Annotated in this window: 52 protein-coding genes, 2 tRNA genes and 2 pseudogenes (1 of these 56 running past the window's edge); 22 read left to right on the forward strand and 34 right to left on the reverse strand. The window is 54.7% G+C overall.

Annotated elements, in window-relative coordinates:
- The 14 genes and pseudogenes from B4968_RS21425 to B4968_RS21480 form a co-directional block, all read right to left on the reverse strand.
- A partial coding sequence (locus B4968_RS21425; RefSeq protein WP_162495052.1) for an ABC transporter permease subunit occupies positions 1-387 on the reverse strand: 387 nt, incomplete at its 3' end.
- Positions 388-391: 4 nt separating this feature from the next.
- Positions 392-1,925 (reverse strand): annotated as a pseudogene (locus B4968_RS21430) (sugar ABC transporter ATP-binding protein).
- Positions 1,926-1,936: 11 nt separating this feature from the next.
- Positions 1,937-3,073 (reverse strand): annotated as a pseudogene (locus tag B4968_RS21435) (Gfo/Idh/MocA family protein).
- Positions 3,073-4,128 carry a sugar phosphate isomerase/epimerase family protein gene (locus B4968_RS21440; RefSeq protein WP_083101241.1) on the reverse strand — a complete coding sequence of 352 codons (1,056 nt, stop codon included), beginning with the start codon at positions 4,126-4,128 and terminating at the stop codon, positions 3,073-3,075. The pseudogene B4968_RS21435 and the gene B4968_RS21440 overlap by 1 nt, the downstream one beginning before the upstream one ends.
- 21 nt (positions 4,129-4,149) lie before the next feature.
- The gene (gene xylA, locus B4968_RS21445) at positions 4,150-5,445 is read right to left on the reverse strand and encodes a xylose isomerase (protein ID WP_083101242.1); all 1,296 of its coding nucleotides are present in this window, start codon (positions 5,443-5,445) and stop codon (positions 4,150-4,152) included.
- A 67-nt stretch (positions 5,446-5,512) separates the two neighbouring features.
- Entirely contained in the window at positions 5,513-6,550 is a 1,038-nt protein-coding gene (locus B4968_RS21450; RefSeq protein WP_083101243.1) for a LacI family DNA-binding transcriptional regulator, read from the reverse strand.
- A 312-nt stretch (positions 6,551-6,862) separates the two neighbouring features.
- Positions 6,863-8,554 carry a TRAP transporter permease gene (locus B4968_RS21455; protein ID WP_241525917.1) on the reverse strand — a complete coding sequence of 564 codons (1,692 nt, stop codon included), beginning with the start codon at positions 8,552-8,554 and terminating at the stop codon, positions 6,863-6,865.
- A 150-nt stretch (positions 8,555-8,704) separates the two neighbouring features.
- Positions 8,705-9,367, reverse strand: coding sequence for a TAXI family TRAP transporter solute-binding subunit (locus B4968_RS21460; RefSeq protein WP_338153332.1), 663 nt, complete (start codon positions 9,365-9,367; stop codon positions 8,705-8,707).
- A 12-nt stretch (positions 9,368-9,379) separates the two neighbouring features.
- The gene (locus B4968_RS25970; RefSeq protein ID WP_338153333.1) at positions 9,380-9,661 is read right to left on the reverse strand and encodes a TAXI family TRAP transporter solute-binding subunit; all 282 of its coding nucleotides are present in this window, start codon (positions 9,659-9,661) and stop codon (positions 9,380-9,382) included.
- 264 nt (positions 9,662-9,925) lie between these two features.
- Positions 9,926-10,894 (reverse strand): ornithine cyclodeaminase family protein, encoded by a 969-nt coding sequence (locus B4968_RS21465; RefSeq protein ID WP_083101244.1) that lies wholly within the window; start codon positions 10,892-10,894, stop codon positions 9,926-9,928.
- A complete protein-coding gene (locus tag B4968_RS21470) occupies positions 10,891-11,307 on the reverse strand; it encodes a TRAP transporter small permease (protein ID WP_083101245.1) in 417 nt (138 codons plus the stop codon). The genes B4968_RS21465 and B4968_RS21470 overlap by 4 nt, the downstream gene beginning before the upstream one ends.
- A gap of 147 nt (positions 11,308-11,454) precedes the next feature.
- The gene (locus B4968_RS24980; RefSeq protein WP_241525918.1) at positions 11,455-11,757 is read right to left on the reverse strand and encodes a hypothetical protein; all 303 of its coding nucleotides are present in this window, start codon (positions 11,755-11,757) and stop codon (positions 11,455-11,457) included.
- Positions 11,708-12,361, reverse strand: a complete 654-nt coding sequence (dctP, locus tag B4968_RS21475; RefSeq protein WP_241525919.1) for a TRAP transporter substrate-binding protein DctP — start codon at positions 12,359-12,361, stop codon at positions 11,708-11,710. Before dctP ends, B4968_RS24980 begins: the two co-directional genes overlap by 50 nt.
- Positions 12,362-12,384: 23 nt before the next feature.
- Positions 12,385-13,704 carry a TRAP transporter large permease gene (locus tag B4968_RS21480; RefSeq protein WP_083101278.1) on the reverse strand — a complete coding sequence of 440 codons (1,320 nt, stop codon included), beginning with the start codon at positions 13,702-13,704 and terminating at the stop codon, positions 12,385-12,387.
- Positions 13,705-13,777: 73 nt separating this feature from the next.
- Between B4968_RS21480 and B4968_RS21485 the strand changes: the two genes are divergently transcribed.
- From B4968_RS21485 to B4968_RS21495, 4 genes are all read left to right on the forward strand, one after another.
- Entirely contained in the window at positions 13,778-14,419 is a 642-nt protein-coding gene (locus B4968_RS21485; protein ID WP_083101246.1) for a helix-turn-helix domain-containing protein, read from the forward strand.
- Entirely contained in the window at positions 14,403-14,786 is a 384-nt protein-coding gene (locus tag B4968_RS25450) for an amidase family protein (RefSeq protein WP_139792962.1), read from the forward strand. The genes B4968_RS21485 and B4968_RS25450 overlap by 17 nt, the downstream gene beginning before the upstream one ends.
- Positions 14,720-15,208: an amidase family protein gene (locus B4968_RS25455; protein ID WP_083101247.1), complete on the forward strand. Its 489-nt coding sequence runs from the start codon at positions 14,720-14,722 to the stop codon at positions 15,206-15,208. Before B4968_RS25450 ends, B4968_RS25455 begins: the two co-directional genes overlap by 67 nt.
- A 113-nt stretch (positions 15,209-15,321) precedes the next feature.
- The gene (locus B4968_RS21495; RefSeq protein ID WP_083101248.1) at positions 15,322-15,924 is read left to right on the forward strand and encodes an amidase family protein; all 603 of its coding nucleotides are present in this window, start codon (positions 15,322-15,324) and stop codon (positions 15,922-15,924) included.
- 25 nt (positions 15,925-15,949) lie between these two features.
- Here the strand turns inward: B4968_RS21495 and B4968_RS21500 are convergent, their stop codons facing one another.
- Positions 15,950-16,567: a glutathione S-transferase family protein gene (locus B4968_RS21500; RefSeq protein WP_083101249.1), complete on the reverse strand. Its 618-nt coding sequence runs from the start codon at positions 16,565-16,567 to the stop codon at positions 15,950-15,952.
- A gap of 97 nt (positions 16,568-16,664) precedes the next feature.
- Between B4968_RS21500 and B4968_RS21505 the strand changes: the two genes are divergently transcribed.
- The 3 genes from B4968_RS21505 to B4968_RS21520 all read left to right on the forward strand — a co-directional run bounded on the left by B4968_RS21505 (position 16,665) and on the right by B4968_RS21520 (position 20,259).
- Complete coding sequence (locus tag B4968_RS21505) at positions 16,665-17,372, forward strand: helix-turn-helix transcriptional regulator (protein ID WP_083101250.1); 708 nt, start codon at positions 16,665-16,667, stop codon at positions 17,370-17,372.
- A 370-nt stretch (positions 17,373-17,742) separates the two neighbouring features.
- Positions 17,743-19,113: a PAS domain-containing protein gene (locus B4968_RS21515; RefSeq protein WP_161492634.1), complete on the forward strand. Its 1,371-nt coding sequence runs from the start codon at positions 17,743-17,745 to the stop codon at positions 19,111-19,113.
- Positions 19,114-19,146: 33 nt separating this feature from the next.
- Positions 19,147-20,259 (forward strand): ATP-binding protein, encoded by a 1,113-nt coding sequence (locus tag B4968_RS21520; RefSeq protein ID WP_277620980.1) that lies wholly within the window; start codon positions 19,147-19,149, stop codon positions 20,257-20,259.
- 73 nt (positions 20,260-20,332) lie between these two features.
- Here the strand turns inward: B4968_RS21520 and B4968_RS21525 are convergent, their stop codons facing one another.
- Positions 20,333-20,905 carry a TetR/AcrR family transcriptional regulator gene (locus tag B4968_RS21525; RefSeq protein WP_083101254.1) on the reverse strand — a complete coding sequence of 191 codons (573 nt, stop codon included), beginning with the start codon at positions 20,903-20,905 and terminating at the stop codon, positions 20,333-20,335.
- 101 nt (positions 20,906-21,006) lie between these two features.
- Between B4968_RS21525 and B4968_RS21530 the strand changes: the two genes are divergently transcribed.
- Positions 21,007-21,573, forward strand: coding sequence for a carboxymuconolactone decarboxylase family protein (locus B4968_RS21530; RefSeq protein WP_083101255.1), 567 nt, complete (start codon positions 21,007-21,009; stop codon positions 21,571-21,573).
- 89 nt (positions 21,574-21,662) lie between these two features.
- Here B4968_RS21530 and B4968_RS21535 read toward each other — a convergent pair whose 3' ends face one another.
- The 7 genes from B4968_RS21535 to B4968_RS25975 all read right to left on the reverse strand — a co-directional run bounded on the left by B4968_RS21535 (position 21,663) and on the right by B4968_RS25975 (position 27,445).
- Positions 21,663-22,943: a putative bifunctional diguanylate cyclase/phosphodiesterase gene (locus B4968_RS21535; protein WP_083101256.1), complete on the reverse strand. Its 1,281-nt coding sequence runs from the start codon at positions 22,941-22,943 to the stop codon at positions 21,663-21,665.
- Positions 22,944-22,989: 46 nt separating this feature from the next.
- Entirely contained in the window at positions 22,990-23,541 is a 552-nt protein-coding gene (locus B4968_RS21540) for a hypothetical protein (RefSeq protein ID WP_083101257.1), read from the reverse strand.
- Positions 23,542-23,547: 6 nt separating this feature from the next.
- The gene (locus tag B4968_RS21545; protein WP_083101258.1) at positions 23,548-24,372 is read right to left on the reverse strand and encodes a PstS family phosphate ABC transporter substrate-binding protein; all 825 of its coding nucleotides are present in this window, start codon (positions 24,370-24,372) and stop codon (positions 23,548-23,550) included.
- Positions 24,373-24,538: 166 nt separating this feature from the next.
- Entirely contained in the window at positions 24,539-25,204 is a 666-nt protein-coding gene (locus B4968_RS21550) for a GntR family transcriptional regulator (RefSeq protein WP_139792964.1), read from the reverse strand.
- A 206-nt stretch (positions 25,205-25,410) separates the two neighbouring features.
- On the reverse strand, positions 25,411-25,815 hold the full coding sequence (locus B4968_RS21555; RefSeq protein ID WP_083101260.1) for an ectoine synthase: 405 nt from the start codon (positions 25,813-25,815) through the stop codon (positions 25,411-25,413).
- Between the two features lie 4 nt (positions 25,816-25,819).
- Entirely contained in the window at positions 25,820-27,106 is a 1,287-nt protein-coding gene (gene ectB, locus B4968_RS21560; protein ID WP_083101279.1) for a diaminobutyrate--2-oxoglutarate transaminase, read from the reverse strand.
- A gap of 66 nt (positions 27,107-27,172) precedes the next feature.
- Positions 27,173-27,445, reverse strand: coding sequence for a GNAT family N-acetyltransferase (locus B4968_RS25975; RefSeq protein ID WP_338153334.1), 273 nt, complete (start codon positions 27,443-27,445; stop codon positions 27,173-27,175).
- Between the two features lie 489 nt (positions 27,446-27,934).
- Here B4968_RS25975 and B4968_RS21570 point away from each other — a divergent pair, with 489 nt between their 5' ends.
- Positions 27,935-28,417, forward strand: a complete 483-nt coding sequence (locus B4968_RS21570) for a MarR family winged helix-turn-helix transcriptional regulator (protein ID WP_083101261.1) — start codon at positions 27,935-27,937, stop codon at positions 28,415-28,417.
- Positions 28,418-28,546: 129 nt separating this feature from the next.
- Here the strand turns inward: B4968_RS21570 and B4968_RS21575 are convergent, their stop codons facing one another.
- Positions 28,547-28,924 (reverse strand): carboxymuconolactone decarboxylase family protein, encoded by a 378-nt coding sequence (locus B4968_RS21575; RefSeq protein ID WP_083101262.1) that lies wholly within the window; start codon positions 28,922-28,924, stop codon positions 28,547-28,549.
- Between the two features lie 848 nt (positions 28,925-29,772).
- Between B4968_RS21575 and B4968_RS21585 the strand changes: the two genes are divergently transcribed.
- The 3 genes from B4968_RS21585 (at position 29,773) to B4968_RS21595 (ending at position 35,837) form a co-directional block, all read left to right on the forward strand.
- Positions 29,773-32,076, forward strand: coding sequence for a Hint domain-containing protein (locus tag B4968_RS21585; protein ID WP_083101264.1), 2,304 nt, complete (start codon positions 29,773-29,775; stop codon positions 32,074-32,076).
- Between the two features lie 246 nt (positions 32,077-32,322).
- Entirely contained in the window at positions 32,323-33,732 is a 1,410-nt protein-coding gene (locus tag B4968_RS21590; RefSeq protein WP_083101280.1) for a sugar ABC transporter substrate-binding protein, read from the forward strand.
- 56 nt (positions 33,733-33,788) lie between these two features.
- Positions 33,789-35,837, forward strand: coding sequence for an ATP-binding protein (locus tag B4968_RS21595; RefSeq protein WP_161492635.1), 2,049 nt, complete (start codon positions 33,789-33,791; stop codon positions 35,835-35,837).
- A gap of 663 nt (positions 35,838-36,500) precedes the next feature.
- Here B4968_RS21595 and B4968_RS21600 read toward each other — a convergent pair.
- Positions 36,501-36,574, reverse strand: a tRNA-Gly gene (locus B4968_RS21600).
- Positions 36,575-37,081: 507 nt separating this feature from the next.
- Between B4968_RS21600 and B4968_RS21605 the strand changes: the two genes are divergently transcribed.
- From B4968_RS21605 to B4968_RS21615, 4 genes are all read left to right on the forward strand, one after another.
- The gene (locus B4968_RS21605; RefSeq protein WP_083101266.1) at positions 37,082-37,789 is read left to right on the forward strand and encodes a CbiX/SirB N-terminal domain-containing protein; all 708 of its coding nucleotides are present in this window, start codon (positions 37,082-37,084) and stop codon (positions 37,787-37,789) included.
- 43 nt (positions 37,790-37,832) lie between these two features.
- The gene (locus B4968_RS23350) at positions 37,833-38,249 is read left to right on the forward strand and encodes a hypothetical protein (protein WP_139792965.1); all 417 of its coding nucleotides are present in this window, start codon (positions 37,833-37,835) and stop codon (positions 38,247-38,249) included.
- Between the two features lie 216 nt (positions 38,250-38,465).
- On the forward strand, positions 38,466-38,654 hold the full coding sequence (locus B4968_RS23355) for a helix-turn-helix transcriptional regulator (protein ID WP_139792966.1): 189 nt from the start codon (positions 38,466-38,468) through the stop codon (positions 38,652-38,654).
- A gap of 6 nt (positions 38,655-38,660) precedes the next feature.
- The gene (locus B4968_RS21615) at positions 38,661-39,227 is read left to right on the forward strand and encodes a hypothetical protein (protein ID WP_083101268.1); all 567 of its coding nucleotides are present in this window, start codon (positions 38,661-38,663) and stop codon (positions 39,225-39,227) included.
- On the opposite strand, the gene B4968_RS21620 is transcribed toward B4968_RS21615, so the two are convergent.
- Positions 39,209-39,925, reverse strand: coding sequence for a hypothetical protein (locus tag B4968_RS21620; RefSeq protein WP_139792967.1), 717 nt, complete (start codon positions 39,923-39,925; stop codon positions 39,209-39,211). The genes B4968_RS21615 and B4968_RS21620 overlap by 19 nt on opposite strands.
- 1,153 nt (positions 39,926-41,078) lie before the next feature.
- Here B4968_RS21620 and B4968_RS21625 point away from each other — a divergent pair.
- Both B4968_RS21625 and B4968_RS21630 read left to right on the forward strand, forming a co-directional pair.
- Positions 41,079-41,152: transfer RNA gene (locus B4968_RS21625), tRNA-Cys, on the forward strand.
- A gap of 62 nt (positions 41,153-41,214) precedes the next feature.
- On the forward strand, positions 41,215-42,732 hold the full coding sequence (locus B4968_RS21630; RefSeq protein ID WP_139792968.1) for a DUF6538 domain-containing protein: 1,518 nt from the start codon (positions 41,215-41,217) through the stop codon (positions 42,730-42,732).
- Positions 42,733-42,979: 247 nt separating this feature from the next.
- On the opposite strand, the gene B4968_RS21635 is transcribed toward B4968_RS21630, so the two are convergent.
- Together B4968_RS21635 and B4968_RS21640 are read right to left on the reverse strand one after the other, a co-directional pair.
- Positions 42,980-43,654 carry a hypothetical protein gene (locus tag B4968_RS21635; RefSeq protein WP_139792969.1) on the reverse strand — a complete coding sequence of 225 codons (675 nt, stop codon included), beginning with the start codon at positions 43,652-43,654 and terminating at the stop codon, positions 42,980-42,982.
- Between the two features lie 142 nt (positions 43,655-43,796).
- The gene (locus B4968_RS21640; protein ID WP_161492636.1) at positions 43,797-46,457 is read right to left on the reverse strand and encodes an AAA family ATPase; all 2,661 of its coding nucleotides are present in this window, start codon (positions 46,455-46,457) and stop codon (positions 43,797-43,799) included.
- Between the two features lie 297 nt (positions 46,458-46,754).
- Between B4968_RS21640 and B4968_RS21645 the strand changes: the two genes are divergently transcribed.
- Entirely contained in the window at positions 46,755-47,309 is a 555-nt protein-coding gene (locus tag B4968_RS21645; RefSeq protein ID WP_083101273.1) for a recombinase family protein, read from the forward strand.
- A gap of 200 nt (positions 47,310-47,509) precedes the next feature.
- Here B4968_RS21645 and B4968_RS23360 read toward each other — a convergent pair whose 3' ends face one another.
- The 3 genes from B4968_RS23360 to B4968_RS25460 form a co-directional block, all read right to left on the reverse strand.
- Positions 47,510-48,136 carry a hypothetical protein gene (locus tag B4968_RS23360; RefSeq protein ID WP_139792970.1) on the reverse strand — a complete coding sequence of 209 codons (627 nt, stop codon included), beginning with the start codon at positions 48,134-48,136 and terminating at the stop codon, positions 47,510-47,512.
- A gap of 1,071 nt (positions 48,137-49,207) precedes the next feature.
- Positions 49,208-50,365, reverse strand: coding sequence for a DNA/RNA helicase domain-containing protein (locus tag B4968_RS23875; protein ID WP_277620979.1), 1,158 nt, complete (start codon positions 50,363-50,365; stop codon positions 49,208-49,210).
- Between the two features lie 5 nt (positions 50,366-50,370).
- Positions 50,371-51,198: a DNA/RNA helicase domain-containing protein gene (locus tag B4968_RS25460; protein ID WP_206601129.1), complete on the reverse strand. Its 828-nt coding sequence runs from the start codon at positions 51,196-51,198 to the stop codon at positions 50,371-50,373.
- 43 nt (positions 51,199-51,241) lie between these two features.
- Here B4968_RS25460 and B4968_RS26330 point away from each other — a divergent pair, with 43 nt between their 5' ends.
- Complete coding sequence (locus tag B4968_RS26330) at positions 51,242-51,502, forward strand: hypothetical protein (protein WP_420916588.1); 261 nt, start codon at positions 51,242-51,244, stop codon at positions 51,500-51,502.
- A gap of 257 nt (positions 51,503-51,759) precedes the next feature.
- Here B4968_RS26330 and B4968_RS21655 read toward each other — a convergent pair whose 3' ends face one another.
- The 3 genes from B4968_RS21655 to B4968_RS21665 form a co-directional block, all read right to left on the reverse strand.
- Complete coding sequence (locus B4968_RS21655; RefSeq protein WP_241525920.1) at positions 51,760-51,939, reverse strand: hypothetical protein; 180 nt, start codon at positions 51,937-51,939, stop codon at positions 51,760-51,762.
- A 308-nt stretch (positions 51,940-52,247) separates the two neighbouring features.
- Positions 52,248-52,976: a class I SAM-dependent methyltransferase gene (locus B4968_RS21660; RefSeq protein ID WP_083101274.1), complete on the reverse strand. Its 729-nt coding sequence runs from the start codon at positions 52,974-52,976 to the stop codon at positions 52,248-52,250.
- Positions 52,977-53,584: 608 nt separating this feature from the next.
- Positions 53,585-56,368: a calcium-binding protein gene (locus tag B4968_RS21665; RefSeq protein ID WP_083101275.1), complete on the reverse strand. Its 2,784-nt coding sequence runs from the start codon at positions 56,366-56,368 to the stop codon at positions 53,585-53,587.
- Between the two features lie 493 nt (positions 56,369-56,861).
- On the opposite strand from B4968_RS21665, the gene B4968_RS24990 reads away from it, so the two are divergent.
- Both B4968_RS24990 and B4968_RS24995 read left to right on the forward strand, forming a co-directional pair.
- Positions 56,862-57,491 (forward strand): site-specific integrase, encoded by a 630-nt coding sequence (locus B4968_RS24990; protein ID WP_241525921.1) that lies wholly within the window; start codon positions 56,862-56,864, stop codon positions 57,489-57,491.
- Between the two features lie 3 nt (positions 57,492-57,494).
- Positions 57,495-57,671: the start of a tyrosine-type recombinase/integrase gene (locus B4968_RS24995; protein ID WP_241525922.1), read on the forward strand. It continues 201 nt past the right edge of the window; 177 of the gene's 378 nt are visible here — the first part of the coding sequence; its start codon is at positions 57,495-57,497; the stop codon falls past the right edge of the window.

The raw sequence follows: 57,671 nt of genomic DNA on the forward strand, positions 1-57,671 counted from the left end.
GGGGATCAAAAACCCGTTCAACATCCCCGCAAGTATGCCCGCAACCAGTGCCACAACCATGCCAAGCAGGACAATCGGCACCCCGACCCCCATCGACGGCAGCGCTGCATTCATCACCAGGATCATAAGGCCCGCAATAAAGGCCGCCATAGATCCAACAGACAGGTCGAGCCCACCTGCGGTAATAACAAAGGTCATACCAACAGCGATGATGCCGATAAAGGCAGACCGTGCCAGAACATTGGTGATATTGGCCGCGCCAAGAAAGTTCGGATTCATCAGGCCGCCGATGACAATCAGCACAATCAGCGCCAATAGCGGCCCGAGCACGGCCATTGACGGCAGTTTGCGCGCAGTTTGGCCCGATGTGGTGGTGGTATCTGTCATTTGCTCAGGCTCCTGCCATCTCGGCGGTGGGGGGACGTGCCGTGGTGGCGCTAAGGCCCATGGACAGGCGCACGATGGCATCCTCTGTGATATCGCCTTGCGCCAGCTCGCCCTCAATCTGCCCCTGCCGCATCACCAGAATGCGGTCAGCCAAGCCGATAAGTTCCGGCATCTCGGAGGAGATCATGATCACCGCGACCCCCTGTGCGGCAAGGTCGCGTAAGAAGACATAGATCTGTTGCTTGGTCCCGATATCGATGCCACGTGTCGGCTCATCGACAACCAGAATGCGCGGCTCGGACAGCATGACCTTTGCAAGGAGCAGCTTTTGCTGATTGCCTCCCGACAGGTTGCCGACCGTCACGTCGCGGCTGCCAGCCCGGATATCAAAGTCCTCAATTGCGCTGTCCAGCGCCCGCTCTTCCGAGCGTTTGTCGATAAGCCAGGTGCCAAATTTAGATAGGGTCTGCAGGGTGAGGTTCTCGCGCATGCCCCAATTCAGCAGTAGCCCGCGCAGTTTCCGGTCTTCTGTCAGATAGCACAGCCCACGTTTTTGCGCGTCCCCTGGCGTCTTGATCTGCAGGTTTTCGCCAAAGAGCAGGATCTGCTCTGCCAGTGCAGGGCGCAAACCGCATAAGCCCTCCATCAGCTCTGTGCGCCCCGATCCAACCATGCCGCCTAACCCCAGTATTTCACCAGCCTTCAGATCAAACGAGGCCTCTCTGGCAAAGCCCGGAACAGACAGCCCCCGGACCGACAAAACAACACCAGCATCAGGTGCAATAGCCGTTTTGGCGGGGTAGAGATCAGAGACATCACGCCCGACCATGGCCCTGGCCATCCGGTCTTCATCAATCTCCGAGGTGGGACCAGTGTGAACCACCCGCCCGTCGCGCATGATGCTCACGACATCGGAAATCTCGGCCACTTCGTCGAGCTTATGGGAGGTAAAAAGGATCGCTGTCCCCTGCTCTTTCAGCGCGCTCACTTGCGCCATCAAAACGGCTGTCTCGCGCGTGGTAAGTACGGCAGTGGGCTCGTCCATAATCAGCACCCGCGCATCGCGAGAGAGCGCCTTGGCGATCTCGACCATTTGTTTTTCGGAATTTGACAAAGACGACACCAGAGCATCCGGCGCCACAGCGCATTTCACCCGATCCAGAAAGCTGCGCGTCAGGCTGCGCATTTTGGATGTGTCCAGCAGTAGGCCGCAGCGCAACTCGCGGCCCAGAAAGATATTCTGCTCAACCGTCAACTGCTCTGCCAGGTTAAACTCCTGATGGATCATAACAATCCCAGCGGCCTCGCCGTCGTTAAAGGTCGGCGAAACGGGTCTCATGCCCATCAACAAACAGACGTCCGGAGCTGGCGGGTTGGTATCCGGCTAGTATTTTCATCGTCGTCGATTTACCGGCACCATTCTCGCCGATCAAAGCCTGCACCTCGCCGCGGCGCAACGTCAGATCGATATCGTGCAGCACCTCAATCCGGCCAAAGCTTTTGCTCACGCCAGAGAGGGAAAGGACAGCTTCAGACATGACTTCGGACATTACAGTGTCACCCAAGCGGCGTCTTGTTGCGAGGACGTGACGCAGGCGTTGATAAATGCCATGCCAGCCATGCCAGCGGCGATGCCCGGCAATTGGCCCATGGCAGTTTCACGCGATGCACCGGACTGCCTGGCACGGATGGCGTCAGCCGCCTCGCTATAGAGAGTTGCGAAGCCTTCAAGATACCCTTCGGGGTGGCCGCCCGGGATGCGACTGACCGCGGCGGCGGCGGCATTGGCGCCAGATCCGCCGCGCGTGATCAGACGTTTGCAGCCCCCTAATGGGGTAAACCACAGATAGTTTGGATCCTCCTGCGACCATTCCAACCCGCCCTTGCGGCCATAAATGCGCAGGCTTCAGAGCGTTCTCATTGCCCGGCGCAACCTGCGAGGACCACAGCATACCGCGCGCACCACCGCCAAACCGCAACAGCACATGGGCATTGTCGTCCAGTTGGCGGCCTGCGCCAAAGGCCTGCAAATCTGCTGCGAGGCTTTGCACCGACAAGCCACTGACAAAACAGGCCAGATTATGGGCATGCGTACCGATGTCACCCACCGAGCCACCGGCGCCAGAGCGGCTGGGATCGGTGCGCCATTCGGCCTGCTTCAGGCCCTCGTTTTCCATCGGTTCGGTCAACCAGTCCTGCGGGTATTCCACCTGAACCCCGCGAATATCGCCTAATTCGCCCGCCTCGATCATGGCGCGAGCCGCCGGATCATGGGATAGCCCGTGTAGTTGTGTGTCAGAACAAACAGCGCATCAGTGGACGCAACCGCCTGCTGCATTTTCGCGGCATCCTCCATCGTCGAGGTCAGCGGCTTGTCGCAGATCACGTGAATGCCTCTGGCCAAAAACGCCTGCGCGGCGGCAAACTGCACGTGATTTGGCGTCACGATGCTGACAGCCTCGATACCATCCTCGCGACTGGCCTCGGCCTCGGCCATTTCAGTAAAACTGCCGTAGGAGCGCGCGATCCCCAGCGCCTCTGCACTGGCGGCGGATTTTTCTGGTGTTGAGGACAGCGCCCCCGCCACCAGCTCGAACCGATCATCAATACGGGAGGCGATGCGATGCACCCCGCCGCTAAAGGCGTCATTGCCACCACCCACCATGCCCAAACGAATACGTGCCATCAGTCGATCCCCAGCATTTTGCGGTTTGCAGCCAGATCGGTGCCACCATCTGCAAAGTCATCAAAGGCACGTTCCGTGACCCGGATAATGTGGTCTTTGACGAACTGCGCGCCTTCGCGGGCGCCGTCCTCGGGGTTCTTGATGGCGCATTCCCATTCAACCACGGCCCAGCCGTCAAAATCATTTGCCGCCATCTTGGAAAAGATCGCGGCAAAATCGACCTGCCCATCGCCCAATGAGCGGAAGCGACCGGCGCGATCGACCCAGGGCTGATAGCCCGAGTACACACCCTGCCGACCCGTCGGGTTGAACTCGGCATCCTTCACATGGAACATGCGAATGCGGTCTTTGTAGATGTCGATATTGTCGAGATAGTCGAGGCACTGCAGCACATAGTGGGAGGGATCATACAGCATGCAGGCGCGGTCATGATTGCCAGTGCGCTCAAGGAACATCTCATAGGTCACGCCGTCATGGAGATCTTCGCCGGGGTGGATTTCGTAACAGACATCGACGCCGCAGTCTTCGGCGTGGTTGAGGATGGGCAGCCAGCGGGCGGCCAGCTCATCAAACGCCGTCTCCACCAATCCGGCAGGCCGCTGTGGCCATGGGTAGATATAGGGCCAGGCCAGCGCGCCCGAGAAGGTCGCATGCGCCCCAATGCCCATATGTTTAGAGGCCGTCAGCGCCATTTTCACCTGATCAACGGCCCATTGCTGGCGCGCTTCGGGATTGCCCTGAACTGAGGGTGCGGCAAAGCCATCAAAAGCCGTGTCATAGGCCGGGTGCACCGCGACCAGCTGACCCTGCAGGTGGGTAGACAGCTCCGTCACCGCAACGCCATTTTCCGCCGCCTTCCCTTTGAATTCATCGCAGTAGTCTTTGCTGTCTGCCGCCTTTGCGAGATCAATCAGTCGGTTGTCCCAGCTGGGAACCTGCACCCCTTTGTAGCCGCAATCCGCCGCCCATTTGGTGATGCTGTCCCAAGAATTGAAGGGAGCCTCATCACCTGCAAACTGCGCCAGAAACAGCGCGGGACCTTTGATAGTTTTCATGGTTTTCCTCCCTGGCCGCCTTCAGACGAAGCGGTTCACAACGTTTTCCGAGATTTCCTGACGGCCCGAGCGGGGCCGCGGATCAATGCCGTCCGCCTCAACCAAAGCGGCGATCGCCTCTAGATCAGAGGACAACAGCGCCTTGCTGCTGGCAGCGTTCCACCCTGCGTAACGCTCATCTCGCATCGCCTCTAGCGTGCCATCTTGCAGCATTGCAGCGGCGGCCTTGAACCCTCGGGCACAGACATCCATCGCGCCCGCATGCGCCGCAATCAGGTCCTCAGGATCAAGAGACTGGCGCCGCAGTTTTGCGTCAAAGTTGGTCCCACCGGTGGTGAATCCGCCGGCCTTGAGCACCTCATAGTAGGCCAGAGCAACCTCGGGGACATTGTTTGGGAACTGGTCCGTGTCCCAGCCGGATTGGTAATCATTGCGGTTCATATCAATGGATCCGAACAGGCCCAGTGAAGATGCCAGAGCCAGCTCATGCTCAAAGGAATGGCCCGCCAGAATTGCGTGACCCTGCTCGATGTTCATCTGCACTTCGTCCTCCAGCCCGAACTCTCTTAAGAAGCCGTAGACGGTGGCGACGTCAAAATCGTATTGATGTTTGGAGGGTTCCTGCGGTTTGGGTTCCACCAGAATGGCGCCTCTAAACCCGATCTTATATTTGTACTCCACAGCCATCTGCAAAAACCGCCCCGCCTGCTGGCGTTCGCGTTTCAGGTCTGTGTTCAACAGGGTTTCATAGCCTTCGCGCCCGCCCCACAGCACATAGTTTTCGCCGTCCAGTTTATGAGTGGCATCCATACACAGTTTGACCGTCGCTGCCGACCAGGCAAAGACATCTGGGTCGGGATTGGTTGCAGCGCCTGACATGAAGCGACGATGCGAAAACAGATTGGCCGTGCCCCACAAGAGTTTGGTTTTATGGCGCTCCATTTTTGCCGGGAAATAGTCGATGATCTCTTCGAAGTTCCGACGGCTTTCGGCAAATGTCGTCCCTTCGGGCCGGATGTCGGCATCGTGCCAGCAAAAATACGGCACCCCAAGCAGGTCAAACATCTCAAAGGCCACATCGGCCTTGAGCCTGGCCAGCTCCATTGTGTCGCCAAACCAAGGGCGCTCAAACGTCTGCCCGCCAAACAGGTCGCCACCGGGCCAGGCAAAAGAGTGCCAGTAGGCCACGGCAAACCGGAGATGCTCTTCCATCCGCTTACCCATGACAACCTCGTCAGGGTTGTAGTGCCGAAAGGCAGTGCCGGTCCTGCCGGGGTCAAATCGCAAAGGCTCGATGTTTTGAAAGAAATTGGTCATCTGATTGCGTCTTTCGTTCTCAACTGAATTCCATCTCAACAGGCTTGGCTCGAAACAGGCTTGGGTCTTAAGAGCGTTCGTTTGGCAGGTGGCCTCGGACATAAATCGCAGGAATTAATTCAGGCGTCGGCGGCGGTGGCAACTCGTCCACAACCGCCTGCAGCAGAGCCAACGCACGGTTCATCTCGATTTCAGGCCGCTGGTCGATGACAATGTCTATGACACCCTCTTCCAGGGCGGTTCGCACAACACTGGACAAGTCATGCACGATGCAAAAAATCGATGCCGACAGGTCAAGAATACGCACAAGATCCACAACACCCTCGTTGCCGGCTCCGGTATTGTAGATTGCGGTGATATCGGCGTTTTGATCCAGCTGACTGCGCAGCTTGCTCCGCATCACAGCCGACTGGTCCTTGGTCTTGATGACATCCGAAATCTGGATATTTGGGAAATCTGATTCCAGAACCTGACGAAACCCTGTCACGCGGTCAAAATGATCGCGCACATCCATTGCCCCCACAGTCACAACAACACATCCCGCAGCACCACGATGTGCCATGCCAACCAGTCGGGCGGCGGTGCGCCCTGCTTTGACGTTGTCGATGCCGATATAGTGATCGCGACTGCCTTCCGGGCCATCCGACACCAGGGAAACAATATGCACGCCCTCGGCCCGCAGCGCGCCTAAAACACCACTCGCTCCGTCAGCCCCCTGGCCGACAAAGGCGATGCAATCGTATTTCTGCCCCAAAAGACCGGACAGAGCCTTTTCCAAAGCCCCCGCTTCAAAGGCCTCGAATTCAATGATATCACATGAGATCCGCGCAATTTTCAGATGTGGCTGCGACCTGTCGAGCTGCGCGTGCATTCTGCCAAAAAACGTGTGTGAGCGATGAGGCAAAACAAACGCCAGCCGGTGTGGGGAGTTCTTTGACAGCTTTGCCGCAGATACATTGCGAACGTAGCCCAACTGCTCCACCGCCCCCTTGACTTTAAGCACGGATTTCTCCGCGACATTGCCACGCCGGTTCACGACACGATCCGCTGTCGCATAGCTTACGCCGGCCAGATGGGCGACGTCATGAAGTGTTGGATTTCTCACTACTTGCTCCCTAAGCCATGGTAGTTCACCGCTCGCCTGACTTTAGTATTCACACAAAATGATATACGTCAATCATTTTGATCTGTCGAAAATCTCCATATTATTTCACTTTACAACAAGTACTTAAAGGATTGTGGGAATGCACTTCTAGATCTACTGATGATCGACGATCATCTGTCTAGTTCGATTTATTGACGAACCACGAAAGCTCCGCGCGCCACTGATCAAAGCAAAGGAACCTCTATCCCCGGCCATTTACAGGACGATTTTGCAAAGCTTGGAGAACCCGGTTTGGCCGGGTTTGCTGCGGTGCTAAAAACCCAGCAAGGCCCCAAAGCAGGCGCCAACTCCAAGAGCAGATAACACCAGACGGCGGAGCCAACTGGTCTGCCCGATCAAAGCGTATGACAGGCACGACAGGCCAAATCCGACAAGGACAAAGGCAATCAATGCGCCTGCTGTATCGGTTGAGACCTGGATCAAAGCAGGGTTTGCGATCATCGCCAGCGGAATGATGTAGAGCCCAAGGCCAAGCGTCATCGCCGTCAGCCCCACCTTTAGCCAGTTTTCACCGATCATGCCCGCCGCAATGAACACCGCGCCACAAACGGGCGGCGTGATTGTGGAGAGCAGCGCAAACCAGAACACAAACAGATGTGCCTGCAAGGGCTCCAACTCCAGCGCAATCAATGCAGGACCCGCCACAGAGACGCAAATGACATAGGCGGCAGTGGTCGGCACTTCCATTCCCAGCAACAGACATGCCAGCGCCGTGAGCAGCAGTGCCGGCCAAAGCGCGCCCCCAGAGCCCGAGAGGATCACCGAGGTGATTTTGATCCCAAGTCCCGTGATGCCAAGGACGCCAATGATGATCGACGCACAGATGATAAGGGCCGCGATCATAGCGACTTGCTGACCAATCGCGCAGAAAGCCTGCCCCAGGCGTTCGAACCCCTGCGCCAAATTCATCCGTGGCGTGGCGTCAAAAAACAGCGCTGCGGCGCCTGCAAAAATGGCCAGAACAGCGGCATATTGCGGGGTAAACCCCATCGCGAACATCGCGACCAGCAGCACCGAAAACGGTACCAGAAAAAAGCATGAGGTCACAAACACCATACGGGGCGCCGGGCGTTGATCTTCAGGCACAGCTTTTAGCTCAAACCGCTGGGCATAGGCATTGATGCCAACCCAGACAGTCAGAAAATAGAGGATCGCCGGCAGCAGCGCCGCCATCATGATCTGCGTGTACGGCACCCCTGTGAGCTCAACCATGACAAAGGCGCCCGCCCCCATCAGCGGCGGCATGATTTGCCCCCCCGATGAGGCCACGGCTTCAACCGCTGCGGCCAGACGTTTGGGATAGCCAAGCCTAGTCATGGCCGGCAATGTGATCGCGCCCGTTGAGGCCACATTGCCCGAGGCCGAGCCAGAGATCGAGCCAAAGAGCGCGGATGACAGCACCGAGACTTTGGCAGCGCCGCCCGTCAAACGCCCCGCGGCAGCCGCAGCCACATTCATAAACCCCTGCCCGGCTTCACCGGCATTCAACACCGCACCAAAGATCACAAAGATCGCGACAACCCCCACCGAAACGCCGGTGAGACTGCCCCAAAGCCCTCCTTCGGCAACGACAAGCGTGCCCAGAAAACTGCGCAAACGGGTGCCCGCATGGCCAAATTCGCTAGGAATATGCTGCCCTAACAGCCCGTATAAAAGCGCGCTCAGCGCCACCAGGGGCAGTGGCCAGCCAATCATGCGGCGCGCACCCTCCATCGCGATCAGGAGCAGGGTGATGGCAAGAGCCACCTGAAACCCGCTTTCCAAAAACCCATATTGATTGCGCAGCATTTGGTGGTTGAGAGCGATCCAGATACAGCCTGCGACTCCTATGGCGGTGATCACCAAACCAGACCACCATCCGATTGGCGTTTTGGCAGAGTATAAAAACACCCAGGGCAAAATCAGTGCCATGTGCAGCGGGCGCGCCACAAGGTTGGGCACCATCCATAAAAGATCAGCCCAATGTGAAACACGGCCGTTACGGCACCAAGCACGACCCACAGGCGCGCTGTCTTTGGCATAAAACTGGGAAGGATAGTTGTCATGGCATCAAAGCGCCCTGCCCGCGCAGCAAACGAGGGCAAGGCATGCACATCACATATGGTCTGCGTTCAACGCCACGCCAATTTCCTTGTAGTAGCGAATGGCACCTGGATGGATCTGTGTGGTGATATTTCTCAGCATATCAACGGAGACACCTGCCCACCACGGCGCATCCTTGGCCATGTTTTCGCGTGTTTCCCAGAAGGTTTTGGTCAGGGTATAGGCCGCGTCGTCGTCCATCTTCGTGGTCGAATAGGCAACAACCGGAAGCGAGGTTGTGGTGATATCGTTGGTTTGGCCAGTATAGGTGCCCGCCGGGATCGTCAGGCGCGTGCGCTTGGAGGTTTTGATCTGCTCATCATTCAGCGACAGGACCGTGACGCCAGTAGAGGCCGCAGCCTCGATCACATTGGGCGCCGGAAAGGAGCCTGCAGTCACGAAACCGTCAATCTGGCCATTTTTCAGCGCGTTCACCGCATTGGACAGCTCAGAATCCGCAATGGTGACTTTATCCTCAAGACCAAAAAGACCCAGATATTTCGCACCCTCGCGCGCCCCAAACGACCCACTGCCCAGCAAGATCGTCTTGCCTTCCATCTCAGCAAAGCTGGTCACGCCACTTTCAGCCGACATCACGAAATGCATGGTCAATGAGGGGATCGGGAACAGCGCGCGGATCTCGTCAAATACGGGGTCGCCCTTGCCCTCAAACATCGCCTTGCCGCCCTAGGCCAATCCAACAAGCGCAGGTGGTGTGGTGAAAACATAGTCACCGCCGCGTGCCCGCACCTCCATTACATTTTGCCCCGAGCCCTGGCTTTCCTCGACAGTTACAGAGATATCACCGCCTGTCCCGGCCTTCATGGCTTCGGCGATTTGTGCGGCCATCTGGAAATACGACGAACCCGCCTTGGCAGATTTATAGGTGACGCGCGTCTGGGCCGAGGCGCCAGTGGTCATCATCAAGGCAATAGCGGCAGCCGCGCCGACGGATTTCATAAATGTCATAGTTTGTCCCTCCCGATTCATTCAGTTTGAGAATTGTGGTTTACGCAAGCGAATGCAAGCGAGCGAATCCGGGTGCCTTCAGAACCCCATGTTTTTGTGCAGAACCAAAGGGATCCACAAAAGGCGACACCAAAAGTATCCGGAAGTATTATCAAGCTATATCTGAGGCTTACCCCGCGCGCTTAACACCAGATCCCTGCCAGTATGACTGCCAAATGGCGGCGTAGAACAGAGAGAAAAACCGTGCTGCGGCACAGCAGGAAGTTACTGCGCGCGACGCGTCAACGCAGAGCGCAACAACACCTCATGCGCCGCCACCAAATCCTGCAGAATAAGCCCGTGAGATTTATACGCCGTGATTTCACCGGGCGAGACCCGCCCCGGATGACGGCGGCCAAGAACCTCGCCAATTTCCGTAACCGGATAGTCCGCAGGGATCGCCCCCGCCTCTTTTGCCTCCAGAATTTCCCCGGATTCGCGGCTGCTGCTCTCTTGTGAATCCGTGAACATCGTCACGCGGGCAACACCTGCGTCGTCCAGCTCGCGCGTGGCCGCAAGGCTGGCTCCCACCAGATTGATATGCTGCCCCGGCTCCAGCCAGTCGCCGCAAAAGAAGGCTGCCTTTGACGCGGTTGTCGTGTGGATGACATCAGCTCCGCGCACGGCCTGTTGCAGATCAGCCAAACCCACGACCTGTTTTGAACCGGCAGCAAGCCGCTGAACCATGGCTTCGGCCGCGTCAGTGCGGCGTGCCCAGACACGGATCATGGCCTGTGGGAAACAGGCGATGGAGCCTCGCACATGCCACTCTGCCTGCTCTCCTGCGCCGCAGACTGTGATAATTTGCGGATCAATCCTGGCAAGGGTCTGTGTTGCCAGCAGTGACATAGCCGCGGTTCGCAATGCAGTGATCGCATCGGCGTCACAGATGGCAATTGGCCGCCCATCCTTGCTGTCAAACACCACAACAAAGCCCTGATGGCTGGACAGCCCCACCGCCGGCGCGCCGGGAAACAGGCTCAGGACCTTGGCGCCATGCAGCGCCGGGCGCTCCAGACTGCCATACATCAACCCCATGCGGCCCTGATCATTCACCGGCGCCGCAAATCGGGGAGGATGGCTGGCGGTCCTCTCGGACACCGCAATCATTGCCGCGACAAGCGGATCCAACAGATCTGTGATCTCAACCGCAGCAAAAACATCTGCGGCGGAAAATACGGCGGGGCTGGTCATGTAGTGGCCTTACGTTTGGTCAAAATCGCCGCGAGATGCAGCACGATCACAGCGCAGCTGAGCGGCACAATGGCACCGATAAGGGCCATATTCACCCCCATCCCCTGCGACAAACGATTGCTGCTGCGCCACAAAAAGCCGCGCTCAAAATTCATGTTAGGGCCATAAAAGGAATAATACAGGATGGGCGACAAAAATATCAGCACCGTCAGGGCAAAAACCACCTTATTCCAAAGGCCTCTGTCTTCGGGATTGACCTGTACAACCGTTGGGTCAAGACGGCGCTTAAAGGCGCAGGTCGCCCCCAGCAGTCCGGCCCAGATCATCAGGTATCTTGCCAGCTCTTCGGTCCAGCTAAACGGGTAGTCAAAGCCATAGCGCGCCCAGATCTGCAACAGCACCGTAAGAGCCATGCCGATCAACGCCAGTTTTGCTATGAACAGGCAAGCGCGGTCGACCTGCGCGCTTGCCTTGATGGATAAGATCTCTCACCGTGTTTTGGCCGCGAGCGCCCGAAAGGCCTCAACCGAGGCGGCAGGCATAAGGCCAGCCCAGGCCGGTTAGCTGCGGGTTTTCAGATCTGCCAGCGCCTCGGGCGACATGGTAGAGATGGTCACGCCGGATTTCTCCAGACCGGCCAGCTCACCTGCTGCAGCCTTTGCCGTCCAGGCGCGGTTTTTGACATTGGCCTGCTCCACCGCCTCATCCACCTTTGCCTGATCCGCGTCGCTGAGATCGGCGTACCAGTCTGCAGACATCAAGGCCGAGCGGAACGGCGTGCCGGCACCAATATCGGTGTAATGTTTGAGGAATTCAGTATGGCGGAAGATCAGCGCCACCACCGGCGGGTTGTAATAATCCATCGACAACCCCCTGCTGCACCGCACCGGCAAATTCAGGCATATCAACCACCGCCCCCTGCACGCCCCAGTTTTTAAAAAGCTCAATTTGAGTGGCATCAATCGCCCGCAGCCGCAAATTGGCCATGTCTTCCACCTTGGTCACAGGTGTATTGGCGTTGAAAACACCCATGGTGCCGCCAAGCCCCGGCAGACCTGCGATCTTGACGCCCTGCCCTTGCATCGCGACTTTGATCTCATCCAGCAGATCACTTTGGGTGTCCTGTGTGGCGCGGAAAAAATGCTCCATATCGTCAAACATGTAAGGCGCGATAAAGCCAAGAATGCGGGGGTCTACCTCTTTGATCATCACAAAATTGGTCAGGCCAAACTGCACCAGACCCTGGCTCAGCTGGTCGACAACTTCGGGATCCTTGCCCAGTGCGCCGCTGGCAAAAACGCTGGCCTCCATCCCCTGCTCACGCAGACCAGCCGCCAGATCTTCGGCATAGACATAGTCTGAACAGGCATCTACCGGCGGGCAGCCAACGGCAATCTTGATATCATCCGCCCAGAGCGGCGCCGCCGTCAACAGGGTTGTGGCCGCAGCAAACAGAACATGTTTCATGATAGTCTCCCTTATGTGTCTTATTATGGAATGAGCCCCAATACCCGTGGCAGGGTGAGGGTAATTGCGGGATAGAAAATCAGCAGGATGAGCAGGGCGATCTGCACTGCAAGAAAGGGCAGGATAGCGAGACAGAGCCGCATATAGGTGACGCCGCTGGCGGTTGAGATCACCATAAGACAGCCGCCAAAGGGCGGCGAAATCAGGCCCAGCGTCAGGTTCAGGCAGCTAACCACGCCAACATGTACCGGATCCGCCCCCCCAATGATCGCCGCCGGGATCAGGACCGGCACCAGCAAGACCAGCGCCATGGCGATATCTATCACCATACCAGCCAAAAACATCACCCCACTGGCAATCAGGAAATAGGAGGTGCTGTTCAGACCCAGATTTTGCACCATGGCGCCGATCTGATCCGGCACTTTCAAAATGCCCATCAGGTAGCCAAACACGGCCGCCGCAAACAGGATCATAAAGATTGACCCGGTCAGCATGACTGTTCGTTCTACCGCGCCAGAGGCGAGATTGGCAGAGATCCTGAAAGCGCCAACAAGACCATTTTGGTCCCAGCAGGCATAAAGAAACACAAGGCAAAGCGTGATCGCCACCGCAAGGCCGGCAGCCTCCGTGGGGGTCACGATGCCAAAAACGATACCCGACACGATTGTGACAGGGATCAGCAGGGCCGGCAGAGCGCGCAATACTGTGGGTTTTACAGCTGGCAGGGTTTCTGCCGTGCCGCCGGGATGGTCCTCTTTGCGGGCAATCCAAAAGTTATAGCCCCCAAGGAAAACCGCCATCAACAGGCCCGGAACGATGCCGCCCGCAAACAGGGCGGCTACCGAGACATTCATCAAGGCCGCGTAAAATATCATCACGATGCTCGGCGGAATAATGGGACCAATCACGCAGCTGGCGGCTGTCAGTGCGGCGGCAAATTCAGTGCAATATCCCCGCTCGCTCATGGCAGGCACCAATGTGTTGGTGGTGGCAGCGGCATCGGCCACGGCAGAGCCGGAAATTCCTGCCAAAAACACGCTGGAGGCGATATTCACATAGCCAAGCCCGCCCTTTAGCCTGCCCACCAGAAGCATCGCAAGATCAATCAAAACCCGTGTGACGCCGCCTTTGGTCATGGTCTCGCCGGCCAGAATAAACAGTGGCATGGCGAGAAAGGTAAAGACGTCGATCTGGCAAAAAACCCGCTGCGGCAGGATGCCCAGATAGGCGGCATGATCCGTCAGAACAAAGGCCAGAACGGCCGCCGCACCCGCCACATAGCTGATGGCGACACCTGACAGCACAGCTGCCAAAGCAAACAGAGTAAGCAAGATCCAGGCCATTTGTTCTCCTTGTCCACAGGATCGTTTGATGATAGGAAAAAAGTCAAGAAAATTTTCGTATCGGAAAATATCCATGTCCAAAACCGAGACTCCCGAGACCTTCAAAGACAAGCGCGCCGCCTTTGGCGCCATGGTGCAAAGCCTGCGACAATCGCAAAATCTGACATTGAAGCAGGTCTCCGAGGCCTCTGGCCTGGCGCTGTCGACAATTTCGAAGATCGAAAATTCAAACCTCTCTCCGACCTATGACGTGATGCTCAAACTCGCCGCCGGGCTGGATACCGACATAGTCTCGATCCTGGACGGGGCCTCGGCGCAAACCCCGAAATCATCGCCCACAGGCAGACTAAGCGTCTCGCGCCGATCAGAACTGCCGCGGCTGGAAGCCGAGAACTATGTCTTTGAACCCATGGCAACGCAGCTGAAAAATCGCCTTATTGATGCGACCTATGCGACCGTGACTGCGCGCGACATTTCGGAATTTTCCGCCCCTATCCGCCACAGCGGCGAAGAGCTGGTGATTGTGCTGTCTGGCGCAGTTGAGCTGCACTCTGATCTCTACGAGCCCATCCGGCTTGAGACCGGCGATAGCGTTTATTACGACGCCGCCATGGCGCATGCCTATGTCTCGGTCAGTGATGCGGACGCGGTGATCCTGAATATTGTGTCAGGCGCAAATATGACCGAGGAGATGATGAATGCTAAATCGCGATGAATGGCTGAACTATGATCTGGTCGGACTGGCCGCTCTGGCAAAGGCCGGCGAGGTATCACGCCGCGACATTCTGCTCTCTGCCATCGCACAGATCGAGGCGCAGAACCCGGCGATCAATGCGGTTGTCCTCACCCAGTTCGAAGAAGCCCTGGACGCGCTGGACAAAACCGCTGAGGTCTCGCGGTTCACCGGCCTGCCCTACCTGCTGAAAGATCTGCACGCCCCAGCCAAGGGCATGCCGCTGTCCAATGGCAGCGAGATGTTTCGCGGCACAGACATGGGGTTTGACTCCACCACACGGTGTCCCGCCTGCGCACGGCTGGATTTGGGCTGCTGGGCCGCACTGCCTCGCCTGAATTTGGCCTGACCATCACCACGGAAAGCAAGGCCTGGGGGAAAACCCGTAATCCCTGGAACACGGATCTGAGCGCAGGTGGCTCCAGTGGCGGTGCAGCAGCAGCCGTCGCCAGCGGCATGGTTCCCGCCGCCCATGCCACCGACAGCGCGGGCTCGATCCGGATCCCTGCGGCCTACAATGGGCTGGTCGGGGTGAAAACGACCAGAGGCGTCAATGCAATTGGCCCGCACCGGGGCGATCCCAACTTTGGCATGAGCCACGAACATGCGGTAACCCGCACGGTGCGCGACTGCGCCGCTCTGCTGGATGTCACCTCAGGCCCTGATCAGGGCTGCCCCTATTTCACCGCCGCACCAGAGGGCGGGTTTGAGGCCCTGCTGAAGGGCGCGCCCCGCAAGCTGCGCATTGGGATTTCTGCGCGATCGTTTTGACGGCAAGGCGATCCATCCCAGCAGCGCTGAGGCCGTCTCCATCACCGCGCAACAGCTGATCGACCTTGGCCTGAGAGGTCGAAGAGGCCCGGCCTGATTTCGACTTCGCCGAGATGACCTCTCAGGCCTTTCGCCTGCTTGTGAGCTCGCTGGCTGGCTTTTTCCCGCCTGAATTTGCCGCCGGACCAATGCAGGGCTTTGAGCCGATGACCCAGCGCACCATGCGCTACGCCGCCGGGGTATCGTTGCATCAATACCTCGCCCGGGCCGCCGCAGTGAACACCGAGGTGCGCAAGATGAGCGCCTTCTTTGACCGCTATGATATTCTGTTGACCGCTGCCACAAACGGTCCGGCGCATCCTCTTGGACTGGCCCATCTGGATCAGGAAATGGAGTTTGATCCCTTTGTGGAACTGCTGCTCGACCTCAGCCCCTTTTCGGTGCCTTTCAATGCCTCGGGCCAACCCGCCATGACCCTGCCGGTACATCAAACCCCGATGGTCTGCCCATTGGTGTGCAGATCGTCAGCGGCTTTGGTCAAGATGGCATCCTGTTCCAACTGGCGGCGCAACTCGAAGCCTCATCGGACTGGCAAACCCTGGCGCCCGACCCGGCATAACTGCGCGCAGCATAACTCTGCACAGCATAACTCTGCACAGCATAACTCCGCAGATGGACTGATAGGGCTTAGCGTCCCAAACGCCCCTAGGGTATGATGAGTAATCTTTGCTGCGGGGCTGCTTACACCGTAAGAGCTGCAAGGGCTTGTGTTTCAAAAGCCTGTAAACCGGCGCAATCTTGCGCGGCCTCAACCCGTTTGAGCCAGGCTTTGACCGCCGGGGCCTCTGGTGCGAGATCTGGTGCCCACTGAAAGGCGGAACCCATAATAATATCCGCAATGGTGAGTTTGCCTCCGACAAGGTAGGCATTGTCACCCAGGCCAGAAACAATCTGCGCACTCACCTCGGTCATTGTGCGGAAATTGCTTTTGAGAACCGGGTGATCCAGTTTGGCAAACTGTGCCACCATGGCAGGCTCCAACACGCCACAATAGTAGCTCATCCAGGACAGGAATGCCCCGCGCCCCGCGCTCTGTGGCTTGATCCCTAAGGGGTATCCGAACAGCTCATCAAGATACATCATGATAGCAGCGCTTTCGCGAATGGTCTCACCGTCATCGGTCACCAAAAACGGCACCTTCCCTTCGGGATGAGGATTGTTTGGATCACTGCGACCGCTGCCATCGCCGCGAACGACATCAACAATGACCACTTTGATCTGGTCGAGTTTTCCCATCAGCATGAGCTGGGAAATAACCCGCGAGGAGCGGGAGTGCGGCGAGTGATAAAGAGTTGGCATGTCATGCGACCTTTCAAAACCTGATTGATGTTGGTGCGGCACCTATGGCACCAGCATCCTGCCAAATTCTGTCAGGATGTTTTGCGTAGAGTACCCCATGGCCAAATCAGACCGCCTTTTCCGCCTGCTTCATCTCATTCGGGGACTGACCCCTCCGGTGACCGCTGCCCGGCTGGGCGCTGCGATGGAGGTCTCGGAGCGCACGATCTATCGGGACATCGACAGCCTGCGGGCTGCAGGTGCGCGGATCGAGGGCGAAGCGGGACTTGGCTATACCATGATCGAAGACCCTGCGTTGCCGCCACAGACATTTACGCAAATTGAGATCGAAGCGCTCACTCTTGGCCTGTCTGACGTCAGTCAACGCGGCGATGTTGATTTAGCGCAGGCCGCTAAAGATGCCTTGACCAAAATTCTTGCGACGCTACCTGAACGCCAACAGCGCCAGGCGATGCATGCCGTAAACCTGGTGCACCGGTTCAGCACGCCTGTTGTGGCCAGCATTGACATGACACTCCTGCGCGAGGCGATGTGGGCTGAAGAGGCGCTTGATATTGGCTACAAGGACCGGGAGGGTATCGCGACGCAACGGCGTATTTTTCCCCTGGCGATTTCGTACCACGACAGGGCTGTGATGCTATTGGCATGGTGTTGCCTGCGCGCAGATTTTCGCATGTTCCATGTCACGCGCATTGAAGGCTACGCACAGAGTGGTGAAAGCTATCGTCCCCAACGCGTGTCTTTGCTGCGGCAGTACATCGCCAATCTAAAAGCGCGCAAAGAGCCGATAAATCCTAATAAATAAACACATTTTTATTTTGCACTTCACCAATGGGTTCCGTCGGAATGACAGCGTGATTTTTCGAGACCCTTTTCTTGCCTCCAGTTCAACCGCCATTCGTGCCTCCATTCATGTCGCCAGTTCAGCCGCCATTTGTGCCTCCATTCATGTCGCCATTTGTGCCGCCATTTGTGCCGTCTGGCCAGAGATCGTCGGGGAGAGGACGCAAAGGTTCGGGGTTTTTAGAGGTGGCTGTTTCCTCCGTAAAAGCAAGACTGTTGTGTAAAATTGCCAAGTTTGTAAGAGTTCCAAAGGTTGCTGTCTGGCCGCTTTGGTTCGTCATGAAGAGTAGAGAGAAAAAGTGTTCTCATTTTTACTGCAAAGCCTTACGTCGTTGTCGCTGGCAGGTGTGCTGGTTTACGTCACTCTATCAAATGCCCGACTGAAAAACCAAAGAGTAACACAACAGGTTTTGCTTGGCCTGTTTTTCGGGCTTTCGGTCATCTCTCTGGCAATGTCCAGCATCGTGGTGGCGCCATTTACCACTCCGTTTGATGCCAGGTCCGGGCCGCTGATCTTTGCGGGCTACCTTGGTGGGCCAGTCGGCGCTTTGATTGCTGGGCTGATGGGCGCGTTTTACAGGCTCTGGCTTGGAGGCCCTGCCCCAATGACAGACGTCTTTATGACCCTCTCCATTCCGGTTGTTGGGCTCGCAGTCAGCTATCTGCGCCCGCTGTCAACCTGGCCGGAAACAGAAAAAACGGCAATTGGCTGGCTCGTGCTTGGATTTGCGCTGCTGCACATACCACCCTTCTTATTTCTCGCGAATACCATGTCCTCCCCTGCCCCATATGCGACGCTCGCCCCGATCACGTTGGGATTTATCGGCAGTGGCACATTGGCTATTCTCATCACCTGGCAAATCATAAATTTCGCAGTCCGCGCAGCGATGCATGCCAACCAAACCGCCGAGGTGGCGAACAGGCTAGACCTGGCCATGCGCGCCTCCGGCGTGGGCATGTTCGTTCAGGAGCCGGGCGAACCCGGGACCTACTATGACGCCGGAATGATCCAAATGCTTGGGCTGGACAGAGAACCGGGGATAGTTTCATTCTCAGAATTGGAACCGATGATCCACCCGGATGATTTAAAGCGCATACGGGAAGACATGAAGCAATCATGGGCGGGAGGCCTGCTGCAGGGAAAGGCCGATTTTCGGGCAATTCGCAAAGACGGAACTCTTCTGTATATCCGCTCGACCTGGCAGGCAGAGCTGGATGCAAAAGGCAAGGTCAGACGCGTTACCGGTATGAATGCTGACCTGACAGACATCCGCGACGCACAGACGCGCGCGCAAAATTCACGCGAGCACCTGACCTCGATCGCCGAAAAGCTGCCAGGCGCATTCGTCGACTATGACGTAACCGACTGGAACAATCCTAAACTTATCTACATCAGTCCCAAATGCGTCGATATCTGGGGCTACACCGACGAAGAGCTGCTTGCCGACCAGTCCCTGCTTGCCCAGATGCACGACCCCGACGATCTCGGCCCGTTCCTAAAAGCGATAAAAGAGGCCGGGGAGACAAATTCGCCCCTCCGCTACCGCTACAGGATCACAGCGCGCGACGGGCATTCCCGATGGCTGGACTTTTACGGCAACTTCACAACTGAAAACGGCAGGACCCTTGTGAAAGCGATTTCCCTCGAGGCAACACGTGAAGTTCAATTGCAGCAAAAAATGGAGAAAGAACGCGAGATATAACGCAGGGCGCAAAAGAATGAAAGTATCGGACAACTGACCGGCGGCGTGGCGCATGACTTTAACAATCTTCTGGCAGTGATCCTCGGAAATCTTGAGCTGCTTCGCGAAATCGAAACGTCCCCGGTTCAGAATGAGATGATCGATGCGGCAATTTCTGCCGCCCTGCGCGGCGCCGATTTAACCAAAAACATGTTGGCCTTCGCACGTCAGGCTCCGCTCACTCCAGTGGTGCTGGATCTCAATAATGTGGTGCGCGAAGCCAAGAACTGGATGGCCCGCGCGCTGCCGGCAAGCGTCGAGATCGAAGCCTCGCTCCTTGCGGGGCTGTGGCCGATCGAAGCTGACCGTTCTTCTTTGGAAAGTGCTCTGTTGAACCTGGCTCTGAATGCGCGTGACGCAATGGAAGGGCACGGGAAACTCACAATCGAGACTGCCAATGTCCGGATCGATGAAACCTATATCGACCTGCGGCAGGAAGAGTTAACGCCTGGCCGCTATGTGATGCTGGCTGTGGGGGATAATGGGCCCGGCATTCCGGCCAAGGTCATCGACTCGATTTTTGAGCCCTTCTTTACGACGAAACCGCCGGGCGTGGGATCCGGCCTTGGGCTGTCAATGACCCTCGGCTTCATGCGACAATCGGCTGGGACCGTGCAGGTCTATACAGAACCCGGTGAAGGCACGACATTCAAACTCTATTTCCCTGTCTCGAAAACGGAATTGACACCCCCTCTCAACCCTATGATTGATAATGGTAAAGCGTCAGGCGGTGGCAAAAAAATACTTGTTGCAGAAGACGAAGACGCCGTTCGCGCCACACTGGTCACCATTTTGGAACTGGCGGGATATCAGGTTACGGCAACCCCCTCTGGCGACGCCGCGTTTGCGGCTTTTGAGGCCGACCCAACTTTTGATCTCTTGCTGACCGATATCGTCATGCCCGGAAAACTGCAGGGAACTGGTCTTGCCAAAGCGCTGAGAAAGCGTTGGCCGCACCTGCCAGTTCTGTTCATGTCAGGCTATGCCAGAGAGGCAACAGTGCACGGAAACGGGTTAAGACCGGAAGATATTCGACTGATGAAACCGGTCCAACGTGCGGATCTCCTCGCTGCCGTCCACAAGGCCGCCAGCAACACCAAAGACTGACGCAGAGCATGCCCCGGCAGGTCGCCCCAGGAGGTGGCTCTACAAATTTAGGCTTCGCATCTGGGCACCGCTTCTAGATGCGGGTCAAACCGTCTGCAATTTCCTGGGCGATTGCCTTGGCGTCGACGCCGTCGCGTTCTGCCGAGACCCGCAGACCCAAAAGGTCAGACTGATACCTGCGCGCGAGACTTTTCGGGCTATGATCGCGGCCAATCTCTCCGGCGGACTGCGCCTGTTGAAACAGCTCTGTGAATTGCCCTTCCATCTTCAGAAGATGCAGGTTTGCTTTGTCGGCCAAGGGGTGATTATGCGCGGTCAGCTCAAGCAGTGTCTTGGACAACATACAGGCCTTGGCGGGGGCGTCAGCGTTGCTGATCGCCATTTCCGGAAAACGCTGCAGCGCTTTGAGCGGGCCGTATTTTTGCGCCAACTCTTTGAGCCTCTCGGCGCCATCCTTTGCATATTTGTCCATTGCCAGCTCGAACAACGCGTCCTTTGATCCGAATGCCGCGTAAAAGCTGCCGGGCTTCATCTGCAAAACGGCTTCCAGGTCTTTCAACGAGGTGCCCGCCCAGCCACGCCGCCAGAACAGGTCGCGGGCACGGTCAATCAGCTCGTTACGGTCAAAGTTCGGTTTGCGGGGCATTGGATCACCAAATGTTGAATGATCACTCAAATATATACTTGAGTGATCGCTCAAGAAAGCCTAAACGACAGTGAGTGACACTTTAGGAAAGGCCGACCAAAATGACATTCCCATCCCACGATCAGGATTCTGCCCCCGAAGCCTCAAAGCCGCTGCTGGCACAGTCGCAAAAGGCCTTTGGCCGTTTGCCAGGGCTGCACAAGGTTCTGGCCGAAAGCCCCCAGGCCTATGAAGGCTATCAGTTGCTTCACAAGCTGTTCACCGAGACCGATTTTGATGCCGACGAGCTGACGGTTGTCTGGCAGTCGATCAACGTCGAGCATGCCTGCCACTATTGCGTTCCGGCCCACACTGGGATCGCCAAAATGATGAAGGTTTCGGACGACATCACAGAGGCGCTGCGCAACGAAACCGCACTGCCCACCGCCAAACTTGAGGCGTTGCGCGCCTTCACGGTTCAGATGGTACGCGAGCGCGGAAACGTATCTCAGGCGCAAATGAAAGCGTTCTTTGACGCAGGCTATGGTCATCGTGCGGTCCTCGACGTGATCCTGGGTCTGGCCCAGAAAACCATGTCGAACTACGTAAACCACGTGGCTGAAACACCCGTTGACGAAGTGTTCCACCCCCTGGCGTGGAAACGCGGCGACACACCGCTAAAGGTCTAAGGCTGACAAGGGCGCGCTCTGGAGATCCTTGCGGCGCGCCTTTTACCTATAGCGCGCCTGCCGGTGGCGCAAACCAACGGGGCGTGCCCCTAGCCCTTGAGGGTCTCTGCCGCATTCAAAACGTAGTATTTTTCGTTATCTTTCTGAAAGGTATCCCACTCCCAATCTGCCAGAAGCTCGCAAATGGAGGCCGATGGCATGGGCTTGCTAAAGTGGAACCCCTGAACTTCTTTGCAGCCCTGATCTCTGAGCAAATTAGCCTGTTCAATGGTTTCGACCCCTTCTGCATTTGAGGTCATCCCCATGGAAGCCCCCAGTTTGATCACGGCTTCAATGATACTGTCGGCGGCGATACAGGTGCCAAGATCTGTGGTGAAGGATTTGTCGATCTTGATCTTGTCAAAGGGAAAGCGGCGCAGGTAGCTGAGGCTTGAATAGCCGGTGCCAAAGTCATCCATGGCGATCTTGATGCCAAGCTCCTGCAATTCTTTGAGTGTGGAAATCGTCTCATCGGTGTGACTGAGGAGCACGCCTTCGGTAATTTCAATCTCCAAACGCTTTGGATCAACATTTTCAGTCGCAAGCGCGTCCCGAACAGTTTTCACCAGATTGCCCTGACGGAACTGGATCGGTGACACGTTGACCGCAAAGGTAAGATCTGGCCAATCTTTGGCCTGACGGCAGGCTTCGCGGATGACCCAGTCCCCGATCGAAACAATGAGGCCGCACTCTTCGGCCAAAGGGATGAACTGATCGGGAGAAATGAGCCCGTCTGTCTTGTGGTTCCACCTGAGCAAGGCCTCGACACCCTTGATCGTGTTGGTCTGCAAATCGACTTGCGGCTGGTAGTGCAACTCCAACTCGTTTTCAGAAATCGCCCTTCTGAGGCTAACCTCGACCTTTTTGCGTGCGATCAGTGCATCATTCATCTCTTGTTCGAAATGCCTGAACGTGCCGCGTCCGTTGTTTTTGGCGCCGTAAAGCGCCATGTCTGAATGCTGCAACAGTGTCTCGCCGTCGGTATCGTCGCCCGGATTGCGTGTCGAGATCCCAATGCTCACGCCGATAAGGACTTCGTTGCCGTCCAAATCAAACGGCGCAGAGAGAGTTTCAATCAAGCGCTGAGCAAGAACAGAAGACTCCAGAGGAGAGCCAATATTTCTCTGAACGATAGCAAATTCATCGCCACCAAGACGGGCCAGCATATCATTGCTTCTCAGGGTTGCGGTCATCCGCGCGCTTGCCTGGCAGAGCAAATTGTCGCCAGCCGCATGGCCGAGAATGTCGTTTACTTCCTTAAAGTGATCCAGATCGAGGCACAGAACGGCCATGGAGGTCCCATGGCGGTCGACGTCGACAATTGAATGCAAGAGCGAGTCATTGAACAGAGATCTGTTCGGCAGTTTTGTCAGGGGGTCATGGCTGGCGAGAAACAGCGCTTTTCAGCGCCCGCCTCAACAGCTTTAACGGAAATGTCCGCAGAATGAAAAACGCCCCAAAGGAGACAAGGCCGGTGACAAAAAACACCATCAGGGTCCCAATGGCCACATCCCGCAGGCTATGGGTCACCACGAGTTCGCCAACAGGGTTTCCCGCGTCAAACAGGGGCAAGGTCACAGAAACACTAGGACTTGAGACCTGTTCCGGACCCGTTTCCACCACTGTCTCGCCGACAGAGTTCACAACTGTGATTTGGTTGCCTGGTTCGGTATTCTCGATGAATTCGCCTATCCGAAGCGTCTCAAACTGCCACATAGTGGGGTTGCGCCCGATAAGCTGCGAAACGGTTCTGGAGTGTATATTGGCTTCTGCTTCCGTGAGACCCTGTTCGTAGTTTGCGCCGAAATAGTAAAACAATAGCGGCGGGGTAAACGCGAGCGTCATCGAGGGCGTGAATGCCATAATCGTGGCAAACCGAACGATACTCGCTGGCGTTTTTGAGGTGGCCTCAGCAGAAGAAGCGTTCATTTCATCTCACCCCTTAGGTGTGTGATCGGTCGCAGAAAGGATAGATTGTGCTTGTTTTGAAAAAATGAACTCGACAAAGAGCTTCGCCAGATCCGAAGGGTTTTGCGTCTGTACGACAAAGAGTTCTTTAGAATACAATTCAATTTGCGCGAATTCCCCGCTGGATGTCGGGGAGTCATTGTGCGTCAGGATCTTGAGCTGGCGGTTTTCAGTCGCAATTTGTCCCAGGGCCACGACCCCCAAAGATCCTTCTATGGTCTCCAGCATCTCAGCATTTTCCTGATCGTTGGTTGCCCTCACCATTCCTGGTCTTTCCTGAGCGGCGTCCATGGCCACCGCCATGTCGTCTGAAAGGCTGACCAGAATTTTGGTGTCTGTTTCGTTTTTAGGACGCAGGACAACACGGACAGGCTGGCCAGACGGCCATTGCGTAATCTCTCCGGCATACATCTGTTCAAGCTGTTCTAGCGTTATTGTATCAGCCGTGGTCATTTTAGAGGTGACGATGGCTACCGAGGTCGTTGCGTAGAGTGTTGCCTCGGCCCCTTTTTCCGTTTCCGCGGCCTTCAAGGCACGTGAACTCACTGACAGATCAATGGCCCCTGCTGTAAGAGCGCGCACGCCGCCAGAGCTGCCAAGGCTGGGAAGAACCGTGATCGTGGTGCCTTCGTGGGTCTTTTCAAAGGCCTCGGCCAGCAGGGCCATACCGCCCAAAGCCACGCCGGTGCCGCCAATGCGGAGGGTTTCAGCCTGCAGACTGCCGCTCGTGACCATTGCCAGTGAGAAAACAGTTCCTGCGACATGTGCATAGAAAGCCTTGAAACCCATCATTAACTCCAACCAAATTTGATTCTAGCCGAAACTATCGATCAGGTCGCTAAATTCAATTAAGCCTGCTGAAAGGATATGTAGAGTTTAGCGAAACATGGATGCATTTTTGAAATCAGCAAAAAGGCTCTGTTGCCCCCCTGGGACAGTTTGCCAAACAGCGGCCCTTTTAGGGCGCTATCATGCGCGTATAGGCGATCTGATAGTAGGCGGCTGCTTCCAGGTTGTCCGCAGCCAGTGCCGACTGCATGTTACTGACATGGGCCTTCAGGTTTTCGGCAGCCGTCACAAGCCAGGCATGATCTTTTGCCAAAAGGTGGAGTTGATGTCGTGTCGTGCGACCATAGTAGCTTTTGCAGCTCAGACGCAGGGCCTCATTGCTGGTTATCCCGACAAAGGCGTCAAAGGCCTGCATATCAAGCTCGGCAAATGCCGTAATGCTTGGCTGTGCCATCAAACAGGGCAGAGCCGCTTGCAACGCCTCAAAGCGTTCTGCCAAAGGGGTTGAATGCGCGGTGGGATAAATATCAATCACGGCGCGCTCCAGGGTGGAACGCACGACAAAATTCTGGCTCAGATAGGAGGGGTCTAACGCGGTGACAAAGGTTCCGACGCCCTGCCGGGAGTCAATCAGCTCTTCGCTTTCCAGCCAGGCCAGCCCCCGCCGCACAGGCGTTCGGCTGCAGTCAAACTCTTGCGCCAGCGCCGTCTCAGACAGGCGAAACCCCGGAGGGTAGCGCAACGTACAAATGCGAAAGCGTAACGTTTCATAGAGAATGCTCAGCCTGTCCTGCACAGTCTGAGCCGCGTCCAGCTCTCGGGATAGTTTGTTCATTGAGCCATTCCCAACCGGCAAGGCGCCGGCCCCGTAACGCAAGCGGTTGCAACGCCGCAGGAACAGCGCCTGTCATTCCTGCGGCGCCGCGCTGTGCCGGGCGTGTTGCACACTGTATGCGCGCGCCGCATCAATCTGCCGCCCTCTTTGCGATGATCTGCTTATGAAGAAACAAAGGCATACTGCCGGTCGGAGCCGAGCCTCCTTTAGGCGTTTTCGAGCGCGGCTGGGGCGGCGTAAGAGCCGTCTTCGCTGTGGACTTCGGTGCCAGTCACGGGTGGGTTAAAGCAACAGGCCATGATCAATCCTTCGTCTGCGCGCAGAACATGGCGGTCATGTTTGTCCAGCGCATACATCACGCCCTGATGAATGGCATGGGTTTCACCCGTCGCAAGATCGGTGATCGAGCCTATGCCCTGCATGCAATAGACGCTCTCAAAGTGGTTTTTATACTCGAAGGTGTGCTCCGAGCCGGCCTCAAGGAAGGTCACATGAAAAGAGAACCCCATCTTGTCCTCAGCAAGCAGCATGCGCACGCTGGTCCATTTTGCATCGGCCACAACGCGGTTGCGTTCTGTTTTGACGATCTCGTTGAAATCCCGAATGATCATAGCTCTACTCCGCTGCAAATTTATGGGCGCCGACCACATCATTTGCGGCGCTAATGAGAATATCGAGGCCGGCCTGGAGCGTTGCGTCCGGTGTTGTCAGCGGCGCAAGGATCTTGACGACCTGATCTTCTGACCCCGAGGTCTCGATGATCAGCCCTTGCTGAAAGGCGCGGCTGCAGATTTTGCTGGCCAGCGCGCCGCTGCCTACGTCAACGCCCCGCATCATGCCCCGGCCTTTTAGGCGCGCATTCGGCACCAGGTCTGCGAGGGTCTCAAGGCCCTGTTCGGTTATGTCAGCGCGGCGGGCGACATCTTGTTGAAATTCCGCGTCTGCCCAAAATTTCTCAATCGCGATGCGCGCGGTGACAAAGGCATGCGTGTTGCCCCGAAAGGTGCCGTTGTGCTCGGCCGGGCCCATGACATCATGTTCGGGCTTCACCAGCACCAACCCCATCGGCAGGCCATATCCAGAGATGGATTTGGCCAGTGTCACGATGTCAGGAGAGATCCCCATGTCCTCAAAGGAGAAAAAACCTCCCGTGCGGCCACAACCGGCCTGGATGTCATCGACAATCAACAGCGCGCCGGCCTCTTGTGCCAGTGCTGCAATCCGGCGCAGCCAGTCGGGGTTAGCAGCATTCAGGCCGCCCTCGCCCTGCACGGTCTCCAGCAGGATTGCAGCCGGGGCATCCATGCCGGACGAGCGGTCCTTTAGCATCGTTTCCAGAAAATCGGCGGTGTCGCAGGCCTGCCCAAGATAGCCATCATAGGGCATCCGCGTCACATTGTTGAGCGTCACCCCGGCGCCACAGCGATGGTAGCTGTTGCCTGTGGCTGCCAGGGCCCCCTGCGTGACACCGTGAAAGCCATTGGTGAAGGCAATAATGTTGCTGCGGACCGTCGATTTTCGGGCGATCTTCATCGCAGCTTCCACAGCATTGGCACCGGTTGGCCCAGTGAACATCACCTTGTGCGCCATTCCGCGCGGACGCAGGATCAACTGCTCAAACGTGTCGAGGAACTGCGCTTTGGTCGTCGTATGCATATCGAGACCATGCGCGATACCATCGGACTGCAGGTGCTCGATCAGGGCCTCCGTCATGTCAGGGTCATTGTGGCCATAGTTCAGCGAAGAGCATCCTGCGAGGAAATCAATGTAGCGCTGCCCGTCCTGCGCCACCATCTCGGACCCTTTGGCAGAGGTGAAAACTGTGTCGAACCCGCGGCAATAGCTGCGTGCGTCAGATTCCCGGCGGGTAAAAATGGCTTTGTCGGTCGAAGGCGTAAGCATAGGGTCTCTTTTGGATTTGTGAGAGGGCAGAGCGAAAAGGCAGGCAAAGGCTGAGGGGCGCATGGTTTACGCCGCAATCGCCAGTCGTTTTGACAGGGGGATCGTGACCAGGTTCTCGGTTTTGTGCCGCTGTTGGAAATGCAGCGCCTGTGTGTAGTAGGGCTGGATCTCCAGTTGGCTGTCCTGGAATTTGGCGAACCTGCGAAACAAGGCCCAGGAGGCCTCATTGTCGGCGGTGATGGTGGTTTGCAGCCGCGTGACGGCGTCACACTGGGACCGCTGCAGAATGGACTGCAGCATCATTTTCCCAAGCCCACGGCCGCGGGCCGCTTCCGCCACTGGCAACCTGCCAGACAAACAGCGTGTCGGGGGCATTGGGCATCACATAGGCTGACACCCAGCCGACCGTCTGCTGCGACAGTTCCGCAAGGCTGCAGGTGTCCGCAAAATGATCGCTCTGCAAAAGATTGCAGTACATTGAATTCTCATCCAGCGGCTTACAGGCGCGCACTAAATTCCAGATCTCGGGACCATCGGCGGCACTTGGCCTGCGAATGGTAGGATGCGCACTGCGCATGGGGTCCGTGGAGTGTTGCATAGTCGGCCTCTCCTGTCGCTTCGATTACCGAAGTACCAGAGCGCCGATTAAACTTCAACACTCAAAGCACCATGTGGCGAATAGTCCCAATATATGGCGCAGACTGTCGCAAAAATGGCCGTAAAGTGTCGCAAAATACCGCCGTTATGCTTAGTTACTCAAAGTAAATTGCGAATTGAATGCCGCTCATCGTGATTGTATGGTTTGATCTCTGAAGCAATGGAGGGTCTATGGACCGCATCGACAGTAGCCTGATCGCGCTGCGCCGTATTGTCCGCGCAACCGAGTTGTTCGGGCGCGAGATACGACAGGCCACAGGCGTTACCCCGGCTCAGTTCAGGGTTCTTCAGATTATCGCAGAGCAGGGTTTTGTGACGGCAAAAGCCATTTCGTGGCGCATGCAGGTCTCCCAGGGCACGGTAACATCGCTGGTAGATAAGCTGGTGCGCGATGGCCTTGCGTTGCGCGAAAAGTCCAGCCAGGACCGGCGCCAGATTCACATTTTGCTGACAGATGCTGCGCGGGTTGTGCTGGCCGAGGCGCCGGACCCGTTGCAGCAACGTTTCGTGCGAAAATTCGCGGCAATGGATGACTGGGAACAGGCATTGCGGGTTGCCGGCCTGGAACGGGTCGCCGCGATGCTGGACGCAGAAGGCCTGGATGCCTCCCCTGTCCTGGCGACTGGCGATATTCGCCCGCCGACAGAAACCTGACACCCAGACCAGGCCGCACATACAGGCCACACATAGAGGTCAATACCTACACCCTACCCGCATCCACGCCCTGCCCGCGTTCATGGCCTGCCCGTTTGCAAGGTCTGCCCGTTTCCAGGGTTTGCGGTGTTACTGGTCGAACACTTTTTTCGCCGCTCGAAAACACTCCAGGGCCTGCGGCACACCGCAATAGATGCCAATCACATGAATAATGGCGCGGATTTCTTCCTTGCTGACCCCGTTGTTGACCGCGCCACGGCAGTGGGTTTCCCACTCCTGCATTTTCCCCAGCGCCCCAATCATGGACAGGTTCATCATGCTGCGGGTTTTGGCATCAATCACATCATCGCCCCAGCCGAACCCCCAACACCACGCGGTCATCGCCTCCTGAAAGGGGCGCGTGAAATCATCAGCCTCCGCGAGGTTCTTTTCCACATATTCCGCGCCCAGGGTTTCTTTGCGCTTCTCAAGGCCCTTGAGGAACAACTCCTCGCTAAAATCACTCATGCTCTATCCTTTTGCGTATTTGCAGTCGGCCCGGGCTGCGCCCGTTTAGCCAGATCAGGTTTACGGTAGCCTCCCTGAAGGCCGCTGTCAGAGGAATTTGATCCTGGCATCTGTGCCTTGGGTGACAAAGCCGGCTGAGGGCGGCGAGGCCAGAACCGGTTCTCCTACACTTTTGCGCGGTTTTTGTAGCGATTCGTGCACCTAAGGTTTCTATCAGTGAAACAGTCCGGCCCGATTGCAGGTATTGGATGTCTATTGGCGACGGCCACCCAGATGTGCCGGGAAGAGGTCAGGCCTGATCAGCCTATTGCTGCTGTTGCCAGATTGGGAACAACCGTGCGTCGAAAATCATGCTTTTGTTTCCATTTCAGCAAAGATCCCGGCCTGACGATACATTTGAGAGCTCTCTGTAAACAGTGGCCTTTCTGCGATTTATGCTGCGGCAGCCAGCCACAGGGGTCATTGCGGTTGCAGACGACTTTATTAAAACTTCTGAAGGTTTTTTCGCTTTGTTGAGTCAACTGCTTAAGGTATTCATTAACCTGCCCATTTGGGGGGTGAAATTTCTCTGGTCTGTTTTTGAGACGGTGAAGCGCTAGATATTTTGCGCGACGTGGACTGCCTTCACGTTTGTTCCAGTCTCAGGAATAGCCTGACCTGTACGACCGCTGTCGGGGCCTGCGCAGTTTTGCGCCCGTTCCATGGCGGCTTGAGGTCACGTAGAATACCTCTCTCCTTTTTTGGGATCTGAATATGGGCCGTGTTCCTGCGGTGGAATTGATATTCGGATTTGGTGCTTTGGTTCCGGGGGCGGGTCAGAGCGTCTGAATGCCGATGAGGAGAACGAGATGGCTGCTAATTTTGACAACCCGTATTCGGCCAATCTGGTTGGCCTTTGGGATTTTCGTGACGGACAGTTGAACGATGATACGGGGCTGGACGACGGAATTGCTCAGGACGGCGTCCCAACAGGTGGGATGACCTTTGCCGGCGGCTGGATGCTGAGCAATGGCTCCACCAGCCAGTTTGCTGTGCCAGGGGACAACGACGACCCCTTTGACCTGTCGACAGGGTCGCTCATCACATCCTTCCGGTCCAACGCGCGTCCCGGTGACGGCGAACAAACGGTCGTGAGCCGCGGGCTTGCCACCGAAGGCGATGCCGATGGTGAGAGTTTTGTGGTGCGGGTGACCGATACCGGTGGTGTGCACCTGAGCCATGCCGATGGCGGCAACACAGTGGATCTGGAAACGCCCTCTGGCTTTTTCGATTTGGGAGACGTGGTCACAGTCACCTATGGCTGGAGCCCCGAGGGCGTCTCCATGGTGGTGGAAAACGTCACTCAGGGAACCAGCGTCACGACCAGTGACGGCACCGACGGGATGACCCTGGATGTGGCTGCTGGTGGCGAAGACAGCTTTGTCATTGCTGCCAATGGCGATGGCGGTGAAAGCTTCAACGGAGCGATCGACTTTGTTGCCGTGCTGGATGACAACGTTATTGATCCTGTTGGAGGGTTGAACGGTCTTGTCGAGGGCGGTGCCGGCGATGATTTGATCGACATCGACTATACTGGCGACCCTGAAGGCGACCGTATCGACAACGAGGATGCCATTAACCCCGCTGACGGCCCGAACGACGATACAGTCGAGGCCGGAGACGGAAACGACACGGTACTGGCTGGCCTAGGCAATGACACTGTCTACGGTGGCGACGGCTCCGACAGTGTAGAAGGTGGGACTGGCGATGATATCATTGACACCTCTTCCGGAGATCCGCTGCCTTTGCCGGACCGTGGATTTGATGGCTATACCGGCACCACGCCAAACATCCCGTTTGTCCCGGCAGACGCTGACCCCTTCAATGACCGCGACACAGTGCATGGCGGTGATGGCGACGATCTCATTCTCACCGGCGATGACAATGACCTGATTACCGGTGGTACAGGTGAGGATACGATTCTGGCCGGCATTGACGATGATACTGTCGATGGTGGTGCGGATGATGACATTATCACCGGTGGCGAAGGCTCTGACCTTTTGCAGGGCGGCAGCGGCAACGACACCCTCTATGGTGGTCTGGACCCGGCCTTTCCGGATGGGCTCAACATCACCGATGACGGCGCCGACGGACGGCCCGTTGATCCTGATCCCACCAATGGCATGGACACCATCGACGGCGGCGCCGGTGATGATTTGATCTATGGTCAGGATGACGACGACGTCCTCTCTGGCGGCGAAGGCGACGACACGATCGACGCGGGTATCGACGACGACGAGGTCACCGGCGGCATCGGCAATGACGTGATCACTGGCGGCCATGGTGCCGATACGCTGAGCGGCGGCGCCGACCGGGATCTGTTCATCGGCGGCAGCGATGGCGACGTGGTTGACGGTGGATCCACCGGCGATGATTTCGACACACTGGATCTGACCGGGATGAATTTTGAGATCGCCTCTCAGACGGCGGATCCCGATGGCAACAGCTATTCCGGTAGCATCAACCTGCTGGACGGATCTGACTCGGTGATTGGCACCATGTCCTACAGCGAGATCGAGCGGATCATTCCCTGCTTTACGCCAGGGACGCTGATTGCCACGCCCGAAGGCGAGCGCCGGGTCGAAGATCTGGCGGTCGGCGACCGCATCATCACCCGTGACAACGGTATCCAGGCCATTCGCTGGCTGGGCAGCCGCAGCCTTGCGGCAGCGGAACTGAAGGCGGCAGAGCATTTGCAGCCGATCCTGATCAGCGAAGGTGCCCTTGGCAATGGGCTGCCCGAGCGGGACATGATGGTCAGCCCCAACCACCGGGTGCTGGTCGCCAATGACAAAACCGCGCTGTATTTTGAGGACCGTGAGGTTCTGGTCGCAGCCAAACATCTGACCGGTCTTGCGGGTGTTGATGCGGTGGAGACCAGCTCGGTCACCTATATCCACTTTATGTTCGACCAACACGAGGTCGTGCTGTCGGATGGGGCCTGGACTGAAAGCTTCCAGCCTGGCGACCAAACCCTGCGCGGTCTTGATAATGCGCAGCGCAACGAGATTTTTGAGATCTTCCCGGAGCTGAAGTCAGCCCAGGGTCTGGAATCTTACAGCTCGGCACGCCGGTCGCTGAAACGTCACGAGGCCCGCCTGCTGATGCATTAAACCCGCATCGGGTTTATGGCTTGGCCGGGGCGCGTTGGGTCTTGGCCACCACAGCGAAACAAAGAAAACGTGGCGGGGCCGAAAGGCGCCGCCATTTTTGTGCGGCGCGGGGTGGTTTTGTTAGCGCTGGGCGATTTTTTCAGGCGCAGGGCCAGTCTACGGGCCAGTCTCAGGGCTGGTCCCCAGGTTAGTCTCCCAGTGTTTGTGTCCAAATCTGCCATCAATTTCTCTGGCGCAGGACCTTCTATGCTGCAGCCAGCGCCACTGCAGCAAAGCGCAGCAAAGTTGCATTTTCAAACTCAGTTTCCCGCCTCTGTGGCCACCACACTTGCGGCAACCACAATCTACTGGCTAACTGTACAGAGTTTTATTGAAGTTTTCAGAGGTCAGAAATGCGTTGCTCAGCTTTTATCTCGCTTTTCAGCACCTTGGTCTCCCCTTCTATCATCGGCAGCCGTTGGCCAGACAGAGCTAGACCTTTGGTACCACGGAGCGAGCAATCGTGCGGAACGGACTGAGATTGAGCGCATTGTCTCAGAGTTCAACAAGAGCCAACCTGACTGGCGCGTTGTCACCCAGAGCTTTTTTGAACAAGGCTATAACAGTTCGGTTGTCGCCTCGGCTGCACGCGGGCACCTGCCCGATATTGTAGATGTAGACCTGCCCGTGCTGCCGAATTGGGTATGGTTGGGATATCTTCAGCCGCTGCCAGTCAACGCCTCTGCGATCAAAGACTTCCTCCCATCCACTGTGGGTGTCTGGCAGGACGAACTCTACAGCCTTGGTTTGTGGGAAGCCGCGATAGCGCTGATTGCGCGGCGGTCTGTTTTGGAGCGTCACGGACTTCGCATACCCTCGCACAGCGCCCCCTGGACGTTTCAAGAATTTGACGAGGTTCTGATCTCGCTGCAGGCCTCTGGCGAATACCCGCATCCGCTGGATCTTGGGCTTGTGCAACGCGGCGAGTGGTACGCCTATGCATTTGGCGCCTTTCTGAACAGTTTTGGTGGCGACCTGATGGATCGGCAGAGCTACCTCACGGCGCAGGGGGCCTTAAACGGGGCGGCGGGTCTGGCATTTTGCCATTGGTGGCGCTCACTGTTTGAACGCGACCTCGTTGCGGGGCTGGAGCAGTCAGAGGCAGACCGCGATACCGGCTTCCTCGCTGGACGGTACGCCCTGCGTCTGTCAGGCAATTGGGATGCGCTTGAGATCCTGCAAAATTTCGGTGACGATATGCTGATCCTGCCGCCGCCAGATATGGGCGAAGGCCCGGTCATTGGGGCGGGAAGCTGGCAATTTGCTGTGTCGTCCTACTCTGATCACCCTGAAGGCGCCGCTGCCTTTATCAAATTTGCAGCGCAGTCCCGACACCTGATCGCCCTTTCAGATGCGCTTGGCATTATTCCCCCAACGGCAGACGCGGCTGAAAAATCCCGCTCCTACGGATCTGAGGGTCTACTTGCGCCATTTTACGATCTGGCGCGTGACTACGGCCGTATTCGTCCGCAATCACCTGGCTATGTGGTCGCAGCCAAAGTGTTCGAACGCGCATTGGTGGATATCGCGCTGGGGGCCGATGTCAAAGAAACTCTGGATGCAGCAGCGACAGACATCGACGCAGATATTGCGCGCAACAAGGGGTACCGAAATTGATGACCCGAAATTGCAAGAGATCTACACACCGGTTTTGGGCCTTTTGGGGCGCTGTTATGTCTTTCTGCGCGCTGCAATTCAGTGCAGCTTGCCCTGTCGGGGCAGATACGCTTCGCGTCGCCCAATATGAAAACCCGCCGACGATTTTTCGCAATAAGGACAATGTTCCATCAGGGTTCTGGCCTGAAATGACCGAAGCGGTGCTCGGAAATCTAGAGTATGATATTGAATACGTGGATTGCCTTTGGGCGGTCTGCCTCGAGATGCTTGAAGCCGGCGAGATAGATCTCATGCCGGATATCGCCTATACGGCGGAACGGGCCGGAAAGTTTCAGTTCGTCGAACAACCCTTGCTGTATAGCTGGTTCGCGATCGTTGTTGCGGCAAATGTCTCTTTTGAAACCCTGGACGACTTTGAGGGCAAGCGGATCGCCGTTCTGGCCAACAGCATTCAGGAACAGGGTATCACCGAACATCTGCGCCGGCAGGAGCAGCAGGCGCATCTGGTTTGGGCGTCCTCAATGGAAGGGGTGCTGGAGGCGGTTTCGCAAGGCGATGCTGACATAGGAATCGTCAACAGATTCATTGCCGCATCGGACACGCGCGATGAGAAAACAACCTATCTCGCGCAAATCCCGTTTGGCACCTACTCTTTGCACTTTGCGGCCTCGCCGGACATGGAGCTTGGTGTGGTGGATGCGATCAATCTGGAGGTGTTTCACCAACAGACGACCTTTCGCTCGGCCTTTCAACATGCGTCCCAGCGCTGGGCAACAATTGTGCCGCTGCCGCTGCCCTTTTGGGTTTTGGCGATGCTGGCGACAGCTCTGGCGTTTCTTGTTCTGGCAGGCGTATTCCTGTTTACCCTGCGGCGCCTCGTTGCCCGGCGGACGCGCAGCCTGGCCGTGGCTGTTGCTGATCTCGAGCATCAAATCGTCCGCAAGCAGGCCGAGGCCTACGCTGTAGAAGCGCAGAAGATGGATGCATTGGGGCGGATGGTCGGCGGTGTCGCGCATGACTTCAACAATTTGCTGGCTGTCATAATGGGCAATTTGGAATTGATGCCGGACAAATGTGATACAGATCCGGATTTTGCCGAGTTCCGCTCGGGCGCGATCAGGGCGACCAAACGCGGTGCCACGCTTGTGCGTGATCTGCTGTCCTTTGGCCGTCGCGCATCCCTGAGCCCACAGCTGATCGAGCCAATGGATGTTTTGCAAAACGTACACAAGATGATCGCAAGGGTCTTTCCGGCCAATATCACCCTTCGGGTTCCAGAGGCACCAGAGACCTGGATGGTCAAATTGGACCGCGGCCAACTGGAAAACGCTTTGTTGAATCTCGCCTTGAATGCAAAGGACGCCATGCCGCAGGGCGGCACGCTGACGATTTCATGTGCAAATGTCACCAGCCCGGGCACCGGGCCTGAAATTACTGAGCAAAAGCAGGTCCGCATCACAATCAGCGACACTGGTGTCGGCATGACCGAAGAGACCCGCGCAAAGGTGTGCGAGCCTTTTTTCACCACAAAAGAAGTCGGCAAGGGCTCTGGGATGGGGCTCGCGATGGTGCACGGCTTTGTCAAGCAGTCCAGCGGAGATCTTACGATCACCAGCGCGCCTGATGCGGGCACGACGATAGAATTGACGTTTCCGGCAGCGCAGGACGCAAGCCTGCAGGCAATAGCATCCGATACCGCCACCCCGCCGAAACTTGGTCGCGGGAAAATTCTGCTGATAGAGGACAATGAGATGTTGCTTCCGACGCTGTCTCGTCAGATTAAAACTCTTGGATACGATGTCGTTACCGCAACCTCCGGGCAAGAGGCGCTAAGCCATCTCGCCCGCGATCAGACCTTCGATCTGGTTATCAGCGATGTTGTAATGCCTGGCCCCATCCAGGGCACGGATGTTGCCAGAGCCGTCGATGCCCTGGACAGCAATATACCCGTTTTGCTGATTACAGGCTATGCAGGAGACGCTTTGGAAGATCTGGCAACATCCGGAAAATACAACGTCTTAACAAAACCTGTGTCGCAAAATGATCTCTCTGTCGCGATTCACCGCACGATTAGGGACGCCCAAGCAGCAGATACCGCCCCTTGACGACCCAACAACACCCCGGAGCATGTCAACAATCACAGCATGTTCAGCACAGAGTAGTTGCATGACAGCTGTCAGCAATCGGTTTTTTTCGGCTGATCTGGTTTGCCCCCCTGAATAGCCCCCATTCCAGATCGCCACCATCTCGGTTCGGATGGATGCGCCCTCTGGCCCCGTTTCAGGCATACGAGTATCGGTGATCTGACCCTCTGGATTCACTTCGAACACCGCATTGGCAAATGACGCACCAGGCTGTGACACCATACCATGCAAATCAGTCAATATGATACGCTGAGATCCATCAGTACGGTTGACCTGTCCGACGCGCAACATGTCAGTTAAAAACCAGCGCAGGACTTGCCCCTCCTGGCCACTACCCGCCATAGCAAATTAATAAAGAAAGTTAGGGCAACGCGCAGCTCCACAGCCTCAAGCCCCGCCCGTTTCAACTGCTCCGCCACAGTGATCTTTGACCGTTCCGCGTTAAACAGACCAGGGCACAAGCAGGCGCTGGTGAACACAAGCGCGGCGCGCGCCCATACGCAGGCGCTCGCCCTGTGTTTTCCGTCGCGCAGATCGACAAACTGTATGCCGTTTCAAGCGACAGTCAGAGTGGGGATCAAAATGCGCTACAAGGCGAATTATTCAATGTTTTCGGGGAAATACTGGAGCGGGCGGCGGGAATCGAACCCGCGTCATTAGCTTGGAAGGCTAAGGTCTTACCATTACACAACGCCCGCTCAACAGGTACATCTCATATTTGATAGCCATAGGGGCGTCAAGGCATGTAACGGGCGCTTCAGGTGAAATCTGGAGCTTTTTGCACATCACGCTTGAGGGGGTTCCCAGGCGTGAGGTAGCGCTTGGGGCCACCTGCCCGCCCGCTTCAGAAAAGGCCTGCAATGATCTGGATTCTGGCCTAGGTTTGAAGGGGCTTAACCAGGATTTCCCTGTGGAAAAATGTAGTTTTCGCAATTTTGTGGGCACCTTAGCCGTTCCAAAACCTGTGGCGCGACGGAGGAAGCAGAGCCATGTTGCTGGATCAGCAAGCCTGAATAGGGCGCGCCAGAGACGCGGGGATCAGACAGAGGGTGCAACGGCATATCAGCTTTGTTCAAAACCGGCTAAATTGGCTTCCACGCCCATCGCCGCCCCAGTATACACCCAAAGCATACCCACCAAAGCCTGCCCCAAAAGCGTGCCTTCCAGACCGGCGCTCTCAATCCAGAAAAGAAGTTACCCAGCCTATGCGCTCCGCCTCAAAAATCGTCGTTTTGACCGCCCATGGCCAACCCTCTGATCCCGAAGCCCCGGAACACTCTCTGGCGGCATGGGCACAACAGGTCGCGGGCTTCCTGCCAGACTGGGAGCTGCGCTCTGCGACACTGGCAACCCGGGATCGTCTAGAACAAGTGATGGCGGATGGCGCCCTCGTCTATCCGTTCTTCATGGCCAGCGGCTGGTTTACATCGCAGGTGCTGCCCCAGAGGCTGGGCGCGTTCCGGCATCGTATCCTCCCTCCCTTTGGTCAGGATCCACATCTGCCGCAGCTCACCAGTGAGATATTGCGCCATGAGATCAAGGCACAGGCAACAACAGCGGGGGCCGTGGCCAAGCCCGCGATACTCTTGGCGGCCCATGGGTCAGCACGCGGCCCAAAGGCCGCAGAGGCCACCGAGACCTTTGCCGCAGCCCTACGCCCGCTGATGCCAGACTGCGCCATATCAACCGGCTATGTGGAGCAATCTCCCACCATTGCCGAGGCGGCGGTAAAAATGCCCCAAGGCAGCCTCTGCCTGCCGTTCTTTGCCCAGTCCGGAGATCACGTGAAAGAGGACATTCCCGCAGCTCTTTTGGAGGCTGATTTTGGTGGAGGAACCCTGCCCGCCCTTGGAACCTTTCCAGCGATTGCACAGCTGATTTCGCAGGCCATCCTGCGCGGCGCGGCGCAATAAGGCGACGCGTCAGCCGCGACAGGCCAGGACCAGCCGCGACAGCGTGCTGGCGGGGTTCGCAATTTTGGTCAAAACCGGGTGTGAAATTTGTCTCTTTTCATATTATCGCGATTATCTCCTTATGACAGCGATTGAAGAGATTGACAAAAACTGGCTGCAACGCCACCTGAACGGAATGCGCGGTGCCAAGGCACAGCTATCGCGGGCAACAGGCATTTCACCGGATAAAATCAGCAAGATTTTGACGGGTACCCGCCTTGTTCAAGCAAGCGAGGCTCCGCGAATTTATAATTTCTTTTATCCAGGAATGACTCAATCTGCGTCAGACGCAGATCGAGAGTTGCTAGCACTATGGCATCAACTATCTCCGGCAGAGCGGGATTTCTTGCTAAAATCTGCAAAAGGTCTTCTCTCGCCTGTCCGGTTGGCTCCAAACCAATCTGGCTCAGAAGAGAAATAGCTTCTTTTTGGCACATAATTAAGTACGCTCTCAGTCTTTAAACAAGTCCTCCGGCCCGCCTAGATATCCAGGAACAGCCGGGAAAAATTCAGGACACCACAGGTCGCAATAGAGCGTCCCAAATTGAGGGTGTGGCAATGCAGCACTTTGTTGACAGGCCCGATCGCAGTCAACTATGACGACACATGCGTTGTAAATAAACACCGGTGAGCCGTTATGATGACCAGGGATATGATCGAACACTGGCGGGAGCTTATCACAGCGTCCGGTCGCGATCTCGGCCCCCTGTCAAAGGCGCTCGGCAAGGATCGCTCGTACCTTTCAGGGGTGCTGGCAGGTCGCACCAGCGACCCAGGTGTCTTCACATCAATGAAGCTTGCGACCGAGCTGGGTATCACCTTTTAAACCCTGATGCGTCGCGATGACACCCTGTCGCTGACCCCCGACCCGAACTACCAACTCGAAGTCAACAAACAGGCGTCACGCGTGTTGTCGGATGTGATGCGGGTGGCGCGCCAAAAGCTATATTTTGCAGACGAATTTACAAAAGGCACGCTTGGTGACAGCTTTGTGCCTCTGCTGTTGCGCTGGTGGCACCAACAGGGTGGCGTCCTTATCGGACACGAACAACTGCAAGAGCACTTTGACATCATCCGCAGCCCCGCCATCGCCGACCGCATGGTCGAGCCCTTTGAGGTGGGCGGCAAAAGTCTTGCCGCCCGCAAGCTCGGAACCACAAGCCCGGACGCCCTGAGAAAACTGGTTGAGACATTTGACGACGCCGCGCGCCTGGCCCTGGTGCAAAGCTACTATGAGGTCTCCACCACGGGAGAGACTGCTCTCTCCTCGCCGATCGGGGTCAGCATTCCCCTCCCCGAGAAGGTTGCACCGATCGAAGTTGAATATTTTCGACTGCAACTGCCAGTTGCCAGCCCCCGCGGAGACAAGTTTGTCCTGAGCTACTGCTTCCCAGCCTGACCCGATCCCGCCTGAGGCAAAAGGTATTCAGGGTTCCTGGAATAGAACGACGCCGCATCCAATAAATCAAACCGCGGGATTGCTACCAAATACTCGTTCGAGCTGCGCGTGGCCGGCGGATGGCTCCATTCCTGTGGTCCGATATATTGCCGGGTAAAGCCATAGCGGCTTGCCTTTCCGCTCATGACGTCCGGCTGGCGGACAAAGCCGTATATCCATTCGGGATGCCATTTCAAAAAACACAGCGCAAAAAGGAAATGAAAGATAAGCCTCCAGCACACGCTTCCATTGCGGCTCCCCTTCCGCAAAAACAACTCCCCGAGGTAGACGACTTTTCCAGTGATCTCCCGGCCTGCCACGGTCGAAAACCGTCCAACAGGGACGGATGATCCGTCACTATACAGACGCATATAGCTAGAGGCCCAATGCTGAGCCAGGCTGTCATCCCCAAGATCAAGGTGACGGGCGGCGACCCCTCCAATGTCCTGTCCTCCTTGCCTAAAGATCATTGAGAAGGCATCTGAAGAGCTGAAATCATGCCAATCCGGTGAAATCATCGGGTGATTAGGCGCTTTTCCGATTTTGGCCATTCGGCCCTCAAACGCCCGCAGATCAGACAGCACCTCCAATTCCAGACCATCGGATTTCAATTTCTTCAAGCAGGCATACGATAGATCAATTAGGTTCGATTCATGCAATTCAGCACCTCCGCAAAGTGTTCGTTTTGCCCTTTATGGGCGCATTAATCCCCACCGTGAAAAATCTACCATCCCCCCTGCCCCCTGTCTTCGAATTCATAAAAATCAAAGCCGCACCTTGAGGACCTGCCAGGGCAGCCCCGTCGCAGAGCCCAATTTGCGATTACAGCAACTCAGTACTCCGCAGGGCGTTGCTGCAATCGACCGCTGTCCCGCCGCCAACACCTACCCTGCTGCACGGGCCAAAATACAAATTTTAAAATGTTAATTCAGTAGATTGCCTGAATGTTTAAATCGCCCCCCAAACAGCTTTCACTTCCTTGAAAGACACCTACAAGGCTCGCCGCGTCCTGGCGCCACGCAGCCAGAACCCTTTTGAGACTTAAGCCACAGCCCTGGCCATCTTCGGTTTCCTGAAACGAAAGCAGGAATGGGCGCGTGAAGCACCGATACTTAGAAACCGCCAGTGCAGCTCGTGCCTGCAGCCTCGGCCTGTCCTGCAACAAAGCGCGAAAGATCTCGCACTGAAGAAAAACGACTTTGAAACGAGCAGACGTCTGAAGAGCTCAAACAAGAGCAATTGCAAGCGCGGGCAGCCCGTCTCGATGCGTGGCTGACTGGGTACTAAAATTCCGGCGCGCTGCTTTCCAGTTTGCAAGCAGGATCTTCCACCAAATGCGCCGCAGGAACGCATTACGGTCCAGGCCTCTATTGCTCGGCCGTTTCCCGTCCGGCGTGGCCCAGGTTATCGGCGATGCTTTCGGCCCTGTTGAGCTGCATTCATTTATGTCGCAACAAAAACTCACACTGTGCCTGACCTGTGAGATACCAGGCTTGTGAGCAGGCATGACAAGGCAGCAGGAGCAACCCAACACTGCATAAGGTCCGGTGCGATGTTTTACGACAGGGCACGGAGTCGACAGCTGTTTTCCTGAATAGAGCGTGACAAACATGCTGCCCCACTGCTGGTAACTGTCAAAGAATAAACACCTCTCAGCATTTCACCCGCATTGAACGCCAAAATGGGCACAGGATCAGGTTCATGTATTTTCGGTCTGGATTGTCATTTTGCCTCTTGCGAACACAAAGGAACACAAATAAACACCCCCTAGACTGTGTGGCAGGACACCACGTGCCACAGATTGGGTCAAAAGGCGAGTTGGCGGAGTGGTGACGTAGCGGATTGCAAATCCGCGTACACCGGTTCGATTCCGGTACTCGCCTCCACTATCTCCTAAGCGTTCAAGATCATTGAAAAACAGGAAGATAGCTGTAAAGTGGACACTAAGTTGGACACTAAATCGGCCATTACATTGGAATACCATCCGAGCTCTTTGATCCTAGTTAAGCGCAAGTTTGCAGTCTCCGTGACTGTGCCCAAACCGTTGGAGCACCTATTCAAACAGAAGCAAATTCGCAGGAGTACTGGGACTTCGGATCTGAAGCTTGCGGAACGCAAACAACACGCTATCGCTCAAGAAATCTACCAACTGTTCGATGTTGAGGCGCGCAAGGAAGCCTCACGCAAGGCGCTTAAAGAGCACCGCGCTAAAAAGAAGAAGGAAGAGCGTTACTACGACATCATGCAAACCTTGGTGGACACGGCTGTAGACGCATTGTCCGACGGGTCAGGTGAAGTACGTCCTCATAATATTCGGCATGAGTTCCGCCACGACACCCCTTGGAGAAGTCAGCTTCTCCATATGATTGAAAGTGTTGCCAGGGAAGCATCATGGGGCGGTGGCTTCATACTATCTAAGCCAACCGAAACTCATCGCGACCTTCAACCAGTTGCCGAAGCCTTTTTTCAAGAAGACCTACAAATTTTTGTTGATCAGTTCAGGGAACCCGAAGACCAGTTCGCTACCATTTTGGCTAGTTCGTCATCAGAAGATAGTGCTGGTATTCCTGCGCAAAGAGCTAGCGATACCTCGTTAAGCAAACTTCTTGACTGCTACCTTTCCGCCAAAAAGTGGGAAAGTCGTAAGATAAAGTCAAAGACCGCAGCTGAGCGGCAAATCAAGACGTTCATTAAATCGTCGAGGGACCCATGTGTTACCGAAGTTAAGAAATCCATGGCGTACGACCTAGCCTGGGAATTGGAATCTGACGGGAAGTCCAACTCTTTGATCAGGAGCACTATAAGCGCAGTATCAGCGATGCTTACTTGGTGCGAGCAGGAAGGAACTATTGCCGCAAACCCGTTGGCACACCTGAACCTCAGCGATTTTGGAACTAAAACAAAGCACTATAAACCCTTCGAACCCACTCAGCTTCACGCACTGTTCGCAATGAAAATGCCCGAGCAAGAGCGCCTTCTTCTAGAAATACTTGTTACAACCGGGATGAGGTTGGACGAAGCCGCCCTATTGACATGGGATCAAGTTAAAGAGCTGAACGAAATAAGGTACTTCGATCTGTCAGATGCCATCGTAAAAAACAAAGCGTCCGCGCGCCTCGTCGCACTGCCCGACTGCCTTACCCTTCCACCACGCGGTTCAGGACGCCTATTTGACTACACCTTAGATGCCGACGGAAAAGCCAGCAACCGAGCGTCACGCGTTCTTGGTGAGTTCATCAAAAAAGTACCAAACAAACACAAGAGCCAGGTTCTTCACTCATTGCGGGGTACGCTTAAGGACCTCCTGCGCGATGCTGGAGTTTCAAAGGAGACGAACGATTTTATCACCGGACACTCCGGATCTGACGTGGCAAGCACCTATGGATCGGGGCCATCTCTTAAGGTCAAATACGAAGCTGTAAACAAGGTTCAGCACCCATGGCTAGCACCCAGGAAAGGAAGTTAACCCTGAACACAATACGAAAGCGAACTCTACGGGAAGCAGTTCGGCAGCCTGCCGGGAGCGGTCATGGAAATGGCTGCGAGCGCCACACGTGCTGCCCGTGCGAAATACTCTAGCCCTCTTGCCGAAAGTAGACATGCCTTCGCCCTGGCTCACTACGTCCCATGCTGCGGGCAGCACTAGAGGCAACGAGAAGCGGTATCACGACCATTGCAAACTGGCAGGAATGCCCAACTGTGTGAAACCGGCCTTAGGAGCTTTCGTTGATCCGGAACAAGGCGTCAGCAAGCTTACGACGGTCGATTTGGACCTGACTCTCATCTTTCAGTGTGACAAACCAATACATCGAACCGGTAAAGTGGTTCATTCGTCCGTATCCCGGCGCTTCCGCGACGAGCCCTCTCGTTTTGGGTATCTCGTGCTTTGCAAGTGTCACCCTTAGCGCCTCAGCTTCGCGAAAAATCGGTTCCGAAAAGTCCCAAAATTCGCGCACGGAAGCAATAAAGGCGCAATCAGTGACTTGCTCGAGATGGAGGGAGTGCCAAGTTGGCGCATTCTTGACCATACGCTCTTTTTCTTTCGCCGCCTCGACTATTTCACTTAGAGTTGTCGTGCGACCTTCTTCATCAATTGCTGCCACTTTCTCGGCAGCTTCGATGATTTGTTTTGCCCGCTGGCGCCATGTGCGCAAAAACTCGTAGACACTGAAAATCCACATTTGGCTAAGTGCGGAAAGGGGCAACAAAATATCTGTTGGGGTGCGCTCTCGCTCAATAAACGCTTGAGCCGCTTCGCTTTCAATTCCTCTGAGAACTGTGAAATCGACTATTGCGATATTTCTGACTTGCATGCCGAACCACAGATCGTCGCACAGAGGGATTGTGCTAGACCACCTCATGAGATTGAATTCGTTCTCTGTTACCATTGAAATCTCCGAAGGCAGGTTGGAGTGTTTAAGGCACTTCTCATCTTTGGTCGCCACCGCTGCCTTCAGCTTTAGGAGGTTCCTTCTAGCTGGGGCAGAATCTACATTATGGCGAGGGGTTTCGCGGGGGCAGGTCACCAGACTACACAAGTATCGCCTTTTCGGGAGCCTCCAACACCTTCCTTCTCTTCCTTAATGCGGTAACATGTGCTTTGTGTGTACTCTGAAAGCCCTTCAGAACCTGAAGGTCTTCTGTCATCTCATCTGGAGACGGTAGCGGAATATCTCTCGCTGCCGCCATATCGTGACCTGAACGCTCGGATGCCTTAGTCATCGCGGAATAGATCGTTTTGTACATATCGTCAGTAACTTCGACGTCGCGTAGCCTGCCAGTTTGGACCCTTGGATCAAAGCGGGCAACAGTCTTAGCAAGCACAAGCTCCTCAACTGCACGTTCCCATGTTTCACGAAGGTCGGAGTAGAAATCCCCTACTCTTCGGCGATACTGATCCGTATTTCGGTCGTCGAATTGGCGAAGTTCCTTGAGTCGCTTTTCCAATGGAGGCATCCTCCCTCTCACGTCCGCAATCCACGGCTCGCTATCCTCAGAAATGACGCCAAACCCTTCTGCAAGGGTCTTCGTCACAACGCTTTTGATTAAGGGGGCACTGCTTCCGGAAATCTCTGCTTCACCAACGACTTCGTTAAAGAAAACGATATTGTGCGTGAAGATGATTACTTGGCGCCCTTTGCGCGCTTCCGCAACTAATCTCTGCGCGACTTGCCGAATTCGCTTGTGGTCCAAAGAAGAAACAGGATCATCCAAAAGAATGCCATATTCGACATTTTCATCCCCAATCTCAGCCAAAAAGCACGCCAGAGCCAATGCGCGCTGCTCCCCCTCAGAAAGAATTTTCTGCGACTTTGCCTTTTGCACACTTTGAAGCCCAACAGAGAAAAGACTTTGGCCACCTGAGCTGGTATCTGAAACTTCCAGAGGTAAATGAGTAAGGTCCAATGCCTTAATCTCGCGGGCTATTCTGTCCTGGAGCTCGGCTGTGACCAACTTTTTGCGAAGTGCAGTTATCTGGGTCGCAATAGGGAGTGACGCCACAAGCGTTAAGCAAGCTTCACGCTCCTTGATCAACGAAAGATCACGCTGCCGCTGCAAGACGGTCTCCCAATCGTTCGCGAGTTTGGTGCGATCTTTCAGGTTGGCGAGCTGTTTACGCTTTTTGTCGAGAACTTCACTATGCAAAGCTTGTTTCTCAAACTCAGCGGCTTCTTCTGCAAGGGCGCTCAGCTCCGTCGAAATTGACTGTATCAAGTGGGAGAGGTCGGGCTGCTGAGTGAGCGATATTTCTGTTGACAATAGGCTTGCACGGCGTTGGGCAAGAGCATCGAGCGCAGCGGCAATTTTCTTGACGATCTCTTTTCGCTCAACCGTATCTTTAGAATATTCAACGAGCGCGTCACGTACAGTATCCGCTTGAGGAAGCTTTGCTGCCTCAATGCTCGAAACAACCTCGTCTAGCGCCTTTCGTGCCAAATCTGCTCGCTTGCTTGCCTCCCCAGCAACAAAGTCATTGAAACGTTTAATGCGAGCAGATCCTGCTATCGAAAGTGGCTCCTGGCACAACATGCAGTGATCGCCTACGTGCTCGGGCAGCCGTTCAGTAATAGGCTCGTGCCCGTTCGTAACAAATTCACGGGCAGCGTCGAACATAATTCTCCACACATGTTCTCCCACGTTCGGCAGAACCTCACCAGTAAACTGCATTTTCGCAGCGAGACGAGCAGCGTTGCTTGCGTCTTGCAGTTCGATACGGGCTTTGCCGAGTCGTTGTTCGACTTCGTCGGAGTATGCCGCTAAGCATTCCTCAAACCTCTGGTTGGCACGTTCGAGGAGAGGGATGGCGCGGCGTCTGACATCGGCCATCGCGACAGGATCGGATGACAGTTCCCTTTCCAGAGTGGAAAGAGTTTCCTGTTCCTTGTCCGAGAGCTTTGAAAGGGACTCTAGCTGGGCCTCAGTTGGCAGAACTGATGCCTTAGGATTCAGTTTTCTGAGCATGATGCTGACATCTGAATCTGGCGTGTAGCCTGCAGGGAGGGCCGCCCTCACTCTTTCAGTCAGCTCTTTGATCCGCTGCCTGAGCATACCCTCAATGCGCTTGCAGACTTCACCATGGTGCTCCAAGATCGCCAACTCTGTCGGCAGGTAAGCAATCTTATTTCCTCGGTCGACGTAAAGTCGCGCATTGTGACTATCGAAAACAGATACCTGCCGAAGGACCGGCGGTGGGGGGGTACTGGGGTCCCATTCGATTGTGGTAAGGTCTTCGTCACCAACACAGTATTTGACTATTTCACGTTTCGGACCCTCGAATTCAGAGTATATGTTCCCTCGCAGCTCATCGGTTTCAAGGCTTCGACATAGGCGCTTCGCAATGCGTGTATAGCCACTTTTTCCACTGCCATTCTCCCCATAGATCAAGGTAATTCCACTTGGCGAAAATCTGAGTTTTTGATCATTCGCCAAGCGATCAATGTTTTGGACAGGTCCGATTTGGGTTAGTACCGTTCGAGGTTTGTCTGTCTCTATGCCATAAATGTGCTCCGATTGAAGAGAGATCACGTTCGCTACGGCACCTCGGATTCCGGCGGCGGCTTTGACGTTTTCACATATCGCTTTGAAATCGGTTTCGATGACCGCGTGATCTGATGTATCAGCTATACGACGTAGACTGTCACCAACCCACGGCTCTTGCTCTTCAGCCCAATCCAGAAGACTCTTTACCAAAGCTCTCTCCTTTTTTGGGGTAGGCTGCGCTCTGCAGCCCCAGATTGCAAGACCCTCTGCTTTGGTTCGCGGCGCTGCGCGCATGATGTACTTTCTGATCGAGCTGAAAGGCTGAATTTGCTAACTACGCTCCTTACGCTGAACCGACATCAGGCAAGGCACGAGTGTCACGGTTGGCTCTACCCAATCGATACACTCCAAGAATTTCATTTCAGTGTGTTTTTAAGGCCGGTATTTGACAAAAAATACGAATCCATTTAGACTTTAGAGGCAAAAAACACTACATAGCAGGTTTCAATGAAGATAGGTTACAAACGCGTCTCAACACTCGACCAGAACCTAGATCGCCAGGACTTGGGTGAGGTAGACAAACTTTTCGAAGAGAAGATTTCGGGGAAGTCGTCAGCAGATCGGCCATCGTTGAACTCGTTGATCGAATTTTCTCGACAAGGCGATGAGGTTCTTGTGCATTCAATCGACCGCCTCGCACGTGATCTTCGGGACCTTCAAGAAATAGTCCAGGTACTGAACGACAAAAAGGTGAGCGTAAAGTTTCTTTCCGAAAATCTGACTTTTTCAAGCGATCAGTACGACGCACTTGCTAATCTACAACTGCAAATGATGGGCGCTTTTGCCGAATTCGAACGCAACATGATCCGCAAGCGTCAAGCCGAAGGGATCGCAAAGGCCAAGCAACGCGGCGTCTATAAGGGGCGGAAGGCATCAATAGATCCAACCATCATCCAGAAACTGGCCGCACAAGGCAAAGGTGCAACAAATATCGCAACAGAGTTGGGGGTTAGCCGGGCATCCGTTTACCGGCTGTTAAAGAACCAAGAGATGGGGTCATAATCTTTATCGATCTGTAGTAAGTTGACCCCGTTGCCACCTTTAGGTGTCGATCATTAGAAGAGCCTGGATAGGCAACTGGAGAACGAGAACATTTTGACGTTGTCTTCTCTAAAAACAACTTATTCATGCAAAAACTCAACCAACCTCAGACAGCGAGGTTTCGCTTCTTTCTTTCCTAAATCCGTTAAACTCTTATTCGATTACTTTCCGACACCACATAAAGGCATTTCTCCGCCCTGACTGTTATAGAGACGCTCATGTAGAAGCGACTGATTGAATGGGTAAGTCGGGTTTCTAAAGAACTTTGAGGAGTATCCCACAATCCTTGTAAGATCTTCTTTTGTTTCAATATTCAGGCATTTTAGACTTCGTATCCGACGATTTAGATCAGGTCTATTTATGATCCAGAAATCATTCGTCCTGGCTTGATTAAACTTCTCATCAGTCTCTGGATGGATGAGCAGCACAGAGTGAACATGCGGCAAGGAAAGAGTGTCTCTGCCACCTCTTCGAGTGCCTGGAAAATCAAAAAAATCAATAGATACTGGCTGTTTATAACGATTTTTGGGTTTCATGTATCTTGAAACGGTGGCCCCCATAATTCTCATAAACAAACATTTCTGTCTGCCCTCAACATATTCCAGCCGTTTGTTCGGACACATAATCAAAGAAGTTTCATTGTAGACAGATGTTAGAAAGTAGAGTTTCGGATTCATGTAGCCACCGTTAGGTTGGCTTATACTCATCCGATCACTTATTTGTTGAATTTGGTTTTCAATTATTGATACAAATCGCCCTTCTTCCCCAATTTCATTTAAAAATTTCATTTATCTCATTTATTCTCCCTATTGTGTTATTATAAGATGCAACTATACATTACGCTCTCCAAGGAGGCAGAGCGAGGAAATTTTATAGATGGTATCGGATGAGTTCTCTCGCTTCGCCATAAAGGCTGGTCGATTGATCCGCGAGAGGGTAATAAATACCATATCCAATAAGAAATTGCAACCTCATTTCAAAATTTTTAGGCACACCATATGACTAAAGAAAGCAGAAATGGGTCATGATCTAACAGTGACATATGTGAAAAATAGGCCGCGTCACTTATGCTCGGAGGTGCAACTAGTCAAGTTGCCGCAACTAACTATATTTATGCAAAAAAACTTTGAACCTCACCCATTTTTTGGATTTTTTTTCATTTCCCTCCACGTTTCCAACTTGATGTGAACATCAAGTACAACGCAAAAAATGGAACCCCAATTAGAAACACAGAAAAAACTTCCAGCGAAATAAGACTGGAAGCCACAAGTATAAAAGGATAGCCAATCACAAAAAGACACCCCATAGGAGAGTTGCTTGTATATTTTGACCCGCAATGTTTGCAGACCGTAGCCCCCGATTGAATTTCTTCCTTACAGAAAGGACAAGCGCTTTTTTTCTTACTCATATCTGACGCACCATTATTATCTGCATTTGTTGATCCAATTTTGCCAATGAACAGATAGACTGAGATAAGGGCAAACTGCTATCCGACCGAAACAAACTCCAAAAAATCCGTTAACAACTTCTTTTCATATAACTCAATACACTTAATGTAGTAACCTGCATCTTACTGCGCCAAGTGGTGATGGCCTGGTATATGTATCCCACAAGTACCCTATCTGGGCTATCTAGAGCGGCACCACGTCGTTAAGACCGGCTTCTAAAAACCTGAGTTCAGCCCCAAACCTTGGCTGAATCTGTATCAAATGAATCAACCTACAAGAACAATTGAGTTTAGACTGCAATCCAGAAATGTGACCAACATTTTCTCGGATTTTTTGATTGGATTCACTGGAAGTGATAGCCATAACGACAGACAAAGAGATGAGTGACCTTCCCATACCCTAGTCGGTACATTATGCCGTGAATGACATACTAGGCTCAACATGCACCGGATTTGTTGGCACACCACAGTCGACAAGAAATTGATACGTTCCATTGTAGAATTCAGGTAGTCGTGTGGGGTCGCTCTGGTCTCCTTCAGGTACGAATATGACCATCCCTTGCCTAGCCCTTGTCAGTAGGACACGGTATGAATTGAGCAGAAAGAGTTGCCGGTCTTTTGCATTTATTGATTGCCACTTACTGCCCCTGAAAGCGTTATGTTCCCAACGACTGTCGACGTATCGAAGGTTGCAATCCCAGCACACGCCAGCCCAATCGACTTCGAGTCCCTGCACGTAAAATTCTGTAGCAACATCTTCCAAATAGTAAGAAGAACGTACATCAGACTTATCGTTTAGATACCAACTTTCTGTGTCAATTGGCGACTTAATGTGTATTCCCTCAGGCCGGAGTCTATGGGCTCCCGATGATGCCACTAGTCCTGTTCGTTCACTTCCTCTGGCTACCGACCGAAGCCAAGATTTCGCTTCATTGAGATTTCGCGTCACCCAGACTGGGTACCTGGGCAGAAGTTCGGCAAGGGTTTTTGCTGCTTCACCTGAATTGCAGTCAAGTAGTTGGGACACGAAAGACGACAATCTTTCCGCTCGAAATGACCTCATCGAAACCGCCAAGTGTAGATCGGAATGAAGTATAATTGTGGGCTCTTTAAGAAGCTCAACAGCCTTTGGGTCGATCGTGTAATGGCGATCACCCAGCAACGCAGATCCATGTATCTCCCAGTCTGGGAAACCCGTTTTCAAAGCGCTGAGCCACTCAAGCAGTCCGGCTTCTCCTGTATTGATTTCCTGGCCACCACCGATCAAGCAGACGATTGTGCACCAATCTTTGTGGCGGTCCATGACGCCAATAAGAAATTCCGGTTCAGATTGACAGAAGCTTGTCAGCCCCCGTCTTGTTTGCATAAATTTTGAGGCTTGCTCACGGGTCCATGCCCGTTGCGCTTCATCGAAAACAACAACTTTTTCAAATGGTTCGGATGGATCACGGAGATATTCATCCCTGAAATGATGAATATTTTGTACAAAGCTACGAACCTCCCGTGAAGCATCTGTCTTCTTAGAGTCCGTTCTGGCAGCTTGATCCCGTGCCAGTGCTTCACGTAACACTGTTACTAGAGGTCCATTTCCGGACAAAAATACAGCGTGTTCATCCTCGTGACCCTCTGCTCGCTAGTAGCAATGTTAAGACCCGCTAGAGTTTTCCCCGCTCCTGGAACACCTGTAACAAAGCAGATTGATTTTCGACCTTCACGCTTGGACGCTTCAATGATCTCAGAGATGAGCCTGGAAGTTGACTGCAAATTCTTTGCACCTGCATCAGACCTGGATATCTCTTCTACATCATGTTTTTGATAGAGAGCCTGCGCCGCCTGGATTATCGTTGGCGTCGGGTGATAACCACTTGCTTGCCAATCATCGCAATCGATAGCCATCCCCTCCGATTGATTGGCGACCTTCAACAGCGTAACGCTAATTTCAGTTGAACCAAGAAGCAAAGGTGTGGCGACACAGTCTGCTGCAAAGTCGACTTCAGTCCGATCGCTTTTAGCATTCGTCGCAACCAAGATCGGTACGATATGAACGTTATGACTTCCAAGGTGGAAGTTTTTCAAATCAAGAGCATAATCGTGGACCTGGTCAATAGCATGTCGATCAAATGTCGTTGAGCCCACCTTGAACTCGATGACAAATATGGTGTCTGATAGAATTACAACACAGTCAGCTCGCTTCCCCATACGCGGAATAATAAGTTCGAAAAATAGATGCCCATGTAGAAGGCCCAAGAATTGGTCCTGCAAAATGCGAATTTGTTCGCACCAGGCTTTTCGTTGCTGGTGTTCCAGCTCGTGATGATGTCTCAAGGTCAGCTTTCCTAAGATGGCCTCGGGCGCTTCATTCACGAAATCTGGAATAGACGAGTTATAATATGCATCTGACATAAATGACTTTCTGCTCAATTTCTCACGGGGGACATTGACCGCTGTGGTCCTGAAGATCAACGAAAGGCTGAGTGACTTCCCGCTCAATCTGCTGCGTCTATGTCAGCAATGCCCACGGTTGTCTTGCCACACGTTGCCAGATTTTCAACTGGCCAAACATGATCTCAATCCGACTACGTCTTTTGTGGCAGCGCATGTCATGCTTGATAGTTGGATCGCGCGTTTCGCGGTCAACCAAGTCGCTCCCGCAACTTCATCTTCCGCTGGCTATCAACCTAAAGTCACAAGAATCGACGCGGAATAAGTTTTACTTCCGGAGACCTCGCAACCCACCCCCTGAAGTCCTTGGCACAGTTGGAAGAGCGATTTGAACATATTTGCCCCACTAACATGGACACTAACCATGAGTCTCAAATAGCGATTAAGCAATTGAAACTTAAAGATTTATCAGAATCGCGACGGTTCCGGTACTCGCCTCCAATACTTTCAATGACTTAGCATCTAGCGTTCTCATTGGGGTATCACCTTTGGTATCATGTTTACGTTCTGGTCTCGCTCTGTTCATCTGCGTTTTGCCGCTGCTTGGCTGGCACGCATGATTTGCCTCGCCTCCCCTGCATATTTCTGAATCATTGCTTTGGTGGTGTGTCCGCTAAAGCTGGCAATTTCATCATCAGAGCCATCTGCCCATGCCAACTCCATCACGCCGCGATAGCGCAGCGCGTGTTGATCGAAGGCCATAAGACCCAGTCGCATTCGCTCTCGCACCATGACACGAGCCATCGCGTGGTAGTGCATCGGCGAGCCATCAGCCCGGATCAGAATAAAATGGATGGCTCAGGATATGATGGATGACCCAGGACGCGGTATACACGCCGCACAGTGTCCTTCATCTGACTGCGCACATGATCAATGGATCAATGCAGGCACGTCGGCGCGAGGGTCTCTTAGTCACCATCGATGGCCCTCCGGTTTCCTAGTCATAGGCGCGGACAACTTTTTTGGGGGAGGCTCAAGACGTCAGTGGGAATCCCTTTTGTCAACATGGCCTAGCCATCATCTTTGTTCGCGAAAACGGATTTCCTCCCTCTTCCTGACAGAACTTTGCGCGATCCGAGCAGCTTGCCATTTTGTATCGTCAAGGACATGGGGGCTTCTTTTTCTTTTTCTTTTTCGAACACGCAAATGCTGTCGTAAAAGCGCACACTGTGCAGCTCTTGGGCGATTGGATCAAAAGGAAAAAGGTCATCCTGGTCCGTATACCAAGAGTGCATGCGGTCTACGATGCGCTTGGAATACTCGATAAAGCTTGCCTCGTTTCGGTAGCCGCCTCCAAAGCCAGGCCAGTAAGAGGTATGCACGTCTTCCACCATGTAAACACCCTGATGGTTCAAACTGGGCCACAAATGTTCGAATGTAAAAATTTGATGGTTACACAAATGACTGCCGTCGTCCAAAATGACATCAAACGGACCATGCGTGTTGATCAGTTCTTTCAGGAACTCAGGATCAGCCTGGCTCCCAATTTTTACAGTCGTACCCTCGATTTCATGGGCTTTGCAGCTCGGGTCGATGTCTATGAAAACCAGCCCAGAGCCCTCGGCAAAGAACTCACGCCACATTGGCAGCGAACCACCTTGAAACACGCCAATTTCAAGAAATTTTATGGGGCTTTGGCGAAAACGGGTGAGTTCTCTGTAGTATATGTCAAAGTAGTGCGCCCATTTGGTCATCACCTTGTCGCCAGTTTTTGGCAGGTAGTCGTTAAAAAATTCCATTTCAAACTCTGTTCTTTAAGGGCTGGGCCAGCCAGGAGGATAAGGCAATCAATACGCGCGCCTGCATGGACTTGCAAAGATTCAGTATTGGGGCTGATCGCGAGAAATCAGCGTTGAGACCTGCCCTTTGGCAGCTGGTCCTGTGTCGTAGCCCTTGGCCTGCGTGATCTGTGCCCGCGCTTTTTTCCCGCGAGATTTCTTTTCGGGGAAAGGGTTTCAATATTGAACTATTCGTGGGCCTGGACCTGTCTCGAGAGAGTATCGGGATCTGCGTCCTGTCGTCTCATGGCAAGGTGGTCAAAGAAACGACATCCCCTGGTGAACCGGCGGATCTGATCGCTCTGTTGCCGTCATTGGCTGGAACGACTGAATGTATCGGTCTTGCAGCTGGCGCCTTGTCCCAAGGGCTCTACCGTCATCATACCGATGCCAGAGGTTTGCAATGGCCCTGATGAAGACACGTCAGGTCAAAGGGGCGTTGAGGTCCATGCCGATCAAGGCTGCCTCGGGTTGGTGATCCTTACTGTCGCGCTCTGCACCCATGCAGATTGAACGAAAAGGGCTCCGAAATCGAAGCCCTTTCCTTTGTCCATGAAGAGATCAAATGTCTAGACCAGGAGGATATCCCCCTCCAGTCCGGCAGTCGAGGACACACCGACAAGCAAAAACTCATTGCCGCCGCCGAAATCGAACACAACATCAGATCCTGACACAGCAGCGTAAGTCGATGTCACCTGTGCTGCGGTCAGTCCACCACCCCACAGATCCTCGTTTAGCGAAAGGGTGTCTGTTCCGGAAAGGAAATCGTTTACCGTATCGTTCCCGAAGCCGGTGTTGAAAGCGAAGACATCCGCTCCAAGGCCACCAGTCAGATCATCATCCCCGGTGCCACCCCAGAGTTTGTCGTTGCCGTTGCCTCCGTCAAGGGTGTCATTTGCATCACCGCCACCCAACAAGTCGGCGCCGTCCATGCCCTGGATCTTGTCGGCTCCGTCCAATCCCCAAAGACGGTCATCGTCAGCGCCGCCCCAGATCCGATCCGCACCGTCACCACCGTTTATGGTGTCGTTGCCGATACCACCGCCGAGCAGGTCGTCGCCAGCATCGCCCAGGATATAGTCGAAACCAGTCAGACCCCAGACGTTGTCATCGCCGACACCGCCTGAAACCCAGTCGTTGCCGTCGCCAGCATTGATAGTGTCGTTGCCTTCTTGACCTTGAACGGAATCCGCTCCTTCACCAGCCATGACGTTATCGTCGCCTTCCAGCGCCATAATCGTGTCATTGCCTGCAAAGCCCGCCATGTAATCGGCATTTGGTGTGCCGACCAAGAAATCGTTCCCAGCTCCCCCAAAAGAGGGATAGGCGGATTGAGTCGAGGTGAAGAAACTCTCGGCACCGAGAGCCTCTGTCACACCGTTGAGCGTCACGATGAGCTTCCCGTCGACAGAAATCTCCAGATTTCCGCCATTGCTGACCTGTCCGATATTGGTCGATTCCATCGCGGTATCGAGTTCAATGATGTCCGCTCCAACCCCGACAAGCCCGACCACGTCTTCACCAGCAGTAAAGTCGAGGATCGTGCTGTCATTGAAGGTTGCTCCGGGATATCCGCCATAAGAGACAACGAACAAGTCAGAACCTGCGCCGCCGCTGAAAGCATTGCCGCCCTGTCCGACAAGATAGTCGGCAGAGTCAGAACCCGCGATGGCTACGTTTTCATCACTGACCGTCAGTTTATCGTAGCTCATGATCAACTCGGTATTGTACAGAGTCGCCGGTTTGATGTCGCCTTTCACGTAGAATGCGGCATCAAAATTTCCTGTCATGTTCAGGCCTTCGCTGGCGCTGCCGACGTTATTCATGTAGCCCGCGCTGAGCGACAGTGGCGAAACATCGGTTGCCCAATCGAGCAGATTGATAACTGTCAGGGTGTCAGCACCAACCTCATATTTTTGATCACCCTGGGTGGTAGGTGGCGACTGGCTTGGGTCATTGGGGATGACAACGCTCGGCAGATCCTGACCGTATTTGTCAGGCTGCAAACGCCAGCGTGGCCCCATAGTGTAGCCTCCCGAACCATCAGGGATGGCGGTGAAAGGTTCACGGTCCAGGGTGGTGTAGTAGGCGTTGGTATAGCCCTCCAAGAGGTCTGGGGACGCGGCACCAATATCAGCCAGCAAGGTTCCGGCCACATCATCCGGGATCGCGGTATCCAGCAGAATGGTTCCGGCGGGATAGAACGAGCCATCGCCGGCATAGTAGTCGTCCGTCGACACCAGGTTGCCGGATACTGAATCCACTGTGAACGAGGGCAGAACGCCGATCGCGGCTTCGTTCTCAAAGTTTTCGGGTCGTATCTGATCGTTGGGGTTATTGGTGATCGTGTGCGATGTCGCCAATTCTGCAGCGGTGATCTGATAAAGAGGACGCAATCCAGTGGCAGGATCAACCTGCGACCAGTCATCGGGCAGCGGAATCTCCACCTCAATGCGAATATCGTTGGGCTTTTTGATGGTGTTGCCCCACCGGTAGAGCAGCTTTCCGTCGTCTTTTACCGTCACGGAATAGTCGTCACCATATGCGATGTCTTTGGTGACAGAACTTTCGTTGGGTGCCATGAGATCGACGAGTCCGGCATCTCCTCCGTAGCCATTAAGGCCCTGATCAATGATGTCCCAGGTGCCATCCTCGCCGATATCGACGGCGGCCACCTCGAGCCCATCAATAACCACCGTCCCGGTCTGGTAGGTTTCGGCGGCGCCATCCCGGTCGAAATCCATAGACAAGCCGGTTGTGGGCGTGCCGAGTTCCTTGTGCTCAAAGGCCTCTTCCAACGCTTCAGTCATCTCGTAGGCGTAAAAGTCGTTAAGCGGCCCGGCGACACCACCGTCGAAGTCAACCAAGCGCAGATCGTCATCCAATGGGTAGAGAGCATCAGGATCTTCAGGAAACTTCTGGCCGACCAGAACCTCTTGCATAACCGAGTAGTGTTCGGGCGATGCCTTGACCGTGTTCCCGCCCAAACCGGACAGCCAAGTTCCCAAAACAGCCGGTGTCTGGAACGTGTCCGTGGGAGCATCGGACACAACGAGGCCAATATGTTCGCCGCCCTCTCCCGACAAATCGCCAGCCCAACCTTCGGTGTAGCTGCCATCGATTTCTTTTTCTTCAGCACCCACGAAGTCGGTAACGTGGTAACCAAACTCACTATCAATCGGGAAAAGGTCCGTACCTCCCTTTGTGACCTTGGGGTCTGCGCTCCAGTCGATGATCGACGGAGTGTCTGAAACGGACGTGCCGTCGAAAGTGCCGACAATGTCGGATGTACTGAAAGTATGTGTTACAGTATAATCCGGGTTTGTATTCTGAACGACATCTGGATCACTCATTTCTTTCCTCCATCTGAAATATGCGGTCACAAGTATCCAAGCAGGAATGCTTGAAGTTGGCTACAAAAAGCTGATGCGCAACCGAATGACTCGTGCCTATTACACAACTGATACGAACTTGTCCTTGGGCGACCAGAGCCGCATTGATCTGAGTCAAACTTGCCTGGCATTTGAATGATCACCCCATTTGAGTGGTCCATTTTGAAGGCCAGTACTGGGCGGCGCTTTCTGATGAGCGGGTCCTAATGGGAGGTCGCGATGCGCCTTTGTCTGCTTTGCTTGGTGTCACTGCTGGGCGCTTGTATGGGGCGGGGGAGTAATCCTATCCCATCGACGCCCAGAGTGCCGACCGATTTGTTGACACCTTGCGCTGGATACACCGGGCCGGTGCCGACAGCTGAGGGACAACGGTCACGGGTAGTCTTGAAAGATGGAGAGTATCCGACCTTGAGACGGTGTTGAGCGGTGATGCAATGAACGAAGATGATTTCACATGGTAAAGAAAAACGCCAAGCCCTACCTCGCCTGCATCCGTCGCTCTGGGAGAGACTATTGGTATTTTCGGCGAGGAGACACCCGGATCAGGCTTCCAGACGACCCAGACAGCCCAGAGTTTGATCGGGCCTATTGGGAAATCAGAACAGGCAGAGCCAAGAAGACAGCAAAGACGACATTCGAGGCGATTATCGTCAGCTACTACCAGACCCCGCGCTTCATGCGATTGAAGGATGGAACAAAAGCAGAGTATCGCCGCACGCTCGAATTGATCCGAGAAAAAAATGGCACCAAGGATTTCACAAAATTGCGTCGCCGGGACGTAATCTCAGCCCGTGATCAATATGCAGACCAATGGCGCAAAGCGAATGCAATGGTTGAACAGATATCGATCCTGGCTCGCCATGCTATAGATCTTGAGTGGATCACAGCAAACCCTGCACAGGGCGTTGAAAAGCTCAAAGGTGGCAGCTACGAAGCCTGGCCAGAAGCAAAACTCGCAGCCTACGAGCGCCACTGTGAAAAACATGGACTTTCAGTAGAGAGGACCATTTTTGAGCTCTGTATCGGGACCGGTCAGCGGATCGGCGATGTGGTTTCTATGGAGTGGGAGCAATTCCAGGGCTGATACATGGAAGTTGTGCAGGAAAAGACAGGAGTCCGTCTGTCCATTTTCTGCCCAGAGCGCCTGCAATCCTATCTCGCGCAGGTGCCCAGAGCGGGCAGGCATATTCTTGCAAAGAACCTCACTCAGCATTTGAGCAAGCGCCGGCCGCAGTTTCTTGTGTCCGAAATACGAGAGACGATT

The organism is Pseudophaeobacter leonis, from assembly GCF_002087335.1.
GTDB classification, from domain to species: Bacteria; Pseudomonadota; Alphaproteobacteria; order Rhodobacterales; family Rhodobacteraceae; genus Pseudophaeobacter; species Pseudophaeobacter leonis.

What these genes read in the sequence shown, in the direction of transcription:
- B4968_RS21570 (WP_083101261.1), top strand. Translation starts at nt 27,935, where the DNA reads ATGGACCGCATCGACAGTAGCCTGATCGCGCTGCGCCGTATTGTCCGC.
- B4968_RS21555 (WP_083101260.1), bottom strand. Translation starts at nt 25,815, where the DNA reads ATGATCATTCGGGATTTCAACGAGATCGTCAAAACAGAACGCAACCGC.
- B4968_RS21655 (WP_241525920.1), bottom strand. Translation starts at nt 51,939, where the DNA reads ATGGCCTTCGATCAACACGCGCTGCGCTATCGCGGCGTGATGGAGTTG.
- dctP (WP_241525919.1), bottom strand. Translation starts at nt 12,361, where the DNA reads ATGAAACATGTTCTGTTTGCTGCGGCCACAACCCTGTTGACGGCGGCG.
- B4968_RS21635 (WP_139792969.1), bottom strand. Translation starts at nt 43,654, where the DNA reads ATGGTAACAGAGAACGAATTCAATCTCATGAGGTGGTCTAGCACAATC.
- B4968_RS21545 (WP_083101258.1), bottom strand. Translation starts at nt 24,372, where the DNA reads ATGATGGGTTTCAAGGCTTTCTATGCACATGTCGCAGGAACTGTTTTC.
- B4968_RS21605 (WP_083101266.1), top strand. Translation starts at nt 37,082, where the DNA reads ATGCGCTCCGCCTCAAAAATCGTCGTTTTGACCGCCCATGGCCAACCC.
- B4968_RS21460 (WP_338153332.1), bottom strand. Translation starts at nt 9,367, where the DNA reads ATGTTTGAGGGCAAGGGCGACCCCGTATTTGACGAGATCCGCGCGCTG.
- B4968_RS21530 (WP_083101255.1), top strand. Translation starts at nt 21,007, where the DNA reads ATGACATTCCCATCCCACGATCAGGATTCTGCCCCCGAAGCCTCAAAG.
- B4968_RS21615 (WP_083101268.1), top strand. Translation starts at nt 38,661, where the DNA reads ATGCGTCGCGATGACACCCTGTCGCTGACCCCCGACCCGAACTACCAA.
- B4968_RS21440 (WP_083101241.1), bottom strand. Translation starts at nt 4,128, where the DNA reads ATGAAAACTATCAAAGGTCCCGCGCTGTTTCTGGCGCAGTTTGCAGGT.
- B4968_RS21575 (WP_083101262.1), bottom strand. Translation starts at nt 28,924, where the DNA reads ATGAGTGATTTTAGCGAGGAGTTGTTCCTCAAGGGCCTTGAGAAGCGC.
- B4968_RS24980 (WP_241525918.1), bottom strand. Translation starts at nt 11,757, where the DNA reads ATGGATTATTACAACCCGCCGGTGGTGGCGCTGATCTTCCGCCATACT.
- B4968_RS21480 (WP_083101278.1), bottom strand. Translation starts at nt 13,704, where the DNA reads ATGGCCTGGATCTTGCTTACTCTGTTTGCTTTGGCAGCTGTGCTGTCA.
- xylA (WP_083101242.1), bottom strand. Translation starts at nt 5,445, where the DNA reads ATGACCAATTTCTTTCAAAACATCGAGCCTTTGCGATTTGACCCCGGC.
- B4968_RS21595 (WP_161492635.1), top strand. Translation starts at nt 33,789, where the DNA reads ATGTCTTTCTGCGCGCTGCAATTCAGTGCAGCTTGCCCTGTCGGGGCA.
- B4968_RS21590 (WP_083101280.1), top strand. Translation starts at nt 32,323, where the DNA reads ATGCTGCAGCCAGCGCCACTGCAGCAAAGCGCAGCAAAGTTGCATTTT.
- B4968_RS21525 (WP_083101254.1), bottom strand. Translation starts at nt 20,905, where the DNA reads ATGCCCCGCAAACCGAACTTTGACCGTAACGAGCTGATTGACCGTGCC.
- B4968_RS21485 (WP_083101246.1), top strand. Translation starts at nt 13,778, where the DNA reads ATGTCCAAAACCGAGACTCCCGAGACCTTCAAAGACAAGCGCGCCGCC.
- B4968_RS21660 (WP_083101274.1), bottom strand. Translation starts at nt 52,976, where the DNA reads ATGGAATTTTTTAACGACTACCTGCCAAAAACTGGCGACAAGGTGATG.
- B4968_RS21495 (WP_083101248.1), top strand. Translation starts at nt 15,322, where the DNA reads ATGACCTCTCAGGCCTTTCGCCTGCTTGTGAGCTCGCTGGCTGGCTTT.
- B4968_RS21550 (WP_139792964.1), bottom strand. Translation starts at nt 25,204, where the DNA reads ATGAACAAACTATCCCGAGAGCTGGACGCGGCTCAGACTGTGCAGGAC.
- B4968_RS21465 (WP_083101244.1), bottom strand. Translation starts at nt 10,894, where the DNA reads ATGACCAGCCCCGCCGTATTTTCCGCCGCAGATGTTTTTGCTGCGGTT.
- B4968_RS21645 (WP_083101273.1), top strand. Translation starts at nt 46,755, where the DNA reads ATGAAGATAGGTTACAAACGCGTCTCAACACTCGACCAGAACCTAGAT.
- B4968_RS21585 (WP_083101264.1), top strand. Translation starts at nt 29,773, where the DNA reads ATGGCTGCTAATTTTGACAACCCGTATTCGGCCAATCTGGTTGGCCTT.
- B4968_RS21455 (WP_241525917.1), bottom strand. Translation starts at nt 8,554, where the DNA reads ATGGTGCCCAACCTTGTGGCGCGCCCGCTGCACATGGCACTGATTTTG.
- B4968_RS23360 (WP_139792970.1), bottom strand. Translation starts at nt 48,136, where the DNA reads ATGAAATTTTTAAATGAAATTGGGGAAGAAGGGCGATTTGTATCAATA.
- B4968_RS21500 (WP_083101249.1), bottom strand. Translation starts at nt 16,567, where the DNA reads ATGCCAACTCTTTATCACTCGCCGCACTCCCGCTCCTCGCGGGTTATT.
- B4968_RS21540 (WP_083101257.1), bottom strand. Translation starts at nt 23,541, where the DNA reads ATGAACGCTTCTTCTGCTGAGGCCACCTCAAAAACGCCAGCGAGTATC.
- B4968_RS25970 (WP_338153333.1), bottom strand. Translation starts at nt 9,661, where the DNA reads ATGACATTTATGAAATCCGTCGGCGCGGCTGCCGCTATTGCCTTGATG.
- B4968_RS21470 (WP_083101245.1), bottom strand. Translation starts at nt 11,307, where the DNA reads ATGGCTCTTACGGTGCTGTTGCAGATCTGGGCGCGCTATGGCTTTGAC.
- B4968_RS21505 (WP_083101250.1), top strand. Translation starts at nt 16,665, where the DNA reads ATGGCCAAATCAGACCGCCTTTTCCGCCTGCTTCATCTCATTCGGGGA.
- ectB (WP_083101279.1), bottom strand. Translation starts at nt 27,106, where the DNA reads ATGCTTACGCCTTCGACCGACAAAGCCATTTTTACCCGCCGGGAATCT.
- B4968_RS21665 (WP_083101275.1), bottom strand. Translation starts at nt 56,368, where the DNA reads ATGAGTGATCCAGATGTCGTTCAGAATACAAACCCGGATTATACTGTA.
- B4968_RS24990 (WP_241525921.1), top strand. Translation starts at nt 56,862, where the DNA reads ATGGTAAAGAAAAACGCCAAGCCCTACCTCGCCTGCATCCGTCGCTCT.
- B4968_RS25450 (WP_139792962.1), top strand. Translation starts at nt 14,403, where the DNA reads ATGCTAAATCGCGATGAATGGCTGAACTATGATCTGGTCGGACTGGCC.
- B4968_RS23355 (WP_139792966.1), top strand. Translation starts at nt 38,466, where the DNA reads ATGATGACCAGGGATATGATCGAACACTGGCGGGAGCTTATCACAGCG.
- B4968_RS25460 (WP_206601129.1), bottom strand. Translation starts at nt 51,198, where the DNA reads ATGTCAGATGCATATTATAACTCGTCTATTCCAGATTTCGTGAATGAA.